Below are 54693 nucleotides of genomic sequence, written 5' to 3' on the forward strand. Positions count from 1 at the left end.
ACATGGACCTGTTCGGCGGCGGCTCGGATCTGTGGATCCTGTCGGTGACCTCGACCATCGAGCAGGAGAACTCAGCGAAGACCGGGATCTTCGAGCCGGTCGCGCTGTCCTTCATCGTCGACGGCTAGCCCGGCGAAGTAAGCCTTCGACGCGCGCTGCTGCGCCATCCTCCGCAGCACCGAGAGCAGCCTGTCGCCCAGAACCGTCTCCACGACCGCGATCTCGATGATCTGCTCCAGCGACTCGATGCCGGCGATCCCTTCGAGGTCCAGGTCGGCGGTCCGGTCGGCGATCTCGGCGTAGGCGTCGAGCTTCTTGAGATACCAGCCGTGCCCGACCTCGCGGATCGTGCACAGGACGCCGACCAGGGCCTGGATGACCAGGTCGTCCTTGCCCTTGCACGGCCAGCCGCGGCGGTCGGCGAGGTCACGGACCGTGGCGAGCGCCCATTCGCGGGCTTCGTCGTCGACGACCCGCTTCGAGGGCGTGATGCCCTGCTGGGCGATTCCGAGGACGTGATGGGGGCCGGCCTCCCCGGCGTCGACCGCGGCGAGCACCTCGCCGACCGTCGCGAGCGAAAGGCCTCCGACGTCCATCAGCGCCCTGATCAGCTTGATCCGCTGCACGTGCCCGTCGTCGTACTTCGCCTGGTTCGGGCTGGTCCGCTCGCCCGGCGGGAGCAGCCCCTCCCGCAGGTAGTACTTGATGGTGGCGACCGGGATCCCGGCTTTCTCGCTCAGTTCGGCCATCCGCACGCGTGCGTTCTCCGATCTCGGGGACGGTTCCAGGGTCATCCCTGAAGACTTCTCAGGATGGATAGTTTAGCTTCCCATAACGGAGAGCTTGACTATCCATTCTGGGAGGGACCATGACCATCTTGACCGATCTCCGTGAGAGAACCCGCACCTGGCACCGGGGTTCGTATCGCTTCGCCCAGGCCTTCGCCGTGATCACCGTGCTGTGCGTCCTGGCCATGCTCGTCGACCAGCGGACGCTGAGCGGCGCGCCGCTGTGGGCGAAACCGTTCAAATTCGCCGTCTCCGCCGCGCTGTACTTCTTCACCTGGAGCTGGCTCGTTTCCTTGTTGCCCAAGTTCCGGCGGACCGCGAACTGGCTGGCGAACGTGCTCGTCGTGATCTTCGCGGCCGAGTACGTCCTCGTGATCTTTCAGACCGTCCGCGTCCGCGCGAGCCACTTCAACAACGCGACCCCGCTGGACAACACGATCTTCCAGGTCATGGGCGGGATGATCGCCGTGCTCTGGGTGGTCAACCTCGTCCTGACGATCGCCGTCATGTTCACCCGGCTCCCCGACCGCGCGACGGCGTGGGCGGCCCGGATCGGCGCGGTCCTCGGCATGATCGGGATCTCGCTGGCGACGCTGATGAGCGCTCCCACCCCGGACCAGCAGGCCCTGCTCGACGCGACCGGCCAGTCCGCGATGATCGGCGCGCATACCGTCGGCCTGCCCGACGGCGGTCCCGGCCTGCCGATCCTCGGCTGGAGCACGGTCGGCGGCGACCTGCGGATCCCGCATTTCCTCGGCCTGCACGGCCTCCAGGCGCTTCCGCTGCTCGCGCTCGTCCTCGGCGTCCTGGCCGCGCGCTACCCGCGGCTTCGCGACGACGTCCTCCGGCTGCGGCTCGTGGTGATCGCGGGCGTCGGCTACGCGGGCCTGCTCGCGTTGCTCACCTGGCAGGCACTGCGCGGCCAGTCGATCGTCGCCCCCGACGGCCAGACCCTCACCGCCTTCGCCCTCCTGATCGCGGGCGTCGCCTTTAGCGGGCTAATCGCGATCGGGCGACCGGTGCGGGAACTGGAGGCATCGTCGCGATGAGCGTCGAGACCCTGTTCACCTGGACGTTCCCGCTGGCGACGCCGTTCTGGCTGCTGATGATCTTCCTGCCGGGCTGGTCGTGGACCCGCCGGATCATGGCGTCACCCTGGACGCCGCTGCTCCCGCTGATCCCGTACTTCGTGCTCGCGATCGCGCATTTCGGCGAACTCTGGACGGCGGTCAGCAGACCGGACCTCGGCGTGCTCAGCGCGTTCACGGGTTCGCCGTACGGGGCGGCCACGATCTGGGCCCACCTGATCGCCTTCGACCTCTTCATCGCTCGCTGGATGTACCTCGAATCCCGCGAGCACCGGATCCACCCGCTGGTGACCGGCCCGATCCTGGCGCTCACGATCTTCCTGTCCCCGTTCGGGCTGGTGGCGTTCCTGCTCGTGCGAACCGTCCGGATACGCTCGTCGCATGAGTGAGAACGAGGTCGCGGCGGCCGCCGCCATCGCCGAACGCACCGGCGTCGAGAAGCACGACATCGCCGTCGTGCTCGGTTCGGGCTGGCGCCCGGCGGCGGACGTCATCGGGGAGCCCGAGGCGGAGATCCCGCTGGGCGAACTGCCCGGATTCGCCGCGCCGGGCGCGGTCGGGCACGGGGGAACCGTCCGGTCGGTCCGCGTCGGCGAGAAGCGCGCGCTGATCCTGCTGGGCCGCACGCATTTCTACGAAGGCAAGGGCATCGACCCGGTGGTGCACAACGTGCGCACCGCCGCGGCGGCGGGCGCCGGGACGGTGCTGCTGACCAACGCCGCGGGCGGCCTGCGCGAGGGCTTCCGCGTCGGGCAACCGGTGCTGATCTCCGACCACCTGAACCTCACCGCGCGCTCGCCGATCGTCGGCGCGAACTTCGTCGACCTGACCGATCTCTACTCGAAGCGGCTGCGCGACATCGCTCGCGAAATCGACCCTTCGCTGGAGGAAGGCGTCTACGCGGGGCTCACCGGACCGCATTTCGAGACGCCCGCGGAAATCCGCATGCTGCGGACGCTCGGCGCCGACCTCGTCGGCATGTCGACGGTGCTGGAAGCCATCGCCGCCCGCGCCGCCGGGGTCGAGGTGTTCGGGCTTTCGCTGGTGACCAACCTGGCGGCCGGGATGACCGGGGAACCGCTGAACCACGAAGAGGTCCTCGAGGCGGGCCGTCAGTCCGCCACCCGGATGGGCACCTTGCTCAAGGAACTCGTCTCCCGCGCCTGAGAAGTGTCATGAAAGGGTCGTTCAGGACATCTTTCGTCCTGAACGACCCTTTCATGACATCCGGGGCAGTACTCAGCCGGCGAACCCGGGAAGCCGCCGAGCGACCTCCGCGGGCGAAGGCATCGCGGCGACCTCGTCGGCGAGCCGCCGCGCCGCACCGTGGACGGTCTCGTCGGCGAGCAGCTTTCGCGCCTGCTCGAAAATGACGTCTTCGACGGCCTCGGCACCGATCAGCTGCACGCCCACCCCGGCCGCGACGACGGCCTCGGCGTTCGTGAACTGATCCGCCCCCTGCGGCAGCACCAGCTGCGGCAGCCCGGCGCCGAAGGCACCCAGCGTCGTCCCGCTGCCGCCGTGGTGGACCACGAGGTCGACATGCGGCAGGAGCTCGACCTGCGGCACCCACACCTCGACGCGGACGTTGCCCGGGACTTCGCCCAGTGCCGCCGGATCCACCGTCGGACCCGCCGCGACGATGACGTCCGCGTCGAGCCGTGACAGGCCACCGATGGCCCGCTTCAGCACGTCTTCGTCGCCGAACGCCGTCCCGAGCGTGAGATAGACGAGCGGACGGCTCTTGTCCCGGCCCACCACGCCCGCCGGGAGGTCTCCCGGCTCGGCCCAGCCGACCGGACGGAGCGGGATCCGGTTCGCTCCGGCCAGGAATTCCGGCGATTGCACCGATTCCGGGCAGATGTCGACGACAGGGTCACCGAAGGACCGCGTATCCAAATCCGGCAAACCGACCTCCGCGGTGAATTCCGCGAGGCGGCCGTAGATGACGTCCATGACGTCGCCCGGCGAAAACCGGCCGAAACCGTGCCCGATCGCGGGAATCCCGGCGAGGTGGGCGGCGATGGCGCCACCGGCGTTGCCGCTTTCGTAGACGACGAGATCCGGCCGGTGCCGCTCCAGCACCGGGGTGAGATCGGCGACGAATCGCCGGGGCAGCACATTTCCGAACACTTCGCCGATAACGGGATTGAACGACTCGGGCGGGGCGTCGGAGGCGTTGGGTTTGGGAGCGTCGGGCCCGGCGACCTGCTCGAACGCCTCCCGCATCCCGAATCCGGCGCTTTCCACTGCCAGACCGGCCTTTTCGACCACCGTCAGCATGTCGTCACCGGTGGCGAACACGACCTCGTGCCCGGCGTCGCGAGCGGCGACGGCGAGCGGTAGTAGGGGATAGAGATGACCATGACTCACCAGAGAAGTGAAGATCAATCGCACCCTCTCCAACGTACCCGTAGGCTGACTCGGTGACGACTTCCTTGACCTCGGATCTCCGGGATCGGGCGTTCCGCTGGATCGCCGACGACCCGGACGACGATTCCCGCGTCGAGCTGCAGAACATCCTCGCCCGCGCGATGGGCGGCGAAGCCGGTGCGGCGGACGAACTCGCGGACCGCATGGCCGGACCGCTCGAATTCGGCACCGCCGGCCTGCGCGGCCCGGTGCGCGCGGGCCCCAATGGGATGAACGTCGCGGTGGTCACCCGGACGACGGCGGGGGTCGCGGCCTGGCTGAATGCACAAGGACATTCGGGCGGCGTCGTGGTGGTCGGCCGCGACGCGCGGCACGGTTCGGAGGCCTTCGCCAAGGCCGCCGCCGAGGTGCTGACGGCCGCCGGTTTCGCGGTGAAGACGCTGCCCGGTCCGCTGCCCACTCCGGTGCTCGCGTTCGCCGTGCTGGAACTCGGCGCGGTGGCGGGTATCCAGATCACCGCGTCGCACAATCCCCCGGCAGACAACGGTTACAAGCTTTACGACGCGACAGGGGGCCAGATCGTCCCGCCTTCGGACGGCCAGATCGAGCGTGCCATCGAAGCCGCTCCCCCGGCGATCAGCGTGCCGCGTGAGCCCGGCGCCGAAGTGCTGGGCGACGAACTCCGGGACGCGTACCTCGCCAAGGTCGCGCTGCTGCCGCGCGGACCGGAACGCGCGGTCAAGGTCGCCGCGACCGCGTTGCACGGCGTCGGCGCGGAGACGCTGCGCGCCGCGTTCGAGCGCGCCGGTTTCACCGAGCTGAGCCTGGTCGCCGAGCAGTCCACGCCGGATCCGGACTTCCCGACGGTTTCCTTCCCGAATCCGGAGGAACCGGGCGCGACGGATCTCTTGCTGGCACTGGCATCCGAGGCCGATGCCGACCTGGCGATCGCGCTCGACCCGGACGCCGATCGGTGCGCGCTGGGCGTGCGCGAGCGGGACGGTTCGTGGCGGATGCTGCGCGGGGACGAAACGGGCGTCCTGCTCGGCTGGCACGTTCTGTCCACAATAGACAAAACCGATCCGCTGGTGGCCACGACGATCGTGTCGTCGTCGATGCTGGGCGAAGTCGCGAAGGAGTTCGGGGCGCGCTACGCGGAGACTCTGACCGGGTTCAAATGGCTGGTCCGCGCCGGCGAAGGGCTCGTGTTCGCTTACGAAGAGGCGCTCGGCCTGTGCGTGAACCCCGGTTTCGTGCGCGACAAGGACGGCATCTCCGCCGCCGTGCTCGCCGCGGGATTGGCCGCCTCCCTGCGCGCGGCGGGCCGCGGACCGCTGGACGTCCTCGACGAACTGGCCGTGAAGCACGGGGTGCACGTGACGGATCAGGTCTCGTTGCGGGTCACCGACCTGTCGGTGCGGGAGCGCCTGATGGCGGGCCTGCGGGCCACTCCCCCGGCGTCGCTGGGCGAAACCGGCGTCACGATGGAGGACCTCCTGCCCGACGCCGACGTCCTCCGCCTGACCGGCGAGGGACTGCGTGTCGTCATCAGGCCGTCCGGGACCGAGCCGAAACTGAAGGCGTACCTGCAGATCAAGGAGCCGGTCACGGGCGATCTCGCCGAGGCGCGGGCCGCCGCGGACGCGCGGCTGGCGGCACTCCGGGCCGACATCGAGTCCCGGCTGGTGTGACGTGCCGAGGCTGCTGATCGTCCATCACACGCCGTCGCCCTCGACACAGGCGATGTTCGAAGCCGTGCTCTCCGGCGCGAACCATCCGGACATCGAGGGCGTCGACGTCGTGCGCCGCGCGGCGCTGGGCGCGGCCGTGCCCGACGTCCTGGAGGCCGACGGCTATCTGCTCGGCACCCCGGCGAATCTTGGCTACATGTCCGGCGCGCTGAAGCACTTCTTCGACACCGTCTATTACCCGTGCCTGGATTCCACCCGGGGGCGGCCGTTCGGGTTCTTCGTGCACGGCAACAACGACACGTCCGGCACCGTGCGCGGGATCGAGGCCATCACGACCGGCCTCGGCTGGGAAAGCGCGGCCTCACCGGTGCTCGTCACCGGAGAACCGGGCAAAGCGGATCTCGAGGCATGTTTCGAATTGGGCGGTACCCTGGCCGCCACGCTCATGCCCTGATCCCCCGCGGGGAGAAAGTAAAGGGGCCTGTCACCGGAAGCCCTGGGGGTCGACCTCCGGCAACAGGCCTAGGCCAAGGGTTCGCCGTGATGGCGATCAACCTTGGCTGCCTCAGCGTACTACATCCGGCACGATCTTGTGCACCCACCGGAAAAAACGGCTCTCACTCCGGTGTCCGTGCACCCCCAGGGCACGGATTCCGGAGTAAGAGACCGGACACGGCACGAAACCGCTTGACAACTGTAAACCACTGCATACATGGGCTGTCAACAGCTGCGGACAGGCTGTATCGCGTTACACTCCAACTACGGAACGGGACTACGGAACGGTTGGGGGGTCATGTCGCCGTATCAGACCTTCGCCCAGAAACTGACCGCGCTGATCGATTCGGTGCGCGCGGACGAAGGCGCCCCGCACAGCTATCGCGAGCTGTCCGCGGCCATCGACCGCGCCGGCGGGCCCACCATGTCGCCCGCGTATCTCCAGCAGCTCGCGACGGGCAAACGGGTCAACCCGAAGATCCACTACGTCGAAGCGCTGGCGAAACTGTTCGGGGTGCCGATCACCTATTTCTTCGACGAGCAGGAGCCCCAGCCGGTCGGAGAGGCGACGCTCATGGCCATGCGCGCACAGGAGCTGTCCCCGCAGGGCCGTCGCCAGGTGATGGACCTGCTGGAACTCGTCGAACGCTATGAACGGGCCGAGCGCGAGCAGCCGGAAGAGAACCGATGAAGGAACGGGAACTCCGCAAACGCTGCCGCAAGATGCTGAACAAGCTCGACATCGAGCCGCCACTCGACGTCGGCGTGCTCTGCGAGCGGCTCGGCGAACAGCGCGGCAGGCCGATCCGCCTGATGCCGTATCCGCTGGAGGTCCCCGGCCCGTTCGGCTGCTGGATCGCCACCGGTTCGGCGGACTACATCTTCTTCCAGCAGGAGACCACGAAGTCCCACCAGGACCACATCATCCTGCACGAACTCGGGCATATGCTCGCCGATCACCATCCCGGCGGCGACGCCGAACCCGCCGATTTCCTGCGCGGCCCCGCCCCAGGCCTCGACGGCGACGCGGTACACCGTGCTTTACGCCGCACCTCCTACGATGAGGCGCACGAATGGGAAGCCGAGACCGTGGCGACCATCATCCTCGAATGGGCGTCGGTCTTGAACTACACGATTCCCCGTCGCGCCGACGACGATGACGTCCGCCGCGTCCAAGGCGCGCTGGGCGACCATCAAGGGTGGCTGTGACTCCACTGTTCTCCCCCATCAACGTCGTGGCGATGGTGCTGTTCGCGACCGCGCTCGCCTGGCGGATCTACCAGACCTACCGGGCACCCCGCCTGCTGCCGAACTGGGCGATCACGATCACGATCGTCTGCGTCGCAGGCTCCTTCCTCGCCCAGCAGAAGGTCATCGTCGGCTGGCTCGACGGCCTGACCGGCAAGGGCACCGGCCGCCTGGTCAACAACGTCCTGCTCGCCATCGGCGTATGCGCGCTGCTGATCGTGTTCCTCGGCTCCGCGCTGGGTCCGCGCAGGCCGGGGCGGGTCCTTTTCGAGCTGATCCCGTTGTCCGGCGCGATCGCGCTGATGCTGGTCGCCATGGCCGTCACGCCGCCGGAGGTGCGAGGGCTGGCGCTGAGCCCGAAGCTCGTCCACATCCCCGGGGTGGCGCTGTTCTACCTGGGCGCGGGGATCTACCTGATCTACGGCCTCGCCGCCTGCGCCTGGTGGATCTTCCGGTACATCCGCACCGCGGACCGCCATCTGAAGATCGGCCTGAAACTCAGCGCCGCCGGGCTGATCTGCCTTTCCGTCGGCAGTGTCTTCCGCGCGCTCTACATCGTGATCGCGTGGGCGTTCGGACCGTCGGTCCCGATTCTGCTCACCGTCGCCGTCCCGCTGGTGCTCCTCGGGATCGTGCTCTTCCTCGCCGGGATCACCTACCCCGGTGCCCGCGCGCGGTTCGCCGCGCTGCGACGACGCCGCCAGCACCGGCGGCATCACGACGAGCTCACCCCGTTGTGGACCGCGCTGGCCGGGATCTACCCGAACATCGTGCTCCGGACCACGCCGCAGGGGGCGTGGGAGCGGTGGCGTCCGCGCACGGTCCATCGCCGGTACTACCGCCGGGTGATCGAGATCCGGGACGGGCTCGTGCAGCTGAGTCCCTATCTGGAAACCGATCTGACCGCACTCGCCGCGGACGATCCGCAGGCGGCGGCGGAGGCGTTGAAGACGGCGATCGCCCGGCAGACCGCGGGCGAGGAGACCGACGGGCGCGCGAAACTGGTGCTTCCCGGCGGCGCCTCCGACATCGAATCCGACGTGCGGCCGCTGCTCGCGCTTTCCGCCGCCGTTTCCAGGAGCAAGGTATGACGAAACAGCTTTTGCTGACGGCGAGCCGGATCCTGCCGCGTCCGAGCACCCCGGTCGAAGACGGCGCCGTGCTCGTCGAGGGCGAGCGCATCCTCGCGGCGGGACCACGCGCCGAGGTCGTGGCACAGGCGCCGCCGGACGCCGAAAGGCTCGACTTCCCCGGCGCGACATTGCTGCCCGGCCTGTTCAACGCCCATGTGCACCTGGCGTTCGACGCCACCCGCGAGATGCTGCCGAACTTCCTGGCGAGCGACGACGAAGCCTTGCGCGCGGGCGCCAAGGAGCGTTTGGGACAACTGCTGCGGAGCGGCGTCACGACGGTGCGGGATCTCGGCGATCGCGGTGCGTTGGGCGCGCGGGTCCGATCGGAACTCGAAGGCGCCGCCGCGCCGCGTCTGCTGACCGCGGGCTCACCCCTGACCGTCCTCAATGGACACTGTCATTTCTTCGGCGGCGAGGTCGACGGCGACGACGCGATCCGGGCCCTGATCGACGCGAACGCGGCGGCCGGCGCGGACGTGATCAAGGTGATGGCCAGCGGCGGCCAGATCACCGAGGGCGGCGCGGACATGTGGGAGTCCCAGTTCGACGTCCGCGCGCTGCGCCTGATCGTCGAGCACGCGGGACGCCACGGGCTCCCGGTCGCGGCGCACGCCCACGGCTCCGACGCGATCGAGGCGTCGGTCGAGGCGGGCGTGGCGACGATCGAGCACTGCACCTGGATGACCGGGCCCCAGCGGCAGGATCGGCGCGAGGGGGTCGCCAAACGAATGGCCGCCGAGGGCATCGCGGCCTGCTCCACCAGCAGCCGCAATTGGCGGATGCTGGCCGAGCGCATGGGCGAGGAGCTCGCGAAGACCGTCTACGGCAGGCTGTCCTGGCTGGAGGAGCTGGGTGTCCCGCTCCTGGCGGGCACGGACGCCGGATTGCCCGGCTCGGTGTTCGACGACCCCGTCGGCGCCCTGGAACTCTACGAATGGCTCGGTTTCGGCAGGCGCCGCATCCTCGAGATCGCGACCGAGGACTCCGCCGCCGGGCTCGGACTCGGCGACGTGACCGGACGGCTCGCGCCTGGGCTGAGTGCCGACGTCCTGGTGGTCGACGGCGATCCGCTCGCCGATCTTTCCGCCCTCCGGAACCTCCGCCTGGTGCTTTCGCGCGGGTTGGCCGTGAGTGGCGTTTCGGGTTAGAGCCAACCGCGTCGCGGCGTGATCGAAGGCGTAACTCGCGTGATCAGGCACGTAACTCGCGTGACTGGATGCCGCACTCGGTGTTCCGCCTCTAATCACGCGAGTTACGGCTTCAATCACGCGAGTTCCGTGCCCGCGTCACCGTGAGCGGGACGCCAAGTTTGGTGACAGCGTTTTAAAACAGTGTTATCGTTGGCTCATGGAAGGACCGATCAAACTCTTCACCGTCATCGCCCTCGTTTCGCTGCCGACGGTGATGTACGGCGGCTACGCGCTGATGGGTGTCCTGCGCGACAAGAAGCTGACCGAACACCAACGCGCGATGTTCCGTGCCGGCCACGCGCACGCCGGTGTCCTGCTGGTCCTCGCGCTGGTCGCGCTGCAGATCCTCGGGCAGACCGGGCTCCCGGACGCCGCTCGATGGATCGTGTGCTTCCTGCTGCTGTTCGGCGTGCTCGCCCAGTCCGGCGGCTTCTTCCTGCACCTGGCACCGGGCAAGGGCAGGCTCGGCGGGCGGATCACCAGCGCCGGGGCGGTCCTGCTCGGAGCGGCGATCCTGACCACCGCGTACGGCCTCGCCTTCGCTGGTTAAGCTTGTTGACGTGCCTGAATACCTGCCGACAGCCCCCGCCAAGGGGACCCGCGACTTCCTGCCCGCCGAGATGTCCGTCCGGACGCAGGTGTTCGGCCATCTCTACGACGTGCTCGAACTGCGGGGTTTCCTCCGCTACGACGGGCCGATCCTCGAACCCGCCGAGATCTACGAGCGGAAGTCCGGGCAGGAGATCGCCGATCAGCAGCTGTACACGCTGACCACCAAGGGCGGCGAGCGGCTGGCGCTGCGCCCGGAGATGACGCCGTCGGTCGCCAGGATGATCGCGGGCAACGCCAAATCGCTGCAGTTCCCGGTGCGCTGGTACAGCCACCCGAACTGCCACCGCTACGAGCGGCCGCAGCGTGGCCGGGTCCGCGAGCACTGGCAGATCAACGCGGACATCTTCGGTTCGGACAGCGCGAACTGCGAGATCGAGATCTTCGAGCTGATCCACGACATGATGAGCGCGCTCGGCGCGACCCCGGACATGTTCCAGGTGCGGGCCAACGACCGGAACCTGCTCTCGTCGGCGCTCACCGACATCGTCGGCGTGACCGCGGAGCAGCTTCCGCAGGTGTTCACCCTGGTGGACCGCTGGGAGAAGTCGGACCGCGCGAAGCTGAGCGACACCGCGACCGAGATCGGGCTGACCGACAAGCAGTTCGAGAAGCTGACCGAGATCCTGTCCTCGGGCGCGGCCCTGCTCGACGAGCTGCCGGAGCAGGTCAAGGAGAACTCGAACCTGGTCAAGGTGCTGAACAGCGGCGCCGCGGACCTCATCACGTTCGATCCGATGATCGTGCGCGGGCTCGCGTACTACACGTCGACGGTGTTCGAGGTCTTCGACACCTCTCCGGAAAACCGTCGCGCCCTCTTCGGCGGCGGCCGGTACAGCGACCTGGCGTCGTTGTTCACGTCGCAGCAGATCCCGGGGATCGGCTTCGGCATGGGTGACGTCACGCTGATCGACTTCCTCGACACGCACGGCCTCACGCCGAAGCCGCGCAGCGAGGTCGACGTCGTGGTGATCCCGGTGACCGAAGAGCTCACCGACGCCTCGCGCGAGGTCGCGGGACGGCTCCGGAAGGCCGGGCTGCGCACGTCCACGCCCGTCGAACTCCGCAAGCTGGGCAAGGAGCTCACCCGCGCGGACAAGGCCGGGGCGCGGGCCGTGGTGATCGTGGGTCAGGAGGACTGGGACGCCGGGAACGTGACCGTGCGCGGTCTCGCCACCCGCGAACAGCGGACCGTGGCCATCGACGACGTGGTCGAAGCGGTCAACTCCTCGCTCTGACAACGAAAAAGCCGGCGCCCTTTGATCGGGCGCCGGCTTTTTTCGTTTCAGCGGGACAGCATCCGCATGGACGCCTCGGGGTAGCGCTCCCCCGCGACCGCGTCGGCGGGGACCGCTTCCTCGATCGCGGCGATGTCCTCGGCGGTCAGCTTCAGGCCGACGGACGCGACGTTCTCTTCGAGATACTTGCGGCGCTTGGTGCCCGGGATCGGCACGACGTCGTCGCCCTGCGCCTGCACCCAGGCCAGCGCGAGCTGCCCTGCGGTGACGCCCTTCTGCTCGGCAAGGGCGCGAAGCGCATCGACGATGGCCAGGTTTCGCTCCAGATTCCCTTCGGCGAACCGCGGCTGGGTCATTTGCCGGAAGTCACCGTCGGCGAAGTCCTCTTTGGACTTGAAACGGCCGGTGAGGAAACCGCGGCCCAGCGGGGAATACGGCACCAGCCCGATGCCGAGCTCCCGGCAGACCGGGACGACCTCGTTCTCGATGTCGCGCGACCACAGCGACCATTCGGTCTGCACGGCCGTCACCGGGTGCACGGCGTGCGCCCGCCGGATCGTCTCCGGACCGGCCTCGGACAACCCGATGTGGCGGATCTTCCCCTGCTCGACCAGCGAAGACAGCGCACCGGCGGTCTCCTCGATCGGCACGTCCGGATCCACGCGGTGCTGGTAGTAGAGGTCGATGTGGTCGACGTTCAACCGGCGCAGCGACGCCTCGACCTGTTGCCGCACATAGAATTCGTCACCGCGGACACCGCGCTTCGAGGGGTCCGCCTCGTCGCGCACGATGCCGAACTTGGTCGCCAGGACGACCTGGTCGCGTTTGCCCGCGAGGGCGCGGCCGACCAGTTCCTCGTTGCGGCCGAAGCCGTACATGTCGGCGGTGTCGATCAGGGTGACGCCCAGTTCGATCGCGCGGTGGATCGTCGCGATGGATTCGGTGTCGTCACCTTGGCCGTAGAACTCGCTCATGCCCATGCAGCCGAGCCCTTGCGCGCCGACTTCCAGCGTGCCGAGCCTGCGAGTGGGCAGGGTGGAACCCGTCATGATTTCTTCTCGCAATTCTTCCGGGTTTTACTTGCCGGCCGCGCGGGCGAGCCGCTCCGGGTAACGCTCACCGGCGATCGCCTCGGCGGGCGCGGCCTTTTCGATGGCTTCGATGTCCACTTCGGACAGTTCCAGCTCCGCGGCGGCGGCGTTCTCTTCGAGGTACTTGCGCCGCTTCGTGCCCGGGATCGGCACGACGTCGTCACCCTGCGCCTGCACCCAGGCCAGCGCGAGCTGTCCCGCGGTGACCCCCTTCCGCCCGGCCAGCTCGCGCAGCGCCTCGACGATGGCCATGTTGCGCTCGAAGTTGCCCTCGGCGAACCGGGGCAGCCCGCGGCGCAGGTCGTCCGCCGGAAGGTCCTTCACCGACGTCACGCTGCCGGTGAGGAAGCCGCGGCCGAGCGGCGAGAAGGGCACGATGCCGACGCCCAGCTCGCGCGCGGTCGAGAGGATCTCGCCTTCGATGCCGCGAGTCCACAGCGACCATTCGCTCTGCAGCGCGGTCACGGGGTGGACGGCGTGCGCGCGGCGGATGGTCTCGGCACTGGCCTCGGAGATCCCGGCGAAGCGGATCTTGCCTTCCTGAACCAGCTCCGCGAGCGCGCCCCAGGTCTCTTCGACCGGCGTGTTCGGGTCGACGCGATGCTGGTAGTAGAGGTCGATGTGGTCGACGTTCAACCGGCGAAGGGACTCTTCGCAGCTCTGCTTGACGTACGCCGCGTCGCCGCGAGCGGACATCCCGCCGTCCTCGTCCCAGACGATGCCGAACTTGGTCGCCAGCACGACCTGGTCCCGCTTGCCCGTGATCGCGCGGCCGACGAGCTCCTCGTTCGCTCCCGCGCCGTAGATGTTCGCGGTGTCGAGCATGGTGACGCCCAGTTCGAGGGCGCGGTGGACGGTGGCGATCGACTCCGTGTCGTCGTCGCGGACACCGTAGGCCTGGCTCATCCCCATGCAGCCGAGTCCCTGCGACCCGACTTCCAGACCGCCGAGCCTCCTGGTGCTGATCACGCTGAAATTCCCTCCACGGTGGCTCCGGTGCCGAGCACCTTGCGCTCCACCTGGTCGTAGTGGTCGATCTTGTAGTCGAGGATGTCGAGGCAGGTCTGCAACTCGGCGATCCGATCGGCGACCGATTTCCGCTGGTCGACGAGGATCGCCTTGCGCCGCCCCGCGCTCGACGCGCCGTGGTGGCGCAGTGACGCGTACTCCCGCATCCGTTTGATGGGCATGCCGGTCAGGCGCAGCTTGGTCAGGAACCCCAGCCAACCGAGGTCGTCGTCGGTGTAGGCGCGCCTCCCCGCGGCGTCCCGCGCCGGCGGCTCGACGAGTTTGATGCGCTCGTAGTACCGGAGAGTGTCGATGGACAGTCCGCTACGTCGCGCGGCTTCCGCTATCGAGTAGCTCATGTGAACGACAGTACGACCTGGAGTGCGCTCCAGGTCAACTCCGAATCCGAGCGATTGATAACAGCGTTGCGTTACGCTGGGCGCATGCCCCGCCCCAGGACGCACGACGAGAACCTCCGGCTGAAACTGCTGGACCGCGCCGGTGAGCTCATCTCGGCCGACGGCCCCAAGGCGCTCAGCCTCCGCAAACTGGCCGCCGACGTCGGCACGTCCACCACCGCGGTCTACTCGCTCTTCGGCGGGAAGACGGATCTCGTCAGCGCCCTCTTCGCCGAGGGCTTCCGCCGTTTCGGACGGCGGATGGCGGGGGTCACGCTGAGCGGCGACCCCGTCGAGGACCTGGTGCGGCTCGGCGTCGCGTATCGGGAAAGCGCGCTGGCCGACCCGCACCTCTACGCGATCATGTTCACGAAGTCGGTACCGGGTTTCGAGCCCGCGGACGAAACGGCGGGCCAGGCGCGCGCCACGATGGCGCCGCTCGAGGAGACGATCCGCAAGGCCGTCGCCGACGGCGCCTTCCTCGACGTGCCGCCCGAGGTCATCGCCGTGAGCTGCTGGGGCATCGTGCACGGGCTGGTGTCACTGGAGCTGAACGGGAACCTGCCCGACGAGTTCACCGTGAGCGCGGCTTACGAGGCCGCGCTGCGGGCGAACGCCTCGGGCTGGCTGCGTCGCTGACCTGCGTTTAGCGGGCTAAACGCGATCTGTGCAGACCTGCGGCCTGCCGCGGATGCTGTGAAGGCCCCCTTGCCTACCTTCAGGGTAGGGAAGGAGGCCTTCACGACCTCGGCGGTCGGGACCGGATCGCGTTTAGCGGGCTAAACGCAGGTCAGTAGAGCGGCAGCGTGCCCTGGTGCAGGATCGCCCCCGCCGCGTCCAGGACGGTGACCCCCCCCACCTTCGCGTTCGCGTAGTCCCGGCTGCCCCCGTCCAGAACCCACGCCGCGAAAGTCCCGGCACCGGCAGTCGCGTCGATCGTCGTTCGAACAGCTCGGTGAAGGCTCCGTGGTCACCGCCCGCGGCCGTCCGCCAAAGCTCCGTGTCGCTCCTGCCGGGAGGAGATCCGCACGAGTCCACCGGCACCCCCACCGTTCCGGTCACTGTCCTGGTCACATCGGTCAGTGACCGGCAACGGCGGAGTTGTTGCGAACCGGGCCGGATCGCGTTTAGCGGGCTAAACGCGATCCGGGGCGGTCAGACGGCCCCGTACTGCCGGTCCCCCGCGTCGCCGAGCCCCGGCACGATGAACCCGGAATCGTTCAGCCGCTCGTCGATGCTCGCGGTCACCACCCGCAGCGGCAGCCCGGTCTTCTTCAGATGCTCGATGCCTTCGGGTGCCGCCAGCGCGCAGATCGCCGTGACGTCGGTGGCGCCGCGGTCGGTGAGCAGCCGGATCGTGTACTCCATCGACCCGCCGGTCGCCAGCATCGGGTCGAGCACCATCACCGGCCGGTCGGCGAGCGATTCGGGCAGCGATTCGAGGTACGGCGTCGGCTGGAGGGTCTCCTCGTCGCGGGCGAGGCCGACGAAACCCATCTGGGCGTCGGGGATCAGCTTGTGCGCCTGATCCGCCATCCCGAGCCCGGCGCGCAGCACCGGCACGAGCAGCGGCGGGCTCGCCAGCGCGTAGCCGTCGGTGCGTGCCACCGGCGTGTGGATCCGCTCGATCCGCACCGGCATGTCGCGCGTGGCTTCGTAGACCAGCATGACGGTCAGTTCGTGCAGCGCCGCACGGAAGGCGGCGCTGTCGGTGCGCGCGTCGCGCATGGTGGAGAGCCTGGCCTTGGCCAGCGGGTGATCAACGACGTGCACATCCATGCCGGTCAATTTAGCCCGTCACGCCTGCCGCGCGAACCAGCCGACCCAGCGGCGCTGCCAGGGCGTCTCCACCGAGCGCTTGTCGTGGTTGGCACGCGCCCAGGCCACGGCCTCCTCGGCGCTCAGCCCGGAAAGCGTGGCGAGACAGGACAGCACCGTGCCGGTCCGCCCGACCCCGCCGTAACAAGCGACCTCGACGGCTTCGCCCGCCGCCGCCCGGTCGTGCAGGCCGACGATGCGCCGCCGCGCGTCCGCCCAGTCCGTCGGCAGCAGGAAGTCGGGCCAGCGGATCCACGCCCGTTCCCACTCCATTTTGTGATCGTGTTTCCGGCGCAGCTTCGCACCGCCCAGATACAGCCCGAAATCCGGCGAAGGCCCCTCTGGCCAGGGACGGCCCAGGCCTCGTCCGCGCACCTTGATCCCGTCCGGCAGCTCGACGGCGCCGGGTAGTGAGTTCCCCATCACGGGAGGATGCCACTGTCGACCATAAGATGGACGCTCGGCCCTGTCCTCGGCGCTAGGCTCCTCCAGGTGAGTGAAGAACCGGCCCTGCCGGGCCCCGAACAGATGCGCATCTCCGACGCCGACCGCGAGCAGGTCGCGCAGGTGCTGCACGCGGCGATGTCCGAAGGGCGCATCACCATCAACGAGCTGGAAGAACGGCTCACCATCGTCTACGCGGCGAAGACCGTCGGCGACCTCAAACCGGTCACCGCGGATCTGCCCCAGCACTCGCGGTCGGCGATCGAGCCGGCGACCTCGCGTGCCCTCGGCCTGCCCGACGACCGCATCGGCGGGCATCCGGGCTCCGGTGCCTCGATCGCCGTCATGTCCGGCGCGTCGCGCAAGGGCAGCTGGGTCGTCCCGCCGCAGCACAACAGTTTCGCGTTCTGGGGCGGCGCCGAGCTCGATCTGCGGCACGCGCGATTCGCCGAGAAGCACTCGACGATCACCGCGGTCGCGATCATGGGCGGGATCGACATCATCGTGCCCGACGACATCAACGTGGACGTCACCGGAATCGGCTTCATGGGCGCCTTCGAGCTGGAGGACCGCGCCGGGACGCCCCCGGCGCCGCCGACGGCGCCCACCGTGAAGGTCACCGGCCTGGCATTCTGGGGTGGGGTCGTCGTGAAGCGGAAGCCACGCAAGAAGGACGTGCCTGGAATCGAAGGCTGAACACAATCTGGGGGGAGATTCATCCGATGCGCCGAACCATCGTCGCGATCGCTTGTGCCGCAATGCTTTCCGTCACCGCCTTCCCGGCGGTGGCCGCCGAGAAGACCGATCCGCGCCAGGCCGCGATGGACGCGGCGGTCGCCGCGGGCATTCCCGGCATGGTCGCCGTCTCCGACGATTTCCGCGGTGTCAGCGGCGTCGCGAGCATCGAGCGTCCCGGCAAGCCCGACGTGTCGGGCCGCTGGCGGATCGCGAGTGTGTCCAAGGTGTTCGTCGCGACGCTGGTCCTGCAGCTCGTGGCCGAAAAACGCGTGGGGCTGGACGAGCCCGTGCAGCGCTATCTGCCCGGATTGCTGCCGTACCCGGAGCCGATCACCGTCCGCCAGCTGCTGCAGCACACCAGCGGGCTCCCGCGCGACCTGCTTCCCGAGGACACCTGGTCGTCGCCCGCGGAGGTCGACACCGAACGCTTCGAGCATTTCGACAGCGACGAAATGATCCGCCTGAGCGTCACGAAGCAGCCGTTGCAGTTCAAGCCGGGGACGGGCTGGGCGTACTCGAACACCGGCTACAACGTCCTCGGCCTGCTGGTCGAGAAGACCACCAGGAAGCCGCTGGAACGCGTGCTCGCCGAGCGGATCACCGGGCCGCTGCACCTGCGCGACACCTCGCTCCCCCGCGACTTCCCGTTCCTGATCCGCCCGGCCGCCCGCGGCTACGAGCAGCTGTACGAAGCGCCGCGCGGTCTCACCGACCTCACCACCTACAACTACACGCGCTATTTCGGCGCGGGCGGCATGGTGTCTTCGGGCAAGGACCTCAACCGCTTCTTCGAGGCGCTGTTCGGCGGGCGCCTGTTGCCCGCGGACCTGCTGAAGCAGATGAAGACGACGGTCCCGATGGGCGGCGGCTCGGAGTACGGCCTCGGCCTGATGAAGGTGAACCTCAAGACCGCCGGCGTCTGCGCGGAGGACCACGTCGTCTGGGGTCACGGCGGCGACCTGCCGGGCTTCAACACCCTCAGCTTCCACGACGACGCGGGCAAGGACATCTCGACGCTGGCCACCGTCGACCTCACCGCGTCGCCGGAGGCCGAGCTCAAACGCCAGCTGCCCATGGTCAGCGAGTTCTGCACCCCGGTCGTGCCCTCGACCAGGGCGGTCGCCCAGGCCCCGGTGCCCAGCCTGTAGGCCGCTTACACTCACCCGTATGACAGCTACGACCAGCTCGTCAGCGGCGACGGCCACCCCGTCGCCGCTGGCGGACGCGACTCGCGACGAGGCGAGCCTGCGCCGGTTCCTGCACGGGCTGCCTGGTGTCGACCAGGTCGGCGTCGAGCAGCGGGCGGCGGGACTCGGCACGCGAAGCATCAAGAAGGCCGCCAAGCTCTGGGCGATCGACACCGCCATCTCCATGGTCGACCTGACGACCCTCGAAGGCGCCGACACCCAGGGCAAGGTCCGCGCGCTCGCGGCCAAGGCCAAGCGGCCGGACCCGGAGCGCCCGGACACCCCGCAGGTCGCGGCCGTGTGCGTGTACCCGGACATGGTCGAGACGGCTGTCGAGGCGCTTCGCGGCACCGGCATCCACGTCGCGAGTGTGGCCACCGGCTTCCCGGCGGGCCGCACGAGCCGCGAGATCAAGCTGGCCGACACCAAGATCGCCGTGGACGCCGGCGCCGCCGAGATCGACATGGTGATCGATCGCGGCGCGTTCCTGGAAGGCCGCTACCTGGAGGTCTTCGAGGAGATCCAGGCCATCAAGGCCGCCTGTGGCAGCGCTCACCTCAAGGTCATCCTCGAAACCGGCGAGCTCGCCACCTACGACAACGTCCGCCGCGCGTCCTGGCTCGCGCTGCTCGCGGGCGGCGACTTCATCAAGACCTCCACCGGCAAGGTCTCGCCCGCCGCGACGCTGCCGGTCACCCACGTGATGCTGCAGGCCGTCCGCGACTGGTTCGTCCAGACCGGTGAACTGCGCGGCGTCAAACCGGCCGGTGGCATCCGGACGACCAAGGACGCGATCAAGTACCTGGTCGCGGTGCACGAGGTCGCCGGCGAGCAGTGGCTGACCCCGGACCTCTTCCGGTTCGGGGCGTCCAGCCTGCTCAACGACCTCCTGCTGCAGCGCCGCACCCAGGCCGACGGCCACTACAGCGGTCCCGACTACGTGACGGTGGACTGATCCATGGGCATCTTCGAGTACGCGCCCGCGCCCGAATCGCGCGACCTCGCGAACCTCAAGTCGCATTACCGGCCGTTCGTGAACGGCGAATTCGTCGACGGCTCGGGTGAGCCGCTCAAGACGATCAACCCGGCCACCGAAGAGGTGCTCGCCGAGGTCGGCACCGCGTCGGTGTCCGATGTGGACATCGCGGTGAAGGCCGCGCGCAAGGCGTACGACAACGTCTGGTCCAAGATGCCGGGCTCCGAGCGCGCCAAGTACCTCTTCCGCATCGCGCGCCTGATCCAGGAACGGTCGCGGGAGCTGGCCGTGCTGGAAAGTCTCGACAACGGCAAGCCGATCAAGGAATCGCGTGATTCCGACGTGCCGACGGCCGCCGCGCACTTCTTCTACCACGCGGGCTGGGCCGACAAGCTCGAGTACGCGGGCTACGGCCCGAACCCGAAGCCGCTCGGCGTCGCGGGCCAGGTCATCCCGTGGAACTTCCCGCTGCTGATGCTGGCGTGGAAGATCGCGCCCGCGCTGGCCACCGGCAACACCGTGGTGCTCAAGCCCGCGGAGACCACGCCGCTGACCGCGCTCGTGTTCGCGGAGATCTGCCAGCAGGCCGAACTCCCGCCCGGCGTGGTGAACATCCTGCCCGGCGCCGGGGACATCGGCGCCGCGCTGGTGGGCCACGGCGACGTGAACAAGGTCGCCTTCACCGGATCGACAGAGGTCGGCAAGGCCATCCAGCGCCAGATCGCGGGCACCGCGAAGAAGCTGACGCTGGAGCTGGGCGGCAAGGCCGCGAACGTCGTCTTCGATGACGCTCCGCTGGACCAGGCCGTCGAGGGGATCGTCAACGGGATCTTCTTCAACCAGGGCCACGTCTGCTGCGCGGGCTCGCGCCTGCTGGTGCAGGAGTCCATCGCCGGCGAGCTGCTCGAAAAGCTGCGCTACCGCGTCTCGACGCTGCGGCTGGGCGACCCGCTGGACAAGAACACCGACATCGGCGCGATCAACTCCGCCGAGCAGCTCGCGAAGATCAAGGGCCTCGTGGAGTCCGGCGACGCCGAGGGCGCGCAGCGCTGGACCAGCCCGTGCCCGGTGCCGGAACGCGGTTTCTTCTTCGCTCCCACGGTGTTCTCCGACGTCCAGCAGTCGATGCGCATCGCCCGCGAGGAGATCTTCGGCCCGGTGCTTTCGGTGCTGACCTTCCGCACGCCGGACGAGGCCGTCACCAAGGCGAACAACACGCCGTACGGGCTCTCCGCCGGAATCTGGACCGAGAAGGGCTCGCGCATCCTGTGGATGGCGAACCAGCTCCGCGCCGGTGTCGTCTGGGCCAACACGTTCAACCGCTTCGATCCCGCCGCGCCGTTCGGCGGCTACCAGGAGTCGGGTTTCGGCCGCGAAGGCGGACGCACCGGACTGGAGGCCTATCTCGATGTCTGACCGTATTTCGGTGGCGAAGACCTACAAGCTCTACATCGGCGGCAAGTTCCCGCGTTCGGAATCGGGCCGGGTGTACCCGGTCACCGACACCAAGGGCAAGTTCCTGGCGAACGCCTCGCACGCGTCCCGCAAGGACGTCCGTGACGCGGTTTCCGCCGCACGCAAGGCTTTCGGCGGCTGGTCGGCGGCGACCGCGTACAACCGCGGCCAGGTGCTGTACCGGGTGGCGGAGATGCTGGAAGGCCGCCGCGAGCAGTTCGTCGCGGAGGTCTCCGCGTCGGAAGGCGTCGCGACGAAGAAAGCTCAGTCCATTGTGGACGCATCGATCGACCGCTGGGTCTGGTACGCGGGCTGGACGGACAAGATCGCGACCGTGCTCGGCGCGGCCAACCCCGTCGCGGGCCCGTACTTCTCCTTCACGGTCCCGGAGCCGACCGGTGTCGTGGGCGTGCTCGCGCCGCAGCAGTCGTCGTTGCTGGGCCTGGTGAGCGTGCTGGCGCCGGTGCTGGCGACCGGCTCGACCGCGGTCGTCGTCTCCAGCGCGGACCGGCCGCTGCCCGCGATCACGCTTTCGGAGGTCCTGGCGACGTCGGACCTGCCCGGCGGGGTCGCGAACATCCTGACCGGCCGCGCGTCGGAGCTCGGCCCGTGGCTCGCGTCGCACGGCGACGTCAACGCCCTCGACCCGACCGGCGCGGAGCCGTCCGCGCGGGCGGATCTGGCGCGTGAGGCGGCGGGCACCGTGAAGCGGGTCCTGACCGTCCCGGACGCCGAGCCGGACTGGACCGCCGACGCCGACATCGCGCGGCTGCGGCGGTACCTGGAGGCGAAGACCGTCTGGCACCCGCTGGGTGTCTGAACCGGCCCGGTTTCCGCAGTTGGACAGGTGACCGAGCGGTCAAATGTCAGGAAAGGGTCGTTCAGGACGTTTTATGTCCTGAACGACCCTTTCCTGACATTCGGGCCTTCACGGACTCACGGGTCGAGATCGGCCCCGGTCAGCGCCCGGCCTGGCAGCGGCCCGTTCGAGCCCTCGGCCCGCAGGCCGTCGATCATGATCCCGATGCACCGCCGCGTCGCCGACCGCGCGACCTCTTCACCCTTGCCGGGCATCTGCCGCAGCAGCGTCGCGAACAGGATCGCGACGTCACCGGTGGCGACGTCCGTCCGGAGCCTGCCCTCCGCCTGCGCGCCCTGGACGAAAGAGTCCATCACCAGGAGCAACTCGTCACGCAGGGCCTTGATCGCGGGGTCGCTCTTCAGGATGGCCAGTGCCCGCGGTGACACCATCGCGAGCTGAATGCTCAGCTGCAACTCCATCGACTGGTGCAGGAGCCGGATCAGGGCGTCCCAGTCCGAAGACTCCTGGTCCTTCGCGGCCTTCGCGTCCCTGAGAACCCTGTCGAAGTTGTCGACGGCGACCGCCCGGATCAACGCGTCCCGGTCCGGGAAGCGCCGGTACAGGGTGCCGACTCCGACGCCCGCCGCGCGCGCGATCTCCTCCATCGGGACCTCGGCGCCCTGCGCGGCGAAGATGACTCTCGCGGCGGCCAGGATCTGATCCCGGTTCCGGCGCGCGTCGGCGCGCAAGCGGGTCTCGGGGTCGGCTGTCATGGTCCTCGCCTCTCGAAGGTCCTTCAGGGCCGTGATTCTCGCACGTAAGGGCCTGCCCTTCACGCCTCCCGGGAAACCACCCCTTCGCGAGTGGACGACCTCCCTCCGCTTGAGTACCTTGGTGACATAAGCGGAATGAATCCATCCGCATACGTTTTTGGGGCCCCCTGTCCGATTCCGCCCGAACCCACCCGACACCTGGGGAAGGACAACCCGATGACCGACGTCGAGGAAACCACCGCGACCTTGCCACTGGCCCGCAAATGCCCGTTTTCACCACCGCCAGAATACGAGCGGCTCCGCCGGGAAAGTCCGGTTTCCCGGGTCGGTCTCCCCTCCGGTCAAACCGCTTGGGCGCTCACCCGGCTCGAAGACATCCGCGAAATGCTGAGCAGTCCGCATTTCAGCTCCGACCGGCAGAGTCCGTCGTTCCCGCTGATGGTGGCGCGGCAGATCCGGCGCGAGGACAAGCCGTTCCGCCCGTCCCTCATCGCGATGGACCCACCGGAACACGGCAAGGCCAGGCGTGACGTCGTCGGGGAATTCACCGTCAAGCGCATGAAAGCGCTCCAGCCGCGTATTCAGCAGATCGTCGACGAGCATATCGACGCCCTGCTCGCCGGCCCCAAACCCGCCGATCTCGTCCAGGCGCTTTCCCTGCCGGTTCCGTCCTTGGTGATCTGCGAACTGCTCGGTGTCCCCTATTCGGATCACGAGTTCTTCCAGTCCTGCAGTTCCCGGATGCTCAGCCGGGAAGTCACCGCCGAAGAACGGATGACCGCGTTCGAGTCGCTCGAGAACTATCTCGACGAACTCGTCACGAAGAAGGAGGCGAACGCCACCGAGGACGACCTCCTCGGCCGCCAGATCCTGAAGCAGCGCGAATCGGGCGAAGCCGACCACGGCGAACTGGTCGGACTGGCGTTCCTCCTGCTCATCGCCGGCCACGAGACCACGGCGAACATGATCTCGCTCGGCACGGTGACCCTGCTGGAAAACCCCGATCAGCTGGCGAAGATCAAGGCGGATCCGGGCAAGACCCTCGCCGCGATCGAGGAACTCCTGCGGATCTTCACCATCGCGGAGACGGCGACCTCACGCTTCGCCACGGCGGACGTCGAGATCGGCGGAACGCTCATCCGCGCGGGTGAAGGCGTCGTCGGCCTGAGCAACGCGGGCAACCACGATCCGGACGGCTTCGAGAACCCGGACACCTTCGACATCGAACGCGGCGCGCGGCATCACGTCGCCTTCGGATTCGGTGTGCACCAATGCCTCGGCCAGAACTTGGCGAGGTTGGAACTCCAGATCGTGTTCGATACGTTGTTCCGGCGAGTGCCGGGCATCCGGATCGCCGTACCGGTCGACGAACTGCCGTTCAAGCACGATTCGACGATCTACGGCCTCCACGCCCTGCCGGTCACCTGGTAGGAGGAGCCATGAAGATCATCGCGGACACCGGGAAATGCGTGGGGGCGGGCCAGTGCGTGCTCACCGATCCCGATCTGTTCGACCAGAGCGAGGACGACGGGACGGTCCTCCTGCTGAACGCCGAGCCTGAAGGTGAAGAGGCGGAGGAGAACGCGCGCACCGCCGTGCACATCTGCCCGGGGCAGGCACTTTCGCTCGCGTAGGCGTGGGGCTCGTGAGTGGCGTTTCGGGTTCTAACCCGAAACGCCACTCACGACCACCCGGCTTGGGTCCCTGAAGTACATGAAGGCCCCCTTCACGCGCCGCCGTGGTGATTGCTGTGGTTGCTGGTGCAGGTGAGCTGCAGGTGGCGATCTCTGAAGGTAGTGAAGGCCTCCTTCACTACCGTCAGGGTAGGCAAGGAGGCCTTCACGGACCCGACCCGCGATCAGCCACAGCCAAAGTCCAGCAGGTCCTCAAGGAACCCTTCGCCCTAACCCGAAACGCCACTCACGAGTCGGCCCGGAAGCAGTCCTTCACGTGGTCGTCGACCATCCCCGTCGCCTGCATCAGCGCGTAACAGGTCGTCGGCCCGAGGAACACGAAGCCGCGCTTCTTGAGTTCCTTCGCCATCGCCTTCGACTCGTCGGTGATCGCCGGGACGTCCGCCATCCGCCGCGGCCGGGCGTGCGAAGCGGGCGCGAACGACCACAGCAGGTCGTCCAGCGAAACGTCCAGTTCCGAGATCGCCCGCGCGTTGTTGATCGCCGCGAGGATCTTCGCCCGGTTCCGCACGATCGACGCGTCCGCCATGAGCCGGGCGACGTCGTCGTCGGTGAACACGGCGACCTTCTCCGGCACGAATCCGGCGAACGCCTTCCGGAACGACTCCCGTTTCCGCAGGATCGTGATCCACGAAAGCCCGGACTGGAACGACTCCAGGCACAGGCGCTCGTACAGCTCTTCGTCGCCGTGGAGCGGGACGCCCCACTCCGTGTCGTGGTACTCGGCGTAGTCCGGCGCCGAATTGCCCCACGAACACCGCTTGATCCCGTCCGCCCCCAGCAGACCCGCCTCAGCCAACCCTGTACCCCTCCGCGTACTTCACGAATCTCTGCAGGCTCAACCGCAGTCCCAGTTCGAAGCCCGGTTTCGCGACCGGCCAGCCGAGCCGTCCGACGACGCCGAACGGCGGCCGCAGATGCTCCGCCCAGACGAACGTCGAGGCATGCGGCCCCTTCTCGATCACCTGGAAAACCCCGGTGCCCTGCACGATCTTGCCGAGGTGCCGCACGACGCAGCGCAGCGGCGGCTCCCAGCTGGTGATCTCCATGGTGTCGGTGAAGCCGATCCCGGCGACACCGGTGAACGCCGACAGCTTCGATCCCACGCTGCGCCCGTTGCCCTCGACGACCTTGACCTCGGTGCCGAGCATCCATTCGCCCTGGCGTTCCCAGTCGGTCAGGGCGAGCCAAGCCGTCCCGGCCGGTACCGCGACGTCGACGGAGACGACGACATCGGTCACCTGGCGCCCTCGCGCTCGGCCTCCAGTTCGGTCACCTTGGCCCGCAGGTCCTCGATCTCGACGCCGAGCCGCCGCATCACCCAGTCCACTTCGGACATCTTGTAGCCGCGCAGCACCGTCTGGAAGCGGACGGCATGGACGTCCTCGGCGGTGATGTCCTCGGCGGGCAGCCTGGTCGGCGAGCCGCCGGGCGGCAGCGGGGCCAGCTCCTCACCCCGGCCGAACACCACGGCGGCCAGCAAAAACACCACGGCGGCCACCAGCAGCATGACTACGAGATAGATCAGGGCGGTCGTCACGCCACGATCGTGGCACACGAACGCCACGATCGTCGCGCCAGCAACGCGAGTCGCACGCTGAGGACCACCCAGAGCACCATGAGCATCCCGCACGGCACCGACAGGAACAGTCTCGACGCGTCGATGAATCCGGTGGCGATCACCAGCAGCGCCACCGAAAGCAGGTTCAGCCCGACGGCCTCGCCGATCAGCACACCGGCGGTCCTGACCAGCCGGGTGCCGTCCATCCGCCGGGAAAGCCAGCGCATGGAGACCAGCGCGAGCACGCCCAGCATCGGCACGATGAACACCGAGCCGTGGGTGAACTGGGCGACGTACTTGTACCAACCCGGGGTCGGCGTCGCGAGCTGCGACCAGTCGCCGAAGGTCCACTTGCGGGCGAACTCCCAGGCGAGCTGCATCATCGGCACGCCGAGGATCAGCTTCCACAGGGTGCGGGTGCCGCTGTGCATCCCCAGTTCGGCTTGATAGTCCCTCGCGATCAGATGCACCGGCCCGAAGTCGTCGACGGCGCGCCGTTGCGCTTCGTGCTCGCTCCAGCCGCCGTCGCGATACGCGTCCGCGGCGTCGTTGAGCCCGTCCCGTGCCTCGCGCAGCAGATCCCGCTTCGCCGACGCCGGCCCGTCCAACCGGGCACGCAATTCGCCCAGGTAAGCCTCGATCACCGTCATGCCGTGGCTCTCCGACTCCGCGCGGCGACCGCGAGCCGCATGCTGAACAGGATCCAGGCTCCGGACATGACCGCGCACGGCACGCTGACGAGCATACGGGCGGGCTCCAGCAGCCCGGTCGCGCCGCCGTACGTCATGACCGCGAGCAGGTTCAGTCCCACCGCGCCCGCCAGCGACCACGAGACCGTGCGGGCGACGGGCGGACCGGCGGCCCGCCGGGAAAGGAGCCGGGCCGCGATCAGCCCGGCGACCGCGACGGCCGGCGACAGCGCGGCCAGCGTGTCGGCCGTGCCGATCGCGCGGTGATACCAGGACGGCGCGTCGCCGAACCGCGACCAGTCGCCGAAGCCCCGCGTGAGATCCCAGCCGAGGATCAGCAACGGGACACCCAGGATCAGCTCCCACAGCACGCGGATGTCGCGCCGGAGCCCCAGTTCCGCCTGGTAGTCACGGGCGATCAGATCCGCCGGGCCGAAATCGGCGACGGCACGGCGTTCGGCCTCCGCTTCGTCGGCTCCGCCCGCGCGGTAGGCGTCGGCCGCGTCGGTCAGACCATCCCTGGCCTCGGTGAGCAGATCGGCCTTCGCCGACGCCGGACCGCGCAAGCGCGCGTCCAGCTCGCCGATGTAGGCCTCGATCGCGTTCATGCGGCGAGGGCGTGCCGGGGCCGGAAAGCCGGTGAGAGCAGCCAGAAACTGAAGGCGACCCAGCCGAGCGCCACCAGGTTGCACACGAGACTCACGTTCATCCTCGACGGATCGAGGACCGTGGTGCTCACGGTGAGCAGCAGCAGCGCCAGCAGGTTCGTGCCCGCCGCGGCACCCACCGTCCACCGCGTCACCTTCCCCAGGCTCACGCTGTCGAGCCTGCGGCCCAGCCGCCGCGCCCCGAAAAGCGACACCGCTCCGATCACCGCCGGAACGAGGACCAGGACGCCGAAGACTTCGATGACGGCCGTGTACCACTCCGGGTTCGGCTTTCCGCTGCGGCTCCAGTCGCCATAGGTCCAGATCCGCGCCAGCTCCCAGGTCACCTGGATCAGCGGCACACCGACGATGACCTTCCACAGGGTGCCGATGTCGCCGCGCAAGGCCAGCTCGGCCTGATAGTCACGCGCGATCACCGCGACCGGGCCGAAATCGGCGACGGCACGGCGTTCGGCCTCCGCCTCGTCGACACCACCCTCGCGATACGCCTCGGCCGCGTCGACCAGACCGTCCCTGGCCTCGGTGAGCAGATCGGCCTTCGCCCCCGCCGACCCGCGCAATCTGGTGTCCAGATCACCGATGTAGGCCTCGATCGTGCTCATGCCGTGCTCCCCCCGAGGACACCGCCGATCACGGTGGTGAACTCCTGCCACTCCGCCCGTTCCGCCGCCAAGGCCTTCTGCCCGGAGCGGGTGAGCTTGTACGTACGACGTTTGCGGCCGGACACGACGTCCCATTCGCTGGCGAGGTAGCCGGCGCGCTCCAACCGGCGAAGCGCCGGGTAGACGGTGCCCGTCGGCAGGTCGAGCGCACCGTCGCTGCGGAGCTGGAGCGCCTCGATGATGGCGTATCCGTGCAGCTTCCGGCCGTCGAGGACGGCGAGGAGCAGCGCGTCGAGGTGCCCGCGCAGGCTGTCGGCCTTCATGAATAGACAGTCTACACATCGCCGCATACCAGGGTAGCCGGGACTTTCCCGGACCGGCCTCAGGGAATGTCCCCGAGATCACCCCGATTTCATAGATTTAGTGGCTACATGTAGCCAGGCTACGTATACAGTGCTTCGACATGGACGCACTCCCGATCGCGAGACTCCAGTTCGCGACGACGACCTCGTTCCACTTCCTGTTCGTGCTGCTCACACTGGGGCTCGTGACACTCGTCGCGGTGATGCAGACACGCTCCGCGTTCGGCGGAAAGCCGGAGCTCACGCGGATGACTCGCTTCTGGGGCAAGCTTTACGTGATCAATTACGCGCTGGGAATCGTCACCGGAATCGTGATGGAATTCCAGTTCGGACTCACCTGGACCGGTCTGTCCGCGGTCGCGGGCGACGTCTTCGGCGCCCCGCTGGCCATCGAGACACTGGTGGCGTTCTTCGCCGAATCGACCTTCCTGGGGCTCTGGATCTTCGGCTGGGGGCGGCTGAACAAATGGGTCCATCTGACGCTGATCTGGCTGGTCACGCTGACCGCGTACGCCTCGGCGCTGTTCATCATGGTGGCCAACTCGTTCCTGCAGAACCCGGTCGGCACGCACGCCGAGAACGGTGTGCTGAAACTCGACGACTTCGGCGCGCTGTTCACCAACCCGGCACTGACGAGCTCGCTGCCGCACGTGCTGAGCGCCGCGCTCATGACCGGCGGCTTCTTCGTGGTCGGCGTCAGCGCGTACCACTTCATCAAGCGCACCAAGGAGATCGAGTTCTTCCAGCGGTCGATGCGCATCGGCGTGCTCACCTCGCTCATCGGCAGCACGATGGTGATCGGCTTCGGCTTCGCCCAATTCGGCCCGCTCGGGGAGTACCACCCCGGCAAGCTGGAAGGAGCGGATCCCGTCGTCGGCGCCTCCCTGGGCTTCATGATCCAGATCGGCTTCATCGCCTTCCTCGCGTCGATCCTCGGCACGCTGCTGCTGTTCCGGAACTGGATCACCAAGGTGCGGCCGCTGCTGTACGTGATGGTGCTGGCGATTCCGCTGCCGTTCGTCGCGGCGATCCTCGGCTGGCTGGTGCGGGAGATCGGCCGCCAGCCATGGCTGATCCGCGGGCAACTGACCACCGCGGACGCCGTCGCGTCGATCCCGGCGGGGCAGATCCTGTTCTCCTTCATCGCTTTCACGCTGTTGTTCCTGGTGCTCGCGATCGCCGACTGGGTGCTGATGTCGCGGGTCGCGAAACGCGGCCCTGACGCGAGCGAAGAGGCGTCCGCGCCCCGTGCCGAACTTCCCGTCCTGAGCGGAGTCTGACCGATGGTGATCCTCTGGTGGTGTGTGCTCGGTTTCCTGACCGCCGGCTATTTCGCGCTGGCGGGCTACGACTACGGCGTCGGGATGCTGCTCGGCAGGCTCAGCCGTGACGAGGCCGGGCGGCGGCGCGTGCTCGGCGCCTTCGGCCCGTTCTTCCTGGCCAACGAGGTGTGGCTGGTGGCCGCGGTCGGTGTCCTGTTCGGCGCTTTCCCGCATCTGGAAGGGAAAGTGTTCGCCGGGGCGTACCTCCCGGTGGTGACCCTGCTGCTCGGGCTCGTCACCTTCACCGCGGCGGTGCAGTTGCGCAGCAGGCGGCCGGACGCGGGCCGCGGCGCCTGGACGCTGGCGATCACCGTCGGCGCCTGGGTGACGGCGGTGTCCTGGGGTGTGTTCCTCGGCAACCTCGTGCTCGGGCTCCCGCTCGACGCGGCCGGGAAACCGAGCGGCGACGTCCTCGCGGTGTTCAGCCCGTACGCGCTGCTCTGGGGTGCCGGGTTCGTCGCACTGTTCGCCTTGCAGGGCGCGGCTTTCCTCGCCGTCCGGGCACCCGCGGAGTTCACCGCCCGCGCGAACCGGATCGCCAAGGCCCTGCTCGCGCCGGCCCTCGCGTTCCTGGTCGTGGCGGTCGTCTGGGGCGCCGTCGAGACCACCGCGTCGTGGTCGGTGGTGCCCGCGATCGTGCTGGCGTTCGGCGCGCTGGGCGTCGCGGCCGCGGCTCTGCGGGCGGGACGGCACAAGGCGGCGCTGGTCGCCACGATGACGTTGTCCGCGTCGCCGGTGCTGGCGGTCGGAACCCTGCGCCTGCCGGACGCCCTGGTGTCCTCTGTGGACGGAGGGTTCTCGTTGAGCCTGGCCGAAGCTGCCACCAGCACCGAGATGCTCGGCCTGCTCACCTTCGTCCTGCCTCCGGCACTGGTGGCGATCGCCGCCGTGCAGTGGGTGACCTGGCGCAGGCACGACACCCGCGTCGACCAGCGTTCGCTGCTGCACTTCTAGGAGCCCGAGATGCCTCCCCTTCCCGGATTGCGACGCCACTTCGGCGTACTGGGCGTGCTCGGAACACTGACCGCCGCGGCGATCCTCGTCCAGGCCGACGGTCTCGCGACGCTGCTCACCGGCGGCGGCGTGACCTGGACACTCGTGGCCGCCATCGCGGTACGGGCGCTGCTCGCGGGTGTCCAGGGGTCCGTCGGCGGCCGCTTCGCGGCTAAGGTCAAGGCCGGGCTGCGCAAACGGCTTCTCGGCGCGGAGGCGGAGAACCCCGGCGCGGTCGCGACCCTGGTGACCAAGGGGATCGACGCGGGCGACGCCTACCTGACCGGGTATCTGCCGACGGTGGTGCTCTCGGCGATCGTGCCGGTCGCGGTGCTCGTCCGGCTGTTCGCCGCCGATCTGTCGTCGGCGCTGATCATCACCGCGACGCTGCCGCTGATCCCGGTGTTCGCGATCCTGGTCGGGCAGCACACGAAGGCGAAGACCGCGAAGCAGTGGTCGCTGCTTTCCAAGCTGGGCGGGCATTTCCTCGACGTCGTGCGCGGGCTCGGCACGCTCAAGGTGTTCGGCCGTGCGGAGGCGCAGGCGAAGACCGTGCGGGCGATGGCGGACGCGCACACCGACGCGACCATGCGCACGCTGCGGGTCGCGTTCCTGTCCGCGCTGGTACTGGAACTGGTGGCGACGCTCTCGGTGGCGCTCGTGGCGGTGCCGATCGGTTTCCGGCTGATGGAAGGCGGCATGGTCGTGCACACCGCGGTGCTCGTGCTGCTCCTCGCCCCCGAGGCGTACCTGCCGCTGCGGGCCGCGGGGGCGAAGTTCCACGCCAGCGCGGAGGGGCTCGCCACGCTCCGGGAAGCATTGGCCGTCCGTTCGGGAGACGTCGCCGGGGGTGCCAGGGTGGCCCGCCACGGTGCGCCGCGGATCGTGCTGGAGAAGGTGAGCGTCGCGTACGGCGAAGAAATCGTACTGTCCGAAGTGGACATGGCGATCGAAGCGGGCGAGCACGTCGCGCTCGTCGGGCCCAGCGGTTCCGGGAAGAGCACGCTTCTGGCGGTCTTGCTGGGGTTCGTGACGCCGACGACCGGCCGGGTCCTCGTCGACGGCGTCGACCTGCGCGAATTGGATCCGGCCGCGTGGCGTGCCGGGACGGCGTGGGTGCCGCAGCGGCCGACGTTGTTCACCGGGACCGTCGAGGAGAACATCGCCATGGGCCAGGTGCCGGACGTCCAGGCCGCGGCACGCGCGGCGGCGTTCGACGAGGTCGTGCGCGGCCTGCCCGACGGTTACCGGACCCGGATCGGCGAACTGGGCGCGCCGCTTTCGGCCGGTCAGCGGCAACGGCTCGGCCTCGCCAGGGCACTGGCGCGCACGGAGGCGGGCCTGGCACTGCTCGACGAGCCGACCGCCCGGCTCGACGCGGGGACCGAAGCCGCCGTGCTCGGCGCGACCCGCGAACTGCTCACCGGCCGGACCGCGGTGCTCGTCGCCCACCGGCCCGCGATGGCCGCGCTGGCCACCCGCGTCCTCGAAGTCCGCGATGGCGCCGTACTGGCAGGAGGCGGAGCTGAAGATGCACCTCGGGCGGTGACCGAACGCGTGAACCCGCCACGGCCGAAGGCCCCGCTATCGCGGTGGCAGGACGCCACCTCCGCATCGGCGAGGTGAATGACCGACCAGCGTCCTGCCGACGTCGATCGCGGACGCGGGTTCACCGACGAACACTGAGAGAACGGGAACTGGTGTGAACGTCTGGGGTGTGTCCACAAAGGACGTCGTTCGGCTGGCCCGCGCCGGGCTGATCGCGGCCGGGGCCGAGCTGGCGGGACTGGCGCTGATGGCCACCGCCGCGTGGCTGCTGCTGAAGGCGGCCGAGCAGCCGCCGCTGGCGTCGCTCACCGTGGCGATCGTCGCCGTGCGGACACTGGCGTTGCTGCGCGGCGGGCTGCGGTACGCGGAACGGCTCGCCGGGCACGAGGTCGTCCTGCGTTATCTCGGCTCCTTGCGGACCCGGGTGTACACGTCGCTGCTACCGCACCGGGTCTCGCGGCATTCGGGCGGCGATCTCGTAACCCGGCTGGTGTCCGATGTGGACGCCGTGCAGGACGCGATCCTCCGCTGCTTACTGCCCGCCGGTGTCGCCGCCTTCGTCGGCGCGGCGGCGACGACGGTCGCGCTGATCGCCAGCCCGGCCGCCGGGCTCGTGCTGGCACTCGGTCTCGCCGTCGCCGGGATCGGCCTGCCGTGGCTGTGCGTGCGGATCACCCGCGCGGCGGCGGAGGCGAGCGCTCCGGCCCGCGCCGATCTCGCCGAGCGGACGGTCGAGCTGATCACCGGGCGCCGCGAGCTGATCGCCTACGGCATCCACGAGTCCACTGTGGACGCAGCGCACACCGCTGTCGATTCCCTGGCTTCGCGGGATCGGGCGACGGCGAACCGCACGAGCCTGCTGACCGCGGCCGGGATCCTCGTCCAGCTGCTGACCTGCGTCGCGATCGCGCTGACCGCCGGGGTTTCACCGCCGCTGACCGCGGCACTGGCGCTGGGCGCACTGGCCGTGTTCGAGCTGGTCCTCCCGTTGACCGCGGCCGCCCAGCGCTGGGTCGAGGTCCGCGCTTCGGCCGAGCGGGTGCGCTCGCTGCTGACCGAACCGCCGCCCGCACGCGGGACCGCTACGCCCGAACCCGGGCATCTGCGGCTCGAAGGCGTCGGCGTTCGTTTCGCGGGCAGGGCCCCGGCGCTGGACGGCGTCGACCTCGACCTGCCGCCGGGCAAGCGGCTCGGGATCGTGGGGCCGAGCGGGGCCGGGAAGACGACGTTGCTGAACGTCCTGCTGGGTGCCGTGGCACCGACGTCCGGACGCGCCCTGCTGAACGGGAAGCCGCTGGAGACCTACGACCCGGCGCTGCTGCCGTCGGTGATTTCAGGCGCGCTCGCGGACGCGCACGTCTTCCATACGACGGTCCGCGAGAACCTGCTGCTCGCGAAACCCGGCTCGTCCGACGCCGAACTGCTCGACGCGTGCGCCACGGCCGGTTTCGATCTGCCGCTGGATCGCGAAGTCGGCTCCGACGGCGACGCGCTGTCCGGTGGGCAACGCCAGCGGCTCATCCTGGCGAGAGCAGTGCTCTCGGCGCCGCCGGTCCTCGTCCTGGACGAGCCGGTCGAAGGGTTGGATCCGGAACACGGCGACGCCGTCCTGGCCGACGTACTCGCCGCCGCGCGCGGCACCGTGGTCCTGGTGACGCATCGTGAGTCCCAGGTCGCCGGGTTCGACGAGGTCCTTCGTATGAGTACCAGTCAGGCGCAGCCTGTCCCTTGAGGGTGGTGGTGGGGCGGGGTCCGGGCTAGGCCGCGCACCTCGCGCATCGGCGGCCGGTCGCTGACCGACACCTCGGCGACCTCCGGCAGCCATTCGTCACCCACCTGCGCGAACTGGGTGAGCTGGGCCGGGTCGTCGGATTTGACGCCGCAGCGCGCGAGCGCCGTCCCGAGGATCTGGCGCGCCATCACACCCAGCTGAAGCAGCGAGCGGTTGCGATGCTTGCGTACGCCGAGGTTGACCTGAGCGAGCCCTTCGAGGCCGTAGCGCGCTTCGGCGTCGAGGATGAGCCCGATCTCGACGCCGTACCCGGCCGCGAAGGGCACCGACTCGAGGAACTCGCGCGTCGCGGCGTACTCGCCGCCAAGGGGCTGGATGAGTCCCGAGAGTGACGGGCGCAGCGCCGAGAGGACCGGTCGCGCCAGCAGCTCGGTGACCCGGCCGCCGCCGCTGCTCTCCAGCCGCAGCGGCCGCCGGTAGAAGCCCTTGACCAGGTGGACGCCGTCCTCGCAGAGCAGGGGCCCGAGGAGGGTCGGCACGAACGCCGGATCCGGGTCGACGAGGTCGGAGTCGAGGAACACGACGACGTCACCGGTCGTCGCGGCCAGCGACCGCCACAACACCTCGCCCTTGCCCGGGACCGGTGGCAGGCCGGGGAGCACGTCCTCGCGGTGCACCACGCGCGCACCGGCGCGGGCGGCGAGCTCGGCGGTGGCGTCGGTGGACCCCGAGTCCATCACGATCAGCTCGTCGACGACCGTGCCCAGCAACGGGCGGACCGTGCCGACGACCTCGGCGACGGTGTCCTCTTCGTCGAGCGCCGGTAGCACGACCGAAACCGTCCGGTCACCCTTCGCAGCGACGATGTCCTCGACCGTCCAGCCCGGGTTCTGCCAGGTGCGCCGCTCGAACCAACTCATGAGTAGTGATCGTGCCATGCTGGAGTCCGACACCCTGTCGATGGAGGAACCTTGCTACCGCTGCTCGTCCGTTTCGTGCTCGGCCCGCTGGTCAGAGCGCTGTACCGCCCCGAGATCCGCGGCGTGGAGAACATCCCCGCCACCGGGCCGGTGCTGCTGGCACCCAACCATCGGGCGGCGCTGGACACCGGCGTGATCACTTTCACGGCGATGCGGCAGGTCAAGTTCCTCGGCAAGGCGGAGTACTTCACCGGCCGCGGGCTCAAGGGCAAACTGATGGCCGGTTTCCTGGGCGGCCTCGGCTACGTCCCGGTCGAACGCGGCAACGCGCAGGCCGGACTCGCCGCGCTTGAAGCGGCGCGGAAGGTGCTCGACGCGGGCGGCGCGTTCGCGATCTATCCCGAAGGCACCCGCTCGCTGGACGGGCGGCTGCACCGCGGGCACACCGGTGTCGCGGCGCTGGCGCTGGCGACCGGGGCGAAGGTGGTGCCCGTCGCGCTGACCGGGACCGAAAACCTGCAGCCGGGCGGTAAGCGGATCCCGCGGCGGGCGAAGATCACGGTGACCTACGGTGCACCGTTGGACTTCTCGCGGTACGAGGGACAGGACTCGTCGCCGGCGATCCGGCGTTCGGTGACCGACGAGATCATGTACGCGATCCTGGAGCTTTCGGGGCAGGAGTACGTCGACTCGTATCACAAACGGCCTGATCAGAGCGCTGCTTGACGGTCGCGGCGGGGCGCGGGTGGTAGCAAAGGTCCCTTGCTCCCCCGCTGCTCGTGGCTCCCCCTTGCCGCTGCAATGAAAGTGTCTTTCCTTGCAAATTTTGCAAGGAAAGACACTTTCATTGCACGCGAGAGTTGGACTAAAGGGACATTTGACGCATTCCGGTGCGGCTGGTGCTGGGTGGAGTGCCGTGAAGGCCTCCTTCCCTACCCTCAAGGTAGTGAAGGAGGCCTTCACGGACTCTGGGTCCCTCAAGGGGTCCTTCACGGACTCGCCGCACCACCTCACGAACCCCAGATGCCCCAGTGACCCCACACGTCACAAGCAGCGCGCGTGAAGGCCCCCTTCCCTCGGCTGAGCCGAGGAAACTCGCCCTTCGCGGCAGCCCCAAGTACATGAAGGACCCCGTCACGGCGCTAAACGCAATGAAGGGGTCCTTCACGTACCCGAGGAGCAGCCGAAGCCAACCCGAAGCCCTACTTCGCCCACTTAGGCCGAGGCGGAGGCACGTAGTCCACGAAGCCATCGAGAAGCACCGAAGCGTCCGAGTCGATCGAGAGCATGTCCCGGTACCCGGCCGACAGGAAACCCTCCGACACCATGTGGTCGGCGAACTTCAGCAGCGGCGCGTAGTACCCGCCGACGTCGACCAGCCCGATCGGCTTCTCGTGCAGCCCGAGCTGGGCCCACGTCCACACCTCGAACAGCTCCTCCAGCGTCCCCGCACCGCCGGGCAGCGCGAGGAAGCCGTCGGACAGCGCCGCCATCTTCGCCTTCCGCTGGTGCATGTCGGCGACGACGTGCAGTTCGGTCAGGCCGGCGTGCGCGATCTCGACACTGCCCAGCGCCTCCGGGATCACGCCGATCACCTCGCCGCCCGCGGCCAGCGCCGCGTCCGCGACGACGCCCATGGTCCCGACCGACGCCCCGCCGTAGACCAGCCCGATCCCTCGCGAGGCCAGCAGCGTGCCCAGGGCCCGCGCCTCGTCGGCGTACCTCGGGTCGAAGCCCATCGAAGAGCCGCAGAAGACGCAGACCCGGCGCGGCGCCGCCATCAGTGGGTGTCCTCCCACGCCTGGTACGACTCCTGCACGACACGCACGGCGTCGTCGATGTCGTCGGTGACGTGCAGCAGGTCGAGGTCCTTCTCGCCGATCTTGCCCTCGGCGAGCAGCGTCTTGGCGATCCAGTCGTACAGGCCGCCCCAGTAGTCGCTGCCGAACAGCACGACCGGGAACTTCGTGACCTTCTTCGTCTGCACCAGGGTGAGCGCCTCGAACAGCTCGTCGAGCGTGCCGAAGCCGCCGGGCAGGCAGATGAACGCCTGCGAGTACTTGATGAACATGGTCTTGCGGGCGAAGAAGTACCGGAAGTTGACACCCAGGTCGACCCACGGGTTCAGCCCCTGTTCGAACGGCAGCTCGATGCCGAGGCCGACGGAGAAGCCGCCCGCCTCGTTGGCGCCGCGGTTCACCGCTTCCATCGCGCCGGGGCCGCCGCCGGTCATCACCGCGAAGCCCGCGTTCGCGAGCGCGGCGCCGATCTTGCGGCCGAGTTCGTACTCCGGGTGCTCCCGTTTGGTCCGCGCGGAACCGAACACCGTCACCGCGCGCGGCACCTCGGCGAGCGCGCCGAAGCCTTCGACGAACTCCGCCTGGATCCGCAGCACGCGCCACGGGTCGGTGTGCACCCAGTCGCTCGGACCCCGCGAGTCCAGCAGGCGCTGGTCGGTGGTGCTGCCCTGGTCACGGCGATCCCGCCGCAGCACGACCGGGCCCTTGTGGCGCTCGATCGGACGTTCCGGGTACTGGCCGTCGGGGAACTCGCTTGTCTCACTCACCCCGCCAAGACTACGACGTCGTCACCGTCCGGAGCGGCGGCATCGCCGCGAACAGGAGTTGTCGGGTACGCGAACGCGGGGCCCGCCGGTGAGCGGGCCCCGCGAGCACGCCTCAGGAACGTCCGGTCAGCGCGAACGCGAGCATGGCCGTCGAGGTGAAGTCGATGGCGGGCTCGTTGCTCGGCCACGAAGCGAGGTCGTCGGCGTAGCGGGACTCGGGGGTGTCGAAGGCGTCGAAGGGCTTCTTGCAGTCCTTCGAACCCGGCGGGAGCTCCATGTGCTCGAAGTTCTCCGCCCCGTTCGGGCCGTTCACGACGGCGCCGTAGAGCAGCTTCTCCTCGCCGGCGAGGTTCGCCGCCTGGTGGTGCGGGCACCGTGGGTACGTGGTGCCGACGCCGACGACCAGCGAGATGCCCCAGGCGTTCGCGCCGAGGGTGAAGTTCCGCTGCTGCGAGCCGAACGCCGCGTACCGGCGGTCACCGGTCAGGTCCGCGTACAGCCGCTCGGTCGCGGCGAACCCGAAGCTCTTGCTGGCCGCGTCGAATTCCTTCACCGAGACGGCGGTCCGGAAAGGACTCTGAGCCGCGCTCGCGACACCCTCGTCGAGCTGACGGCGAAGGTCACCGATCAGCTCCTTCGGGCCCAGCGCCGCCCCCGGGACATCGTGCCGCAGGAGCTTCGCCAGTTCGGCGTGCGCCAGCGCGCTGGTGTCGTACAGGTTGAGCGTGCTCTTCTCTTCGACGTCGATGTAGGCCTTCGCCCAGTGCGCCGCCTGCCGCGTCCATTCGGCCGCCCGCGGGTCCCGCAGGGCCTTGGCCGCCAGGGCGAGCTGCGTCGCGCCGAGTTCCATGTCGTCCCGCCAGGACGATTCCGGGTAGTACGCGTGCGGGAACGCCGTGACCAGTTCGCCGACGTTCTCGGTCTTGGCATGCGCGAAAACCGAAGCGGCCTCGGCGAAGTACTTCTTCGCCAGCGAAGGGTTCCGCTTGGCCTCGACCTGCGCGCCGAGCGCGAACGCGGCGGCCACGCGGCCGGCGAGGTTCGGGCTGAGCGCGGAACCGCCGGGGTTCGCCGGGAAGACCGGCCGGTGCTTCACGAAGTACTTGGGGTCGCCCGGCTTCACGTCGAGCGGGTCGTCGTCGTGCGGGTTCCGCCAGACGTCGTGGTCACCGAGAAAGCCGAACTTGTCGCTGCCCGTCCCGATGCCGACCTGGGCGTAGAGCGTCTTGCTCTTCTCGTCCCACATCTTGTCGAGCCAGTCGAGACCGAGCTTGACCTCCTTGGCCAGCACCCGGTCGTAGTCCTCGCGGAGCACGTATCCCAGCTCTGCCAGCGAGTAGGCCGTGTTGGAGGTGAACTTGACGAAGTCGCCCGCGTCGACCCAACCGCCCTCGACGTCGACCGGCCCGCCTGACGGCTTCAGCGGTTCGGTGATCTCGTCGCCGAATTCACCGCCGAACGCGGGCCATTCGTAGACCGTGGCCTGTTTGTCGGCCAGATGCGAGGGTTTGCGGTCGAGCCTGCCGGGGATGATGTCGTCACCGTCGCGCTGTGCCTGGAAGAACTCGTTGGTGGCGCGCACGAGCGGGGTGAAGAGCCGGTCCTTGGTGTCCACCCGGAACGTCGGCGACGTCGCCTTGGTCTCGCCGGTGACCTCGATCCGGTACTTGCCCGGCATCCAGACCTTCGACAGGTCCAGCTGGTACACCGCCGGGTATTTCGCGTTCCACGCGCCGAGCGACTGGCCGGTCCGTCCACGATGGACGGTCCGGCCGCGTTCGTCGATCACCGAGAACGAACCCGGCGCGCTGGAGAGGAGATAAGCGTGCTTCGTCTCGGTGATGCCGTAGCCGACCTGGTCGACCCGGACCTCACCTTGCACCGCCGCCGCGGCCGAAACCGCCGGAACCGTCAAACCCCCGAGGACCAGTGCCGAAACCGCGGCCACCGTCCGGGACCAGGAACTCACCATCATCGGCGCCCCGCTCGTGAATTAGTTAAGAAAGTTTCCTTTTTATGGCGCAAGACGCTAGCGCCCGGAAGCCCACCAGTCAATATGTCCGTTTCAGCGGTCGAAAGTCACCGGATCCGGGCGTTGTTGGCGGGTATCTGTCCTGCTCAACCCGGATCCCGGCCGGGAAATCGTCTACCGTGGTCGAGGTGCCGTCCAGCGGGGCAGAACCACTCGGCGCGCGGATCCGGCGGTTGCGCCGGGCACGCGGGCTGACCCAGCGCGAGCTGGCCGAGCCCCGCTACGACCGCGGCTTCCTCGCCAAGGTCGAGTCGGGCGGCCGTCTGCCCTCAGACGACGTGCTCTCCCACCTCGCGCGTCGACTCGGACTCACCCCGGACGAGCTCCGCTTCGATCGGCCGCCGGGCGCCGCCGAAGAACTCACCGACGCGCTCGAGACCGCGTATCGCGAGCTGCAGAAGGGCGGACTCGAAGTCGCCGAGCGCGAATTCGCCCGCGTCGAGCGCCGCGCGGCCGGGTACCGGCTGCCGGACGTCCAATGCCACGCCCGCTTCTATCTCGGCGAAGTCCAGTGGCAGCGCTACGACATCCCGTTGGCGGACAAGGGTTTCGCACACGCCATGGAACTCGCCGACGCCGCTTCGCCCCGGTTGCGCGCGATGATCGTCAACCGGCTGGCCGCCTGCCGCGCGTTGTCGGGTGATCTGGGCGCGTCGGTCGCGCTCGTCGAAACAGCGCTCGCCGATCTTCGCGCCACCGGTGCGACCGATCCGGATGCCGAACTGGCCCTGCTGACCGCGTTGATCCATCCGCTCATCGAAATGGGCGCGCCGCGCCGGGCGCGACGGGCCGCCGAGGAAGGCCGCCGCATCCTCTCTTCCGCTCACCGCAAGGACATCTCCGCGCGCTATCACCGGCAGGCGGCGCAACTGTGGCAGGAGATCGGCCTGGTCGACCGCGCGGAGAAGGACCTTTCACGGGCACTGCGGCTGTTCACTTCGATCGGCTACGACCGTGACGCCGCCCGCAGCCGCTGGGCTCGCGGCTTCCTGTGGCGACGGCTGGGAAAACTCGACGAGGCGCACGCCGAACTACGGCTCGCCCGTGATCTCCTCGCCAAGGCCGGATCACAGGAGGGGGTGCTCGGCGCGACCATCGAGCTCGCCGACGTCCGCCGCCGCCAAGGAGAACTCGACGAGGCGGCCGAACTCGCCGAGGGGATCCGGCCGCTTCTGGATCGATCCCCCGATATCGAGGCGCGGACCGAGGTTCTCCGGTTACTGGGACTCATCGCCCGTGCCCGCGGCGATCTGCCCGAAGCGACCGCGTTGCTCGAAGAAGCCGCCACCGCACAGGAAAAGGCCGAGCTGCGCGGCGCGCTCGTCGCCACCGCACTGCATTTGGGCGACACGTTGCGAGCCCGCGGATTAATCGAAAAAGCGGCGGAGGCCTATCGGCGCGGTGTGCGCGCGGCCGCTATGTCCGATTCCGGGCCGTCGGTCTGAAAACCATACGAAAGTCGCCATATATCGCACATGGCGGGAAAAACTCTTACTACACAGGGATTTCATTCCTTGCATGTGGATCTTCGCCCGGCCCGCTAGGCCATCCGGCCCATTGACGGCCTTGTGAGCGGCTCCTTTACTCGAACGTGTCCATCGGGATAACTCCAGTTATCCGAATGGGCACGCTCCCCGTCCCCCGCCGTGCACCCGCCCCGGTCTGATTCCCCGCCGCGCCACTGGCCGTCCGGGTACGCGGTCCTGCCCATGGAAGGTTCACATGACCGTTCAGCGAGGGCTCAGAACAGGGTTGGCGGCCGTCGCCGGCCTTGCCCTGAGCATGACGTTCCCGGTGACCCCGGCGAACGCGACCACCGCCACCATCCAGCCCGCGAGCCCCGACGCCGTCGCCGCGAGCGCGGCCGACCGGGCCGCCGCGGCCGGGGTGGACCACCTGCGGAAGGGAACCCAAGAGGACTTCCGCCGCGTCGGGCTGACCCAGGGTGGCGGAGGACTGTTCTACGCCGCTTACGAACGAACCTACCGTGGCCTGCCGGTCGTCGGCGGGGACGCGGTGGTGGTGGCCGACGGCGCCGGGCGCGTCCGCGGCACCAGCGCCGCGGAGACCGCGGCGATCTCGGTCGACACCAAGGCCAGGATCTCCGCGGCGAAGGCGACCGAGGTCGCCCGCGGTCAGCTGTCCAAAGTAGACAGCGTGGTCGCGCCGAAGCTCGTCGTGCTGGCGGGGAACTCCCCCAAACTCGCCTACGAGGTCGTCGTCGCGGGCACCAAGGCGACGGCCCCGAGCAACCTGCACGTGTTCGTGGACGGCGTCACCGGCGCGGTGCTCGAAACCCGTGACGACGTCAAGATGTCCAACTTCCCCGCCGCCGCAACGAAGGCCACGTCGAACGAGGTCGGCACGCTGGGCGCCGGGAACAGCTACTACGTCGGCAACGTCACCATCGACACGACGAACTCCGGCGGCACGTACACGATGCGCGACCCGCAGCGCACCAACATCAGCTGTGCCCGCCAGAACGGCTCGCCCTACAGCGGCCCGGACGACAACTGGGGCAACGGCTCCGGCACCGACCTGGAAACCGCCTGTGTCGACGCGCTCTTCGGCGTGCAGACCGAGTGGAAGATGCTGGGCGAATGGCTCGGCCGCAACGGCATCAACGGCAACGGCGGCGGCTTCCCCGCCTACGTCGGCCTCAACCAGGCCAACGCCTACTGGAACGGCTCTTCGACCACCTACGGCCGCTCGCAGGACGGCCAGCGTCAGGCCACCCCGATGGACGTCGTCGCCCACGAGTACGGCCACGCCATCTTCCAGACCACGCCGGGCGGCGCGGGCAGTGGCAACGAGAACGGCGGCCTCAACGAGTCCACCGGTGACATCTTCGGTGCCGTCACCGAGCACTACGCCAACAACGCCAAGGACGTCCCCGACTACGACGTCGGCGAGGGCGTGAACCTGGTCGGCCGCGGCCCGATCCGCTACATGAACCAGCCGAGCCGGATCTCGGGCAACCCCGACTGCTACTCCTCGTCCATCCCGAACACCGAGGTGCACGCCGCCGCGGGCCCGCAGAACCACTGGTTCTACCTGCTGGCCGAGGGCACCGCGCCGGTCGGCAAGCCGGCCAGCCCGACCTGCAACAACACCTCGATCACCGGGATCGGCATCCAGAAGGCCGCGAAGATCTTCTACAACGGCCTGCTGAAGAAGACCTCCAGCTGGAACCACCGCGCGGCCCGCAAGGCCACGCTGGAAGCGGCGCTCGCGCTGTACCCGGGTTCCTGCACCGAGTTCAACACCACCAAGGCGGCGTGGAACGCCATCAGCGTTCCCGCGGCGACCGGTGAACCGGCCTCGTGCACCCCGCAGGGCGACGACTTCTCGGTCGGCGTCACCCCTGCGTCCGGCACGGTCAAGGCGGGCGAGTCGGCCACCGTCACGGTGAACACCGCGACCACCAACGGTGCGGCGCAGACGGTTTCGCTGAGCGCGAGCGGCCTCCCCGCCGGGGCGACCGCGACGTTCAACCCCGCCTCGGTGCAGTCAGGCGCCTCCTCGACGCTCACCATCGCGACGTCGGCGAGCACCCCTGACGGCACCAGCACCATCACGGTGACCGGTACCGCCGCGAGCGGCACGCACACCGCGCAGTACAAGCTCACCGTCGGTACCGGCGGCGACCTGCGGACGTACACCAACGACACCGACTACGCCCTGAACGACTACGGCACGGTGAACAGCCCGATCACCTCCACCGCCACCGGTAACGCGGTGTCCCCGGTGAAGGTGACGGTCACCGGGACGCACACCTGCTCCGAGGACCTCCGCATCAGCCTGAAGGCCCCCGACGGCAGCACGTACTCGGTCAAGCCCACCGGCTCCCTGCCCTGCACCGATCTGGGCACGCGGAACTACTCGGTGAACGTGACCAACGAGGTCGCGGCGGGCACCTGGACCCTCGTGGTCTACGACGCCTACGCGCAGGACACCGGCACGCTCTCCAGCTGGTCGATCACCGTCTGACCCCCGTTCCGTGAAGGCCTCCTTCCCTACTTTCAACGTAGGGAAGGAGGCCTTCACGGACCATCACCCCAGAAAGGAACACCCCGGCATGAAGTGGGGAAAGCGAATAGGAGCGGCCGTCGTCGGTATGGCCGCCGTACTGGGTGTCGTCACCGCGCCCGCGCAGGCGACCACGGCCGCCGCACCGGACATCTCGCTCGCCAACGTCAAGGCGCATTTGAGCGCGTTGCAGACCATCGCCAACCAGAACGGCGGCAACCGCGCCTCCGGACGGCCGGGCTACCCGGCGTCGGTGTCCTATGTGGCGCAGAAACTGCGCGACGCCGGCTACAACGTCACGTTGCAGTCCTGCACGAGTTGCGCGGGTTCGAACCAGAACGTCATCGCGGAATGGCCGCAGGGTGACGCGAGCCAGGTCATCATGCTCGGCGCGCACCTCGACAGCGTCAGCGCCGGCCCCGGCATCAACGACAACGGCTCGGGTTCGGCCTCGATCCTCGAAGTCGCGCTGACGCTGGCCCGTGAGAACCCGGCGATGGCCAAACGCGTCCGCTTCGGCTGGTGGGCCGACGAGGAGTCCGGCCTGCGGGGCTCCAAGTTCTACGTCAACAGCCTTCCGCAGACCGAACGCACGAAGATCAAGACGTACCTGAACTTCGACATGATCGGCTCCGACAACTGGGGCTACTTCGTCTACGACGACGTGGCTTCGGTCAAGGCCGTGTTCGACGAGTACTTCCGCACGATCGGTATCCAGACCGAGGGTGACACCGAGGGCGACGGCCGTTCGGACCACGCGTCGTTCAAGAGCGCGGGTATCCCGGTCGGCGGTCTCGCGACCGGTGCCGGCTACACGAAGAGCGCCGCGCAGCAACAGAAATGGGGCGGCACGGCAGGCAGGCCCTTCGACAGCTGCTATCACCGCGCCTGCGACACGCTGTCGAACATCCCGGACACCCCGCTGGAGAAGAACAGCGACGCGATCGCCTACGCGCTCTGGAAGCTCGCCGTCGGCACGTCGACTGGCCCGGACTTCTCGCTCGGTCTTTCGCCATCCTCCGGCACCGTCCAAGCGGGACAGTCGACGACCGTCACGGTCAACACCGCGACCACTTCCGGTGCGGCGCAAGCGGTTTCACTGAGCGCGAGCGGCCTCCCCGCCGGGGCGACCGCGACGTTCAACCCCGCTTCCGTGCAGTCGGGTGGTTCTTCGACGCTCACCATCGCGACGTCGGCGAGCACTCCCAACGGCACCAGCACGATCACGGTGACCGGTGACGGGACCTCGGTGGACCGCACGGCGCAGTACACGCTCACCGTCGGCGACGTCAGCGTGCGCACGTTCACCAACGGCACCGACTTCGCGCTCAACGACTACGCGACGGTCAACAGCCCGATCACGTCCACCGCGACGGGCACGGCGACCTCGCCGGTGAAGGTGTCGATCACCGGGACGCACACCTGCTCCGAGGATCTGCGGATCAGCCTGAAGGCCCCCGACGGCAGCACGTACTCGGTCAAGCCCACCGGCTCCCTGCCCTGCACCGACCTCGGCACGCGGACCTACTCGGTCCCGGTGACCAACGAGGCCGCTTCCGGCACTTGGACGCTCGTGCTCTACGACGCCTACGCGCAGGACACCGGCACGCTCGACAGCTGGACCATCACCGTCTGACCATCCGAATGGCGAAGGCCATCTCACGAGGACACCCGGCCTCGTGAGATGGCCTTCGTGCGTGGGGGAGAATTTCGGGCAACTCTTCGATATCTGGTCTAGACCACCCGATCGTCGGTAGCGGGGGCCGGGCACCGCGACCTATGTTGAGCCGAACGGCCGCTTCCTGTTCGTTCAAACCGCTTTCGAGATGGGAGCTGGGTATGTTCGGTCGCGTCTCACGGCTGCTCGCAATCACCGGCGCGGCGGTACTCGCCGTCACCACCCTCGTCGCCCTCGGCTCGGCGCAGGCATCACCCGACGCCGAGGTCTGCGCGGTCAAATCGAAGCCGGCGGGCAAGGTCCTGCAAGGCTATTGGGAGAACTGGGACGGCGCTTCGAACGGCGTCCATCCGCCGCTGGGCTGGATCCCGATCACCGACGCCCGGATCAAGGACAACGGGTACAACGTGATCAACGCGGCCTTTCCGGTCATCCTGTCCGACGGAACGGCCAAATGGGAGGATGGGATGGACGCGACTGTGAAGGTCGCGACCCCGTCCGAAATGTGCGCCGCGAAGGACGCGGGCGCGACGATCCTGATGTCCATCGGCGGTGCCACCGCGGGAATCGATCTGAATTCGGCCACCGTCGCGGACAAATTCGTCGCGACCATCGTGCCGATCCTGAAGAAGTACAACTTCGACGGGATCGACATCGACATCGAAACCGGCCTCACCGGCAGCGGGAACATCAACACGCTGTCGGCGTCGCAGAAGAACCTCATCCGGATCATCGACGGCGTCCTCGCCGCGATGCCGCCGAACTTCGGGCTCACCATGGCGCCCGAGACCGCGTACGTCACCGGCGGCAGCGTCGTCTACGGCTCGATCTGGGGCGCGTACCTGCCGATCATCAAGAAGTACGCGGACAACGGCCGGCTGTGGTGGCTGAACATGCAGTACTACAACGGAAGCATGTACGGCTGCTCCGGCGATTCGTACCAGGCCGGGACGGTTCAGGGCTTCGTCGCGCAGACCAACTGCCTCGACAAGGGATTGGTGATCCAGGGCCAGACGATCCGCGTCCCCTACGACAAGCAGGCCCCCGGCCTGCCGGCGCAGGCCGGTGCGGGCGGCGGGTACATGTCGCCGAGCCTGGTTTCCCAGGCGTACCGCAGCATCCCCGCGCTCAAGGGCCTGATGACCTGGTCGATCAACTGGGACGGTTCGCGGAGCTGGACCTTCGGCCGGAACGTGAAATCCCTGCAGGGCCGCTGACCTCCCGTGTCGTCCGTCTGATCACGCGAGTTCCGCCCCCAATCACGTGAGTTCCGCCTTCAATCACGCGAGTCCCGCGTTTCGACCGCCTGGGCTCACCGTGCGGAAACGGCGAACTCGCGTGATCAGAGGCGGAACTCGCGTGATCGAAGGCCGATCTCACGAGTCGCCGCGCGGGATCGGATCGTCGTACTCCCCCGAGGGACCCGTGTACTGCTTCCCATCGGGATAGGGCCACGGATTCGGGGCACAGCCGTGCAGGCCGAGCGTCTGCTGCTGCATCACCGGCGCGAGGGCGCCCGGCACCGGGCATCGTTCGTGGCCGCGCCCGAGCCGGTGCCCGACCTCGTGCGTGACCATGTACTGCCGGTAGACCCCCAGCGGGGCACCGTAGCCGGGCACGCCGTGCGCCCAGCGCGCGACGTTGAGCACGACGCTGTTCCCGTTGCGGCACGAGGTGTAGCCGTCCGGCCTGCCGCACAGCACGTCGCGCGTCTTCGGCGTCGCGAGATAGATCGTGAAATCGACGGGCCCGTCGGGCCCGGCCCGCTGCAGGCGCCACCGTCCGCCGCCGGTCCAGCCGCGCGGATCGGCCAAAGTGGACTCGATCGTCTTGACGAGAGCGTCCTGGCTCACCCCGACGATGTCGGCTTCGGCGGCGAGCCGGTACCGGAGCAACCTCCCGGCGGACCCGGCGACCTGGCCTTCCCCGGTCGGGAACACCCACTGGCCGGATCCCGCCTCCGGGAAGGTGATCTCGGCGGACGGTGGCGCCAGCACGGGCTTGGGCGCGGACGACGGCGTCGTCGAGAGGACGGTGACCGGCACCGGTGTCACCGCGGGAGGGGCGACGGAATGGTCTTCGCAGCCGGCCACCACCAAAGCGCAGACGACGAGGGCCAGCGCCCGGCGCACGGTCATCGGTCCTCCCGGAGGTCTTCGGTCACGTCCGGGGATACGAGCAGGGGCCGGGAGAAGTTGTGGGACCGCGCGCGCAACCTTTCGGCGCGCTCGCCCGTATCGTTCTCGGTCATGGGCGAGGAGGTCGGCGGACGGCTGCGGCGGCTTCGCGCCGAACGCGGCCTCACCCAGCGCGAACTCGCCGAACCGCATTACACCGCCGCGTACGTCTCCTCCGTCGAGACGGGCGCGCGGACACCGTCCGGCGACGCGGTGCGCCATTTCGCCGCCCGGCTCGGCGTGGACACCGGTGAGCTACTGGGCGTGACTTCGCCGCGCGACGACGTCCGGCTCGACCTCGACATCGCGGCGGCCGCGGCGGACTTCCTGGCCGGGCACGGTTCGGCGGCGAAGATGCGACGGCTGGCGCGGCTGGCCGAGAAGAGCGGCCGCGACCGCCAGGCCGGGCTCGCCTGGCTGTGGCTCGCGCGCTTCGCCCGGGACGACACCCTGCCGCGGCTGGTGGCCGCCGCCGAAACCGCGCTCGCCGCCGACATCCCGTCGTACCGGGGGCTGGCCGCCGCGCTGCGGGCGAACGTCCTGGTCGGCCGGGGCGAGCCGCACCACGCGATGCACCTGCTCCGGACGGCGCTCGACGCGAGCCTGGAGCGTCACCCGCATCCGGTGCTCCTGCTGACCCTGCACGCGTACCTCGCCGACGGGCAGCTCCGCCTCGGCGAGACCGCCCAGGCCGCGCGTCACGCCGGAGAAGCACTGCGGCTGGCTCGCGGTGACGAGGAGATCCTGACCGAACTCGCCGAGAACCAGCGGCGGCTGGCCGAGGCGTATCTCGCCGAAGGACGGGTCGCCGACGCCGTCGCCGCCGTGTCGGCGCTGCACGATCTGCTCCACGAGCGCGCCCTGCGCCCGGTGCTGGCCCGGTGCCTGTTCGCGCGAGCGCTGGTCCGGCGGGCCGACGACCTCGAAGGCGCTCTCACAGACCTTCGCGCGTCACGCGCGGCCGCGCCCGACCAGGCTGTCACACTGGAACTCGCCGACGTCTGCCGCGAATTCGGTCGTCTCGACGACGCCGCCGGTCTACTCTCCGAAGCGGCTGAAGCCATCCCTGCGGACTCGCCGCTCTCCGCGTCCCTCGTGTTCCAACAGGGAATGCTGGCGCTGGCTCGCGGAGACCTCGAAGCAGCCGAAGCGGGCTTCGCGCACGCCATCGACGTAGCGGCCCTCCGCGACGCTCGCGGCGTCTTGGCCGCTTCGATCGACAAGGCGGGAGAGCTGCTTCGCGATCAAGGGCGCTTCGAAGAGGCCGCGGACCTACTGCGGCGCGGACTGCTCCTTCTCGGAGCCGAGGAGGACGTTTCCCCGTGACCGATGTGGACTTGGAAGACATCAGCACCCGTCTGGCCGACCGGTTCGGCGCCGACGCCGAAGGGTGGCTCGCCGGCGTCCCCACCCTCGCCGAACAGCTCGCCTCCCGATGGGACTTCGCGCTCGGTGAGTTGTTCGACAGCGGAGCCTCGTCCGTCGTCTTTCGCTGCCGGTGGTCCGACGGGACACCGGCGGTGCTCAAACTCAGCCCGGACGGGCCGCTGCTGACCAAACAGCTCGAAATGCTGCGGGTGTTCGCGCCGTCGGGCCGGGTGCCCGGCGTCCTCGCCGCCGACGCGGACGCCGGCGCGATGGTGCTGGAGGAGATCCGGCCGGGCACCGAAGCCGAGAACCTGCCGCCGTCGACCTTGCCGGGGCGATGGGGAGAGCTGCTCGCCGCCCTGCACGCGGTCGCCCCGCCCGAGGGCTGGCCGTGGAGCCTGCGCGGCCGGTTCGAGGAGTCGTTCGAGCGGATCGGCCGTCGCGTCGCCGAACCGGCCATCGCCGCCCGGATCGGTCCGGCCACCTGGCAGCGCGCGATCGACCGCTGCGAGAGGCTGCTGGACACACAGGCCGGCGTCGTGCTGCTCCACGGCGATCTGCATCTCGGCAACGTCCTGGACGGCGGCCCGCGCGGCCTGATCGCGATCGATCCGAAGGCGTGCGTGGGTGATCCGTGCTTCGACGCCGTCGACTACGTCGTGAGCGGCGCCGGGCGCGAGGGAGTCGAAGCGCGGTGCCAGGTGGTGGCGACGGCGTGCGGACTCGACGGCGACCGGCTGTACGCCTGGAGCCGCGTGGTCGCCCCCATGTTCGCCATCTCGCACCTCACCTACGGCGGCCCGGAGCAGGCTCTCGACGAATACCTCGCGCTGGCTAGCTGAGGAACGCGCGCAGCACCGAGGCGACCTGCCGGATCTCGCCCGCCCGCACGTTCTCCTGGCGGGTGTGCGCGAGCGTCGGGTCGCCGGGTCCGAAGTTGACCGCAGGGATCCCGAGAGCCGCGAAGCGCGCGACGTCGGTCCAGCCCAGCTTCGCGACCGCCTTACCGCCGGCCGCGGCGACCAGCTCGGCCGCCGCGGGTGCGCTCAGCCCAGGCAATGCCCCTGGCGACAAGTCGACAACCTTGACGTCGTAGGCCTCGAAAACCTCGCGAAGGTGCGCCTCGGCCTGCTCGGCGCTCCTGTCGGGCGCGAAACGGTGGTTGATCGTGAGCACGGCCTCGTCCGGCACGACGTTGCCCGCGACACCGCCGCCGATCTTCGTGGCCTGGAGCCCTTCGCGGTAGGTCAGGCCGTCGATGTCGACCACGCGCGGCGTGTACTCGGCCAGCCTGCGCAGCGGTTCGGCGAGCCCGTGGATCGCGTTGACGCCCATCCAGCCGCGCGCGGTGTGCGCGCGGACGCCTTCGACGCGGATCTCGATTCGCATCGTGCCCTGGCAACCGCCCTCGATCCCGCCGTTCGACGGCTCACCGAGGATCGCGAGGTCGGCCTTCAGCCACTCGGGCAGCTCGCGCTCGATGCGGCCCAGACCGTTCTTCGTCGCTTCGATCTCTTCGCAGTCGTAGAACACGAAGGTGACGTCGTGCTTCGGTTCCCGGAGTTCGGCGGCGAGGTGCAGGAAGACGGCGTCACCGCTCTTCATGTCGACGGTGCCCAGCCCGTGCAGGATCTCGTCGTCACCCGTCCCCTCGCGGCGCACGGGCATGTTCTCGTTGACCGGAACGGTGTCGAGATGCCCGGCCAGCAGGACCCGCGACGGGCGGCCGAGGTTCGTGCGGGCGAGGACCGCGTCACCGTTGCGGACCACTTCGAGATGCGGTGCCTGCGCCTCGAGCGCCGCCTGCACGGTGTCCGCGATGACCTTCTCCTCTTCGGAGACACTGAAGATGTCCACCAAGGCGGCGGTGAGGTCGACGGGGTCGGCGTGCAGATCGAGCGAAGGCATGCCCGCACCGTACCGCCGGGCGCCCGGGGCTACCGTGAAGGAGTGCGCATGCGAACGATCTTGGTCGCCCTCCTCCTGGTACTCAGCGGCTGCGGATCAGGCGAAGTCCCGGTGAAGGTCCGTCCGACCCAGGGCACCGGCCCGGACGTGCTGCCGATCAAGCTCAAGGCGCTGACGACCGACCAGTGCTACCTGGCGCCGGGGACCGAATCGCCCAAGAGCTGCCAGAAGTACGTCACCGAACTCTCCAGCGCCGCGGGCACCGTCCGCAAACGCCGCCCGGACCTGTCGTCGCACGCCGACGTCCTCGACCGCCCGATCGCCGCCTTCCGCGCCGCGAACTGCCAGGACGTGGCGGCTCCCGGCGGGCCGTGCGGCCAGGCGCTCGGCGACATGGCGACGGCGCTGACCAGTGTGAAGAGCCTCGTCGGCGGCTGAGGAGGGTCACTGGGTTACCGTTCAGGACGTGAGCGAGCAGACCCCTGACCCCGAAACGACCGGCGCCACCGGCGTCGGACTGGCCACCGTCACGACCGACGGCACGGTGCTGGACACCTGGTTCCCGCTGCCCAAGCTGATCGACGGCGCCGAAGGCACCGCCGGCACGGTGCGGCTGACCGCTGAGGAGGCCTCCGAGGCCCTCGGCGAGGCCGCCGCCGCGCAGCTCGGCCCGGACACCGACCGCGGTGTCGAGGTCGTCGCGGTCCGCACGACCATCGCCCGTCTCGCCGACGCCCCCGGCGACACGCACGACGTCTACCTGCGCCTCCACCTGCTGTCGCACCGCCTGGTCCGGCCGCACGGCGCGAACCTCGACGGCATCTTCGGACTGCTGGCGAACGTCGTGTGGACCAACCACGGGCCATGCCCCGTCGAGGGCTTCGAGGCGACCCGGCTGCGGCTGCGGGCGCGCGGCAACGTCACCGTCTACGGCGTGGACAAGTTCCCGCGGATGGTGGACTACGTCGTGCCGACCGGCGTCCGCATCGCCGACGCCGACCGCGCCCGCCTCGGCGCACACCTGGCCAACGGCACCACGGTCATGCACGAAGGCTTCGTCAACTTCAACGCCGGCACGCTCGGCGCCTCGATGGTCGAAGGCCGGATCTCGGCGGGCGTCGTGGTCGGCGACGGCTCCGACGTCGGCGGTGGCGCGTCGATCATGGGCACGCTGTCCGGCGGCGGCAAGGAGACCATCTCGATCGGCGAGCGCTGCCTGATCGGCGCGAACGGCGGCGTCGGCATCTCGCTCGGCGACGACTCGGTCGTCGAGGCGGGCCTGTACGTCACGGCCGGCACGAAGGTGGCCTTCGAGGGCAAGGTCGTGAAGGCGCTGGAGCTGTCCGGCATCTCGGGTGCGGTGTTCCGGCGGAACTCCGGAACCGGCGCCGTCGAGGTCGTCGCGCGCACCGGGGTCGGCATCGAGCTGAACGCGGCCCTGCACGCCAACTGACCTGCGGAAAGAGAGCAAGGGACCTTTGCTACCACTCGGGTAGCCCGGGATGTCGGGAAAGCAAGGGACCTTTGCTACCACCCAGGCGGGACCGGGCGGACGGCAGTGAGGGTGTGTGGAAATAGAGACGTTGAGCGTCCCTATTCCCACACACCCCTCACCCCGCGTAGCGACACTGGCCCCCGAAACCCCGCACAGTCACCCAAGGCCGAGGCCCGAAAAGAGAGCAAGGGACCTTTGCTACCACTCTCCCCCGGAGGGCGGTAGCAAAGGTCCCTTGCTGTTCTCACGGCCTGGACCACCTTGCCGGTTCACCTAGAATTCATCTTGTGACAGCCGAGACCCTGCCGCGCAAGAACGTCCCTTCGACCACTCCGGCCGCGCTCGGGCTCGGCGACCGTCCCGCGAAAGCGGGGCCGGACGATCCGGCGGCCACCCACGTACGGGTCAAACTCGACGTCGAGATCCGCGCCCTCCTCGCACACGAACCGGGCACCAAATCCGGCGCCGACCCCGAAGACCTCCACCAGATGCGGGTCGCGCTGCGCCGCATGCGGAGCGTCCTCAAGCTCTCGGGCCGCCTCGTCGGCCCGGACGCCGAGCCCGTGCGCGCCGAACTCGGCTGGCTCGGCCAGTCCCTCGGCGACGTCCGCGACTACGACGTCCTGATCGGCCACCTTCGCGAGGTCGTCGCCGAATTCGAGGTGCGCGATCAGCCCGCCGCGCGCCGTCTGGTTTCGAAGTTCGTCACCGAACGCGGCGTCGCGAAGCGGCGGCTCACCCGCGCCCTCGCCAGTCCCCGATACGCCTCGATGCTGCAGGACATCGGCCGTCTCGCCCGGCAGCCCGCCACCGAAGAAGCCGATGAAAGCCCCCAGACCTCGGCCGATCTCGTCGCCGGTCTCGCGAAGCCGCATCGAAAGCTCGCGAAGGCCGTGAAGGCGCTTCCCGCCGATCCCCCGGACGACGATCTTCACGCGCTTCGCATCTACGGCAAGAAACTTCGCTACGCCGCCGAAATGGCCAAGCCCGCGGCGAAGAAGAAGCAAGCGGAACGGATCCAGCGGCTGATCAAGGCCACGAAGAACTTCCAGACCGTCCTCGGGGATCACCAGGACGCCTGCGTCGCCGCCGATCGGATGCGTGGCGTGGTCGCCTCCGTGGACGCAGAAGTCGCGTTCATCGCGGGCCGGATCGCGGAGAAGGAACTACTGCGCCGAGCCGAGGTCCGTGCCGTATGGCGCGACGTCTGGACGGAGGTCGACGCGGCCGCTCACGCGGTGAGCCCGCGGATATAGCCGTCCGGGCGGATCATCACCTTCCGTCCGTTCTCGGCTTCGTACGCGGCGAAGGCATACCCGCCGACGTCCTCGAAGTCCACATCGGACAGTGCGCTGCCCGCGGGCAGGATCCGCCGCGCGCCTTCGGGCGCCGGGCCGTCGCCGAACACCAGCACCGTCGCCTGCGGCCCCCGCAGCAACTCGAACAGCCGGACGGGTTTGCCGTTCGCGTCCTTCAACGGCGCGTCCGGGGCGCGGTCGCCAGGCCGGATCCGGCCGGTCGCCGCGGGCGCGAGCGGGCCACCTCGGTAGCCGATGTCCAGCTGACGCGTGTTCTCGCCGCGTTCGTGCGCGTCTTCCGCACCCTCCTTGTACTTCTCGAGGATCTCGGTGCTGATCTTCAGCACCCGCGCGGCGACCCCGCGACGCTCGGGCTCGTAGCTGTCGAGCAGCTCCGGTGAGCCGTCGGCGAGTTTCCAGCCCAGGTTGTACGCGTCCTGGACGCCGGTGTTGAGCCCCTGCCCACCGGTCGGCGGGTGGACGTGCGCCGCGTCGCCGGCGAGGAACACTCGACCGTCACGGAACCGCTCGGCGAGCCGGATGTTGGGCCGCCACACCGTCGACCAGGCGAGGTCGTGCAGCCGGACCCCGCCGCCGGAGAGATCATCGAGCCGGGACTGCAACGTGCCGAGAGACGCCTCGACCTCCTCCTCGCCCAGTGGCGCGCCGAACTGGAAATGCGGCACTCCCGGCAGCGGCGTGAGCACGATGCCCGACATCGGATCCTCGGGCTTCGCGAACCAGTGCCCGTACGCGCGATCGAGCCCCTCGGCCTGGACGTCACCCAGCAACATGCGGACCGACTCGTCGGTGGTGCCCTCGAACACGATCCCGAGCGCCTTGCGCACGAAGCTCTTCCCCCCGTCCGCGCCGACGAGGTAATCGACCCGGACGCGCTCGCCCGGCAGCTCGGCGGTCACCCCGTCGGCGTCCTGCTCGAAACCGAGCAGCGGGGTGCCGAGCTCCACCTGGACGCCGAATTCGGCGAGCCGCTCACGAAGGATCCCCTCGGTCCGCGACTGGCCGAGGAAGTGGCCGTTCGGGTACGGGACGTCCGGCGTCGGCTCGGCGAGCTCGGCCATCCACCGCTCGCCGACGACCTCGCCGCCCAGATGGATCTTCACCGCCACGGGCGCCTGCCCGGCGGCCAGCACCGCGTCCAGGACGCCGAGGTCTTCGAAGACCTCCAGCGTGCGCGGCTGCAGGCCGTCGCCCCGTGAGCCCTCGAAGAACGTCTCGGCCTTCTCCACGATCCGCACTCCGATGCCACGGCGCGCGAGGTCGATGGCCAGCGTGAGCCCGGTCGGCCCGGCCCCCGCGATCAGCACCTCGGTCATCCCACTCCTCCGGTGAATTGAGATTCAGTGAATTCGAATTCACTATGCTCGTTGCTAGCCTTCCGTGTCAAGGAGGTGCCGATGACGGCGATGAGCCGCAAGGAGAAGGCGGCGGAGACCGAGGCCGCGCTCAAGGAGGCGGCGAAACGCGTTTTCGCGGCGAAGGGGTAC

At 69.0% G+C, this 54693-nt stretch carries 57 protein-coding genes (2 of these 57 running past the window's edge); 35 read left to right on the forward strand and 22 right to left on the reverse strand.

Annotation, left to right across the window (positions count from 1 at the left end):
• A protein-coding gene (locus AVR91_RS26560) for a serine/threonine-protein kinase (RefSeq protein ID WP_083737743.1) crosses the window boundary here: on the forward strand, nt 1–128 show its 3' portion. 1639 nt of this gene lie to the left of the window's left edge; the window shows 128 of its 1767 coding nt (coding positions 1640–1767); the start codon falls outside the window, past its left edge; it ends in the stop codon at nt 126–128.
• On the opposite strand, the gene AVR91_RS26565 is transcribed toward AVR91_RS26560, so the two are convergent.
• Nucleotides 72–794 carry a MerR family transcriptional regulator gene (locus tag AVR91_RS26565; protein WP_063823109.1) on the reverse strand — a complete coding sequence of 241 codons (723 nt, stop codon included), beginning with the start codon at nt 792–794 and terminating at the stop codon, nt 72–74. The two genes, AVR91_RS26560 and AVR91_RS26565, sit on opposite strands and share 57 nt — an antisense overlap.
• Before the next feature lie 74 nt (nt 795–868).
• On the opposite strand from AVR91_RS26565, the gene AVR91_RS26570 reads away from it, so the two are divergent.
• The 3 genes from AVR91_RS26570 to AVR91_RS26580 are packed head-to-tail and all read left to right on the forward strand — an operon-like array spanning nt 869 to nt 3043.
• Nucleotides 869–1837 carry a hypothetical protein gene (locus AVR91_RS26570; protein WP_063272380.1) on the forward strand — a complete coding sequence of 323 codons (969 nt, stop codon included), beginning with the start codon at nt 869–871 and terminating at the stop codon, nt 1835–1837.
• On the forward strand, nt 1834–2265 hold the full coding sequence (locus AVR91_RS26575; RefSeq protein WP_063272381.1) for an ABA4-like family protein: 432 nt from the start codon (nt 1834–1836) through the stop codon (nt 2263–2265). The genes AVR91_RS26570 and AVR91_RS26575 overlap by 4 nt, the downstream gene beginning before the upstream one ends.
• Nucleotides 2258–3043, forward strand: coding sequence for a purine-nucleoside phosphorylase (locus AVR91_RS26580; protein WP_016331305.1), 786 nt, complete (start codon nt 2258–2260; stop codon nt 3041–3043). The genes AVR91_RS26575 and AVR91_RS26580 overlap by 8 nt, the downstream gene beginning before the upstream one ends.
• 72 nt (nt 3044–3115) lie before the next feature.
• On the opposite strand, the gene AVR91_RS26585 is transcribed toward AVR91_RS26580, so the two are convergent.
• Nucleotides 3116–4273, reverse strand: coding sequence for a glycosyltransferase (locus tag AVR91_RS26585; RefSeq protein ID WP_063272400.1), 1158 nt, complete (start codon nt 4271–4273; stop codon nt 3116–3118).
• Nucleotides 4274–4302: 29 nt separating this feature from the next.
• On the opposite strand from AVR91_RS26585, the gene AVR91_RS26590 reads away from it, so the two are divergent.
• From AVR91_RS26590 to hisS, 8 genes are all read left to right on the forward strand, one after another.
• Nucleotides 4303–5940 carry a phospho-sugar mutase gene (locus AVR91_RS26590; RefSeq protein ID WP_063272382.1) on the forward strand — a complete coding sequence of 546 codons (1638 nt, stop codon included), beginning with the start codon at nt 4303–4305 and terminating at the stop codon, nt 5938–5940.
• 1 nt (nt 5941) lies between these two features.
• Nucleotides 5942–6394 (forward strand): flavodoxin family protein, encoded by a 453-nt coding sequence (locus tag AVR91_RS26595; RefSeq protein WP_063272383.1) that lies wholly within the window; start codon nt 5942–5944, stop codon nt 6392–6394.
• A gap of 339 nt (nt 6395–6733) precedes the next feature.
• Entirely contained in the window at nt 6734–7126 is a 393-nt protein-coding gene (locus tag AVR91_RS26600) for a helix-turn-helix domain-containing protein (protein ID WP_038519350.1), read from the forward strand.
• Nucleotides 7123–7644 (forward strand): hypothetical protein, encoded by a 522-nt coding sequence (locus AVR91_RS26605; protein ID WP_016331300.1) that lies wholly within the window; start codon nt 7123–7125, stop codon nt 7642–7644. Before AVR91_RS26600 ends, AVR91_RS26605 begins: the two co-directional genes overlap by 4 nt.
• Nucleotides 7641–8774: an MAB_1171c family putative transporter gene (locus AVR91_RS26610; RefSeq protein ID WP_063272384.1), complete on the forward strand. Its 1134-nt coding sequence runs from the start codon at nt 7641–7643 to the stop codon at nt 8772–8774. Before AVR91_RS26605 ends, AVR91_RS26610 begins: the two co-directional genes overlap by 4 nt.
• Nucleotides 8771–9964 carry an amidohydrolase family protein gene (locus AVR91_RS26615; protein ID WP_063272385.1) on the forward strand — a complete coding sequence of 398 codons (1194 nt, stop codon included), beginning with the start codon at nt 8771–8773 and terminating at the stop codon, nt 9962–9964. Before AVR91_RS26610 ends, AVR91_RS26615 begins: the two co-directional genes overlap by 4 nt.
• Before the next feature lie 199 nt (nt 9965–10163).
• On the forward strand, nt 10164–10556 hold the full coding sequence (locus AVR91_RS26620) for a hypothetical protein (protein ID WP_063272386.1): 393 nt from the start codon (nt 10164–10166) through the stop codon (nt 10554–10556).
• Nucleotides 10557–10566: 10 nt separating this feature from the next.
• On the forward strand, nt 10567–11853 hold the full coding sequence (hisS, locus tag AVR91_RS26625; RefSeq protein WP_063272387.1) for a histidine--tRNA ligase: 1287 nt from the start codon (nt 10567–10569) through the stop codon (nt 11851–11853).
• A gap of 47 nt (nt 11854–11900) precedes the next feature.
• Here the strand turns inward: hisS and AVR91_RS26630 are convergent, their stop codons facing one another.
• The 3 genes from AVR91_RS26630 to AVR91_RS26640 are packed head-to-tail and all read right to left on the reverse strand — an operon-like array spanning nt 11901 to nt 14311.
• A complete protein-coding gene (locus AVR91_RS26630) occupies nt 11901–12902 on the reverse strand; it encodes an aldo/keto reductase (protein WP_063272388.1) in 1002 nt (333 codons plus the stop codon).
• 27 nt (nt 12903–12929) lie between these two features.
• Complete coding sequence (locus AVR91_RS26635; RefSeq protein ID WP_063272389.1) at nt 12930–13913, reverse strand: aldo/keto reductase; 984 nt, start codon at nt 13911–13913, stop codon at nt 12930–12932.
• Nucleotides 13910–14311: a MerR family transcriptional regulator gene (locus AVR91_RS26640; RefSeq protein WP_016331293.1), complete on the reverse strand. Its 402-nt coding sequence runs from the start codon at nt 14309–14311 to the stop codon at nt 13910–13912. The genes AVR91_RS26635 and AVR91_RS26640 overlap by 4 nt, the downstream gene beginning before the upstream one ends.
• Nucleotides 14312–14395: 84 nt before the next feature.
• Between AVR91_RS26640 and AVR91_RS26645 the strand changes: the two genes are divergently transcribed.
• A complete protein-coding gene (locus tag AVR91_RS26645; protein WP_063272390.1) occupies nt 14396–14989 on the forward strand; it encodes a TetR/AcrR family transcriptional regulator in 594 nt (197 codons plus the stop codon).
• A 516-nt stretch (nt 14990–15505) separates the two neighbouring features.
• Here AVR91_RS26645 and upp read toward each other — a convergent pair.
• Both upp and AVR91_RS26660 read right to left on the reverse strand, forming a co-directional pair.
• Nucleotides 15506–16129, reverse strand: coding sequence for a uracil phosphoribosyltransferase (gene upp, locus AVR91_RS26655; RefSeq protein WP_016331289.1), 624 nt, complete (start codon nt 16127–16129; stop codon nt 15506–15508).
• 18 nt (nt 16130–16147) lie between these two features.
• Complete coding sequence (locus AVR91_RS26660) at nt 16148–16591, reverse strand: protein-tyrosine phosphatase family protein (protein WP_063272391.1); 444 nt, start codon at nt 16589–16591, stop codon at nt 16148–16150.
• 105 nt (nt 16592–16696) lie between these two features.
• Between AVR91_RS26660 and AVR91_RS26665 the strand changes: the two genes are divergently transcribed.
• From AVR91_RS26665 to AVR91_RS26685, 5 genes are read left to right on the forward strand one after another with little or no spacing between them, the layout of a single operon-like run.
• Entirely contained in the window at nt 16697–17308 is a 612-nt protein-coding gene (locus AVR91_RS26665) for a DUF1707 SHOCT-like domain-containing protein (RefSeq protein WP_043848558.1), read from the forward strand.
• A gap of 26 nt (nt 17309–17334) precedes the next feature.
• Complete coding sequence (locus tag AVR91_RS26670; RefSeq protein WP_063272392.1) at nt 17335–18498, forward strand: serine hydrolase domain-containing protein; 1164 nt, start codon at nt 17335–17337, stop codon at nt 18496–18498.
• A 19-nt stretch (nt 18499–18517) separates the two neighbouring features.
• Nucleotides 18518–19492, forward strand: a complete 975-nt coding sequence (gene deoC / locus AVR91_RS26675; protein ID WP_063272393.1) for a deoxyribose-phosphate aldolase — start codon at nt 18518–18520, stop codon at nt 19490–19492.
• A gap of 3 nt (nt 19493–19495) precedes the next feature.
• Nucleotides 19496–20929: an aldehyde dehydrogenase family protein gene (locus AVR91_RS26680; protein ID WP_063272394.1), complete on the forward strand. Its 1434-nt coding sequence runs from the start codon at nt 19496–19498 to the stop codon at nt 20927–20929.
• Nucleotides 20922–21788, forward strand: a complete 867-nt coding sequence (locus AVR91_RS26685) for an aldehyde dehydrogenase family protein (RefSeq protein ID WP_063272395.1) — start codon at nt 20922–20924, stop codon at nt 21786–21788. The genes AVR91_RS26680 and AVR91_RS26685 overlap by 8 nt, the downstream gene beginning before the upstream one ends.
• 116 nt (nt 21789–21904) lie before the next feature.
• Here the strand turns inward: AVR91_RS26685 and AVR91_RS26690 are convergent, their stop codons facing one another.
• Nucleotides 21905–22543 carry a TetR/AcrR family transcriptional regulator gene (locus tag AVR91_RS26690; protein ID WP_063271887.1) on the reverse strand — a complete coding sequence of 213 codons (639 nt, stop codon included), beginning with the start codon at nt 22541–22543 and terminating at the stop codon, nt 21905–21907.
• 216 nt (nt 22544–22759) lie between these two features.
• Here AVR91_RS26690 and AVR91_RS26695 point away from each other — a divergent pair, with 216 nt between their 5' ends.
• Nucleotides 22760–23974, forward strand: a complete 1215-nt coding sequence (locus AVR91_RS26695; protein ID WP_063271888.1) for a cytochrome P450 — start codon at nt 22760–22762, stop codon at nt 23972–23974.
• Nucleotides 23975–23982: 8 nt separating this feature from the next.
• The gene (locus AVR91_RS26700) at nt 23983–24177 is read left to right on the forward strand and encodes a ferredoxin (protein ID WP_063271889.1); all 195 of its coding nucleotides are present in this window, start codon (nt 23983–23985) and stop codon (nt 24175–24177) included.
• Between the two features lie 286 nt (nt 24178–24463).
• Here AVR91_RS26700 and AVR91_RS26705 read toward each other — a convergent pair whose 3' ends face one another.
• From AVR91_RS26705 to AVR91_RS26735, 7 genes are read right to left on the reverse strand one after another with little or no spacing between them, the layout of a single operon-like run.
• Nucleotides 24464–25036, reverse strand: a complete 573-nt coding sequence (locus tag AVR91_RS26705; RefSeq protein ID WP_063272141.1) for a DNA-3-methyladenine glycosylase I — start codon at nt 25034–25036, stop codon at nt 24464–24466.
• Nucleotides 25029–25478: an SRPBCC family protein gene (locus AVR91_RS26710; RefSeq protein WP_063272142.1), complete on the reverse strand. Its 450-nt coding sequence runs from the start codon at nt 25476–25478 to the stop codon at nt 25029–25031. Before AVR91_RS26710 ends, AVR91_RS26705 begins: the two co-directional genes overlap by 8 nt.
• A complete protein-coding gene (locus tag AVR91_RS26715) occupies nt 25475–25777 on the reverse strand; it encodes a DivIVA domain-containing protein (protein ID WP_063272143.1) in 303 nt (100 codons plus the stop codon). Before AVR91_RS26715 ends, AVR91_RS26710 begins: the two co-directional genes overlap by 4 nt.
• Nucleotides 25774–26448 carry a permease prefix domain 1-containing protein gene (locus AVR91_RS26720; protein ID WP_083737746.1) on the reverse strand — a complete coding sequence of 225 codons (675 nt, stop codon included), beginning with the start codon at nt 26446–26448 and terminating at the stop codon, nt 25774–25776. The genes AVR91_RS26715 and AVR91_RS26720 overlap by 4 nt, the downstream gene beginning before the upstream one ends.
• Nucleotides 26445–27095, reverse strand: coding sequence for a permease prefix domain 1-containing protein (locus AVR91_RS26725; protein WP_063272144.1), 651 nt, complete (start codon nt 27093–27095; stop codon nt 26445–26447). Before AVR91_RS26725 ends, AVR91_RS26720 begins: the two co-directional genes overlap by 4 nt.
• A complete protein-coding gene (locus tag AVR91_RS26730) occupies nt 27092–27757 on the reverse strand; it encodes a permease prefix domain 1-containing protein (protein WP_063272145.1) in 666 nt (221 codons plus the stop codon). Before AVR91_RS26730 ends, AVR91_RS26725 begins: the two co-directional genes overlap by 4 nt.
• Complete coding sequence (locus tag AVR91_RS26735; protein ID WP_016331437.1) at nt 27754–28080, reverse strand: helix-turn-helix transcriptional regulator; 327 nt, start codon at nt 28078–28080, stop codon at nt 27754–27756. Before AVR91_RS26735 ends, AVR91_RS26730 begins: the two co-directional genes overlap by 4 nt.
• Nucleotides 28081–28220: 140 nt before the next feature.
• Here AVR91_RS26735 and AVR91_RS26740 point away from each other — a divergent pair, with 140 nt between their 5' ends.
• From AVR91_RS26740 to cydC, 4 genes are all read left to right on the forward strand, one after another.
• Nucleotides 28221–29399 carry a cytochrome ubiquinol oxidase subunit I gene (locus AVR91_RS26740; RefSeq protein WP_063272146.1) on the forward strand — a complete coding sequence of 393 codons (1179 nt, stop codon included), beginning with the start codon at nt 28221–28223 and terminating at the stop codon, nt 29397–29399.
• 3 nt (nt 29400–29402) lie between these two features.
• Complete coding sequence (locus AVR91_RS26745) at nt 29403–30395, forward strand: cytochrome d ubiquinol oxidase subunit II (RefSeq protein ID WP_063272147.1); 993 nt, start codon at nt 29403–29405, stop codon at nt 30393–30395.
• Between the two features lie 9 nt (nt 30396–30404).
• Entirely contained in the window at nt 30405–32060 is a 1656-nt protein-coding gene (gene cydD / locus AVR91_RS26750; RefSeq protein ID WP_228709354.1) for a thiol reductant ABC exporter subunit CydD, read from the forward strand.
• A 76-nt stretch (nt 32061–32136) separates the two neighbouring features.
• A complete protein-coding gene (gene cydC, locus AVR91_RS26755) occupies nt 32137–33714 on the forward strand; it encodes a thiol reductant ABC exporter subunit CydC (protein ID WP_063272148.1) in 1578 nt (525 codons plus the stop codon).
• Here the strand turns inward: cydC and AVR91_RS26760 are convergent.
• The gene (locus AVR91_RS26760) at nt 33693–34634 is read right to left on the reverse strand and encodes a glucosyl-3-phosphoglycerate synthase (protein WP_063272149.1); all 942 of its coding nucleotides are present in this window, start codon (nt 34632–34634) and stop codon (nt 33693–33695) included. The two genes, cydC and AVR91_RS26760, sit on opposite strands and share 22 nt — an antisense overlap.
• Nucleotides 34635–34685: 51 nt before the next feature.
• On the opposite strand from AVR91_RS26760, the gene AVR91_RS26765 reads away from it, so the two are divergent.
• Nucleotides 34686–35360 (forward strand): lysophospholipid acyltransferase family protein, encoded by a 675-nt coding sequence (locus AVR91_RS26765; RefSeq protein ID WP_016331431.1) that lies wholly within the window; start codon nt 34686–34688, stop codon nt 35358–35360.
• A 476-nt stretch (nt 35361–35836) separates the two neighbouring features.
• Here the strand turns inward: AVR91_RS26765 and AVR91_RS26770 are convergent, their stop codons facing one another.
• The 3 genes from AVR91_RS26770 to AVR91_RS26780 all read right to left on the reverse strand — a co-directional run bounded on the left by AVR91_RS26770 (nt 35837) and on the right by AVR91_RS26780 (nt 39175).
• Complete coding sequence (locus AVR91_RS26770) at nt 35837–36415, reverse strand: LOG family protein (RefSeq protein ID WP_063272150.1); 579 nt, start codon at nt 36413–36415, stop codon at nt 35837–35839.
• On the reverse strand, nt 36415–37200 hold the full coding sequence (locus AVR91_RS26775; RefSeq protein WP_016331429.1) for an LOG family protein: 786 nt from the start codon (nt 37198–37200) through the stop codon (nt 36415–36417). Before AVR91_RS26775 ends, AVR91_RS26770 begins: the two co-directional genes overlap by 1 nt.
• Nucleotides 37201–37312: 112 nt before the next feature.
• Nucleotides 37313–39175 (reverse strand): glycoside hydrolase family 9 protein, encoded by a 1863-nt coding sequence (locus AVR91_RS26780; RefSeq protein WP_063272151.1) that lies wholly within the window; start codon nt 39173–39175, stop codon nt 37313–37315.
• Nucleotides 39176–39351: 176 nt separating this feature from the next.
• Here AVR91_RS26780 and AVR91_RS26785 point away from each other — a divergent pair, with 176 nt between their 5' ends.
• The 4 genes from AVR91_RS26785 (at nt 39352) to AVR91_RS26800 (ending at nt 46156) form a co-directional block, all read left to right on the forward strand.
• Nucleotides 39352–40677 carry a helix-turn-helix domain-containing protein gene (locus AVR91_RS26785; RefSeq protein WP_063272152.1) on the forward strand — a complete coding sequence of 442 codons (1326 nt, stop codon included), beginning with the start codon at nt 39352–39354 and terminating at the stop codon, nt 40675–40677.
• A gap of 277 nt (nt 40678–40954) precedes the next feature.
• Entirely contained in the window at nt 40955–43222 is a 2268-nt protein-coding gene (locus AVR91_RS26790) for a M4 family metallopeptidase (RefSeq protein WP_143254098.1), read from the forward strand.
• A gap of 88 nt (nt 43223–43310) precedes the next feature.
• On the forward strand, nt 43311–44897 hold the full coding sequence (locus AVR91_RS26795) for a M28 family peptidase (protein WP_063272153.1): 1587 nt from the start codon (nt 43311–43313) through the stop codon (nt 44895–44897).
• 203 nt (nt 44898–45100) lie between these two features.
• Nucleotides 45101–46156 carry a chitinase gene (locus AVR91_RS26800; protein ID WP_063272154.1) on the forward strand — a complete coding sequence of 352 codons (1056 nt, stop codon included), beginning with the start codon at nt 45101–45103 and terminating at the stop codon, nt 46154–46156.
• Nucleotides 46157–46315: 159 nt separating this feature from the next.
• On the opposite strand, the gene AVR91_RS26805 is transcribed toward AVR91_RS26800, so the two are convergent.
• Nucleotides 46316–47077 (reverse strand): DUF3152 domain-containing protein, encoded by a 762-nt coding sequence (locus tag AVR91_RS26805; protein ID WP_063272155.1) that lies wholly within the window; start codon nt 47075–47077, stop codon nt 46316–46318.
• Between the two features lie 111 nt (nt 47078–47188).
• Between AVR91_RS26805 and AVR91_RS26810 the strand changes: the two genes are divergently transcribed.
• Together AVR91_RS26810 and AVR91_RS26815 are read left to right on the forward strand one after the other, a co-directional pair.
• The gene (locus AVR91_RS26810) at nt 47189–48442 is read left to right on the forward strand and encodes a helix-turn-helix domain-containing protein (RefSeq protein ID WP_063272156.1); all 1254 of its coding nucleotides are present in this window, start codon (nt 47189–47191) and stop codon (nt 48440–48442) included.
• On the forward strand, nt 48439–49326 hold the full coding sequence (locus AVR91_RS26815; protein ID WP_083737748.1) for an aminoglycoside phosphotransferase family protein: 888 nt from the start codon (nt 48439–48441) through the stop codon (nt 49324–49326). Before AVR91_RS26810 ends, AVR91_RS26815 begins: the two co-directional genes overlap by 4 nt.
• Here AVR91_RS26815 and dapE read toward each other — a convergent pair.
• Entirely contained in the window at nt 49319–50392 is a 1074-nt protein-coding gene (gene dapE, locus AVR91_RS26820; RefSeq protein WP_063272157.1) for a succinyl-diaminopimelate desuccinylase, read from the reverse strand. The genes AVR91_RS26815 and dapE overlap by 8 nt on opposite strands.
• 48 nt (nt 50393–50440) lie before the next feature.
• Here dapE and AVR91_RS26825 point away from each other — a divergent pair, with 48 nt between their 5' ends.
• The 3 genes from AVR91_RS26825 (at nt 50441) to AVR91_RS26835 (ending at nt 53143) form a co-directional block, all read left to right on the forward strand.
• On the forward strand, nt 50441–50830 hold the full coding sequence (locus AVR91_RS26825; RefSeq protein WP_063823106.1) for a hypothetical protein: 390 nt from the start codon (nt 50441–50443) through the stop codon (nt 50828–50830).
• Nucleotides 50831–50858: 28 nt separating this feature from the next.
• A complete protein-coding gene (dapD, locus tag AVR91_RS26830; protein ID WP_063272159.1) occupies nt 50859–51845 on the forward strand; it encodes a 2,3,4,5-tetrahydropyridine-2,6-dicarboxylate N-succinyltransferase in 987 nt (328 codons plus the stop codon).
• A 329-nt stretch (nt 51846–52174) separates the two neighbouring features.
• The gene (locus AVR91_RS26835; RefSeq protein ID WP_063272160.1) at nt 52175–53143 is read left to right on the forward strand and encodes a CHAD domain-containing protein; all 969 of its coding nucleotides are present in this window, start codon (nt 52175–52177) and stop codon (nt 53141–53143) included.
• Here AVR91_RS26835 and AVR91_RS26840 read toward each other — a convergent pair.
• The gene (locus AVR91_RS26840; protein ID WP_063272161.1) at nt 53119–54522 is read right to left on the reverse strand and encodes an FAD-dependent monooxygenase; all 1404 of its coding nucleotides are present in this window, start codon (nt 54520–54522) and stop codon (nt 53119–53121) included. The genes AVR91_RS26835 and AVR91_RS26840 overlap by 25 nt on opposite strands.
• A gap of 81 nt (nt 54523–54603) precedes the next feature.
• On the opposite strand from AVR91_RS26840, the gene AVR91_RS26845 reads away from it, so the two are divergent.
• Nucleotides 54604–54693 carry the 5' end (the start) of a TetR/AcrR family transcriptional regulator gene (locus AVR91_RS26845; protein ID WP_063272162.1) on the forward strand. The gene runs 519 nt beyond the window's last position, so 90 of the gene's 609 nt are visible here — the first part of the coding sequence; it begins with the start codon at nt 54604–54606; the stop codon falls past the right edge of the window.

The sequence above is a fragment of the Amycolatopsis keratiniphila subsp. keratiniphila genome (assembly GCF_001620365.2).
GTDB classification, from domain to species: domain Bacteria; phylum Actinomycetota; class Actinomycetes; order Mycobacteriales; family Pseudonocardiaceae; genus Amycolatopsis; species Amycolatopsis keratiniphila.

Excerpts from the sequence above, each read along its gene's own strand:
- AVR91_RS26780 (WP_063272151.1), bottom strand. The coding sequence starts at position 39,175 with ATGATGGTGAGTTCCTGGTCCCGGACGGTGGCCGCGGTTTCGGCACTG.
- AVR91_RS26810 (WP_063272156.1), top strand. The coding sequence starts at position 47,189 with ATGGGCGAGGAGGTCGGCGGACGGCTGCGGCGGCTTCGCGCCGAACGC.
- AVR91_RS26725 (WP_063272144.1), bottom strand. The coding sequence starts at position 27,095 with ATGAACGCGATCGAGGCCTACATCGGCGAGCTGGACGCGCGCTTGCGC.
- AVR91_RS26800 (WP_063272154.1), top strand. The coding sequence starts at position 45,101 with ATGTTCGGTCGCGTCTCACGGCTGCTCGCAATCACCGGCGCGGCGGTA.
- AVR91_RS26745 (WP_063272147.1), top strand. The coding sequence starts at position 29,403 with ATGGTGATCCTCTGGTGGTGTGTGCTCGGTTTCCTGACCGCCGGCTAT.
- AVR91_RS26685 (WP_063272395.1), top strand. The coding sequence starts at position 20,922 with ATGTCTGACCGTATTTCGGTGGCGAAGACCTACAAGCTCTACATCGGC.
- upp (WP_016331289.1), bottom strand. The coding sequence starts at position 16,129 with ATGGATGTGCACGTCGTTGATCACCCGCTGGCCAAGGCCAGGCTCTCC.
- AVR91_RS26570 (WP_063272380.1), top strand. The coding sequence starts at position 869 with ATGACCATCTTGACCGATCTCCGTGAGAGAACCCGCACCTGGCACCGG.
- AVR91_RS26565 (WP_063823109.1), bottom strand. The coding sequence starts at position 794 with ATGACCCTGGAACCGTCCCCGAGATCGGAGAACGCACGCGTGCGGATG.
- AVR91_RS26600 (WP_038519350.1), top strand. The coding sequence starts at position 6,734 with ATGTCGCCGTATCAGACCTTCGCCCAGAAACTGACCGCGCTGATCGAT.
- AVR91_RS26795 (WP_063272153.1), top strand. The coding sequence starts at position 43,311 with ATGAAGTGGGGAAAGCGAATAGGAGCGGCCGTCGTCGGTATGGCCGCC.
- AVR91_RS26605 (WP_016331300.1), top strand. The coding sequence starts at position 7,123 with ATGAAGGAACGGGAACTCCGCAAACGCTGCCGCAAGATGCTGAACAAG.
- AVR91_RS26680 (WP_063272394.1), top strand. The coding sequence starts at position 19,496 with ATGGGCATCTTCGAGTACGCGCCCGCGCCCGAATCGCGCGACCTCGCG.
- AVR91_RS26645 (WP_063272390.1), top strand. The coding sequence starts at position 14,396 with ATGCCCCGCCCCAGGACGCACGACGAGAACCTCCGGCTGAAACTGCTG.
- AVR91_RS26630 (WP_063272388.1), bottom strand. The coding sequence starts at position 12,902 with ATGACGGGTTCCACCCTGCCCACTCGCAGGCTCGGCACGCTGGAAGTC.
- AVR91_RS26665 (WP_043848558.1), top strand. The coding sequence starts at position 16,697 with ATGCGCATCTCCGACGCCGACCGCGAGCAGGTCGCGCAGGTGCTGCAC.
- AVR91_RS26620 (WP_063272386.1), top strand. The coding sequence starts at position 10,164 with ATGGAAGGACCGATCAAACTCTTCACCGTCATCGCCCTCGTTTCGCTG.
- AVR91_RS26825 (WP_063823106.1), top strand. The coding sequence starts at position 50,441 with ATGCGAACGATCTTGGTCGCCCTCCTCCTGGTACTCAGCGGCTGCGGA.
- AVR91_RS26770 (WP_063272150.1), bottom strand. The coding sequence starts at position 36,415 with ATGGCGGCGCCGCGCCGGGTCTGCGTCTTCTGCGGCTCTTCGATGGGC.
- AVR91_RS26760 (WP_063272149.1), bottom strand. The coding sequence starts at position 34,634 with ATGAGTTGGTTCGAGCGGCGCACCTGGCAGAACCCGGGCTGGACGGTC.
- AVR91_RS26735 (WP_016331437.1), bottom strand. The coding sequence starts at position 28,080 with ATGAAGGCCGACAGCCTGCGCGGGCACCTCGACGCGCTGCTCCTCGCC.
- deoC (WP_063272393.1), top strand. The coding sequence starts at position 18,518 with ATGACAGCTACGACCAGCTCGTCAGCGGCGACGGCCACCCCGTCGCCG.
- AVR91_RS26640 (WP_016331293.1), bottom strand. The coding sequence starts at position 14,311 with ATGAGCTACTCGATAGCGGAAGCCGCGCGACGTAGCGGACTGTCCATC.
- AVR91_RS26660 (WP_063272391.1), bottom strand. The coding sequence starts at position 16,591 with ATGGGGAACTCACTACCCGGCGCCGTCGAGCTGCCGGACGGGATCAAG.
- AVR91_RS26720 (WP_083737746.1), bottom strand. The coding sequence starts at position 26,448 with ATGACGGTGATCGAGGCTTACCTGGGCGAATTGCGTGCCCGGTTGGAC.
- AVR91_RS26690 (WP_063271887.1), bottom strand. The coding sequence starts at position 22,543 with ATGACAGCCGACCCCGAGACCCGCTTGCGCGCCGACGCGCGCCGGAAC.
- AVR91_RS26700 (WP_063271889.1), top strand. The coding sequence starts at position 23,983 with ATGAAGATCATCGCGGACACCGGGAAATGCGTGGGGGCGGGCCAGTGC.
- AVR91_RS26730 (WP_063272145.1), bottom strand. The coding sequence starts at position 27,757 with ATGAGCACGATCGAGGCCTACATCGGTGATCTGGACACCAGATTGCGC.
- AVR91_RS26805 (WP_063272155.1), bottom strand. The coding sequence starts at position 47,077 with ATGACCGTGCGCCGGGCGCTGGCCCTCGTCGTCTGCGCTTTGGTGGTG.
- AVR91_RS26580 (WP_016331305.1), top strand. The coding sequence starts at position 2,258 with ATGAGTGAGAACGAGGTCGCGGCGGCCGCCGCCATCGCCGAACGCACC.
- AVR91_RS26740 (WP_063272146.1), top strand. The coding sequence starts at position 28,221 with ATGGACGCACTCCCGATCGCGAGACTCCAGTTCGCGACGACGACCTCG.
- AVR91_RS26615 (WP_063272385.1), top strand. The coding sequence starts at position 8,771 with ATGACGAAACAGCTTTTGCTGACGGCGAGCCGGATCCTGCCGCGTCCG.
- AVR91_RS26790 (WP_143254098.1), top strand. The coding sequence starts at position 40,955 with ATGACCGTTCAGCGAGGGCTCAGAACAGGGTTGGCGGCCGTCGCCGGC.
- cydD (WP_228709354.1), top strand. The coding sequence starts at position 30,405 with ATGCCTCCCCTTCCCGGATTGCGACGCCACTTCGGCGTACTGGGCGTG.
- dapE (WP_063272157.1), bottom strand. The coding sequence starts at position 50,392 with ATGCCTTCGCTCGATCTGCACGCCGACCCCGTCGACCTCACCGCCGCC.
- AVR91_RS26670 (WP_063272392.1), top strand. The coding sequence starts at position 17,335 with ATGCGCCGAACCATCGTCGCGATCGCTTGTGCCGCAATGCTTTCCGTC.
- AVR91_RS26840 (WP_063272161.1), bottom strand. The coding sequence starts at position 54,522 with ATGACCGAGGTGCTGATCGCGGGGGCCGGGCCGACCGGGCTCACGCTG.
- AVR91_RS26695 (WP_063271888.1), top strand. The coding sequence starts at position 22,760 with ATGACCGACGTCGAGGAAACCACCGCGACCTTGCCACTGGCCCGCAAA.
- AVR91_RS26575 (WP_063272381.1), top strand. The coding sequence starts at position 1,834 with ATGAGCGTCGAGACCCTGTTCACCTGGACGTTCCCGCTGGCGACGCCG.